At 68.0% G+C, this 56884-nt stretch carries 51 protein-coding genes and 1 tRNA gene (2 of these 52 cut by a window edge); 24 read left to right on the top strand and 28 right to left on the bottom strand.

What is annotated here, in order from left to right:
* On the top strand, positions 1-982 hold the 3' portion of the coding sequence (bamC, locus tag RCO38_RS06485; RefSeq protein WP_308327500.1) for an outer membrane protein assembly factor BamC. Its footprint begins 149 nt before the window's first position; 982 of the gene's 1131 nt are visible here — the last part of the coding sequence; its start codon lies off the left edge, out of view; its stop codon occupies positions 980-982.
* An 89-nt stretch (positions 983-1071) separates the two neighbouring features.
* Here bamC and RCO38_RS06480 read toward each other — a convergent pair whose 3' ends face one another.
* From RCO38_RS06480 to RCO38_RS06470, 3 genes are all read right to left on the bottom strand, one after another.
* Positions 1072-1398, bottom strand: a complete 327-nt coding sequence (locus RCO38_RS06480) for a hypothetical protein (RefSeq protein WP_308327499.1) — start codon at positions 1396-1398, stop codon at positions 1072-1074.
* A 218-nt stretch (positions 1399-1616) separates the two neighbouring features.
* Positions 1617-2129: a hypothetical protein gene (locus RCO38_RS06475; protein WP_308327498.1), complete on the bottom strand. Its 513-nt coding sequence runs from the start codon at positions 2127-2129 to the stop codon at positions 1617-1619.
* A gap of 3 nt (positions 2130-2132) precedes the next feature.
* Positions 2133-3305, bottom strand: a complete 1173-nt coding sequence (locus RCO38_RS06470; protein WP_308327497.1) for a JmjC domain-containing protein — start codon at positions 3303-3305, stop codon at positions 2133-2135.
* A gap of 14 nt (positions 3306-3319) precedes the next feature.
* Here RCO38_RS06470 and RCO38_RS06465 point away from each other — a divergent pair, with 14 nt between their 5' ends.
* Entirely contained in the window at positions 3320-3859 is a 540-nt protein-coding gene (locus tag RCO38_RS06465) for an FKBP-type peptidyl-prolyl cis-trans isomerase (protein ID WP_308327496.1), read from the top strand.
* Between the two features lie 22 nt (positions 3860-3881).
* On the opposite strand, the gene dut is transcribed toward RCO38_RS06465, so the two are convergent.
* The 7 genes from dut to RCO38_RS06430 all read right to left on the bottom strand — a co-directional run bounded on the left by dut (position 3882) and on the right by RCO38_RS06430 (position 11317).
* Positions 3882-4331: a dUTP diphosphatase gene (gene dut / locus RCO38_RS06460; RefSeq protein ID WP_308327495.1), complete on the bottom strand. Its 450-nt coding sequence runs from the start codon at positions 4329-4331 to the stop codon at positions 3882-3884.
* A gap of 22 nt (positions 4332-4353) precedes the next feature.
* Complete coding sequence (locus tag RCO38_RS06455) at positions 4354-6180, bottom strand: TRAP transporter large permease (protein WP_308327494.1); 1827 nt, start codon at positions 6178-6180, stop codon at positions 4354-4356.
* 13 nt (positions 6181-6193) lie between these two features.
* Complete coding sequence (locus RCO38_RS06450; protein WP_308327493.1) at positions 6194-6793, bottom strand: TRAP transporter small permease subunit; 600 nt, start codon at positions 6791-6793, stop codon at positions 6194-6196.
* A 116-nt stretch (positions 6794-6909) separates the two neighbouring features.
* The gene (locus RCO38_RS06445; protein ID WP_308327492.1) at positions 6910-7989 is read right to left on the bottom strand and encodes a TRAP transporter substrate-binding protein; all 1080 of its coding nucleotides are present in this window, start codon (positions 7987-7989) and stop codon (positions 6910-6912) included.
* Between the two features lie 226 nt (positions 7990-8215).
* A complete protein-coding gene (gene dxs / locus RCO38_RS06440) occupies positions 8216-10111 on the bottom strand; it encodes a 1-deoxy-D-xylulose-5-phosphate synthase (RefSeq protein WP_308327491.1) in 1896 nt (631 codons plus the stop codon).
* A 37-nt stretch (positions 10112-10148) separates the two neighbouring features.
* Positions 10149-11054 (bottom strand): polyprenyl synthetase family protein, encoded by a 906-nt coding sequence (locus RCO38_RS06435; RefSeq protein WP_308327490.1) that lies wholly within the window; start codon positions 11052-11054, stop codon positions 10149-10151.
* The gene (locus tag RCO38_RS06430; RefSeq protein WP_308327489.1) at positions 11051-11317 is read right to left on the bottom strand and encodes an exodeoxyribonuclease VII small subunit; all 267 of its coding nucleotides are present in this window, start codon (positions 11315-11317) and stop codon (positions 11051-11053) included. Before RCO38_RS06430 ends, RCO38_RS06435 begins: the two co-directional genes overlap by 4 nt.
* Before the next feature lie 270 nt (positions 11318-11587).
* Between RCO38_RS06430 and RCO38_RS06425 the strand changes: the two genes are divergently transcribed.
* From RCO38_RS06425 to RCO38_RS06405, 5 genes are all read left to right on the top strand, one after another.
* Positions 11588-12739, top strand: coding sequence for an aromatic ring-hydroxylating oxygenase subunit alpha (locus RCO38_RS06425; RefSeq protein WP_308327488.1), 1152 nt, complete (start codon positions 11588-11590; stop codon positions 12737-12739).
* A gap of 6 nt (positions 12740-12745) precedes the next feature.
* Positions 12746-13636 carry a DMT family transporter gene (locus tag RCO38_RS06420; RefSeq protein WP_308327487.1) on the top strand — a complete coding sequence of 297 codons (891 nt, stop codon included), beginning with the start codon at positions 12746-12748 and terminating at the stop codon, positions 13634-13636.
* 86 nt (positions 13637-13722) lie between these two features.
* Complete coding sequence (locus RCO38_RS06415; protein WP_308327486.1) at positions 13723-14592, top strand: sulfurtransferase; 870 nt, start codon at positions 13723-13725, stop codon at positions 14590-14592.
* A gap of 59 nt (positions 14593-14651) precedes the next feature.
* Positions 14652-17180 carry a PAS domain-containing sensor histidine kinase gene (locus tag RCO38_RS06410; protein ID WP_308327485.1) on the top strand — a complete coding sequence of 843 codons (2529 nt, stop codon included), beginning with the start codon at positions 14652-14654 and terminating at the stop codon, positions 17178-17180.
* Entirely contained in the window at positions 17177-19750 is a 2574-nt protein-coding gene (locus RCO38_RS06405) for a PAS domain S-box protein (RefSeq protein WP_308327484.1), read from the top strand. The genes RCO38_RS06410 and RCO38_RS06405 overlap by 4 nt, the downstream gene beginning before the upstream one ends.
* A gap of 15 nt (positions 19751-19765) precedes the next feature.
* Here the strand turns inward: RCO38_RS06405 and RCO38_RS06400 are convergent, their stop codons facing one another.
* From RCO38_RS06400 to polA, 3 genes are all read right to left on the bottom strand, one after another.
* A complete protein-coding gene (locus RCO38_RS06400; RefSeq protein WP_308327483.1) occupies positions 19766-20581 on the bottom strand; it encodes a ZIP family metal transporter in 816 nt (271 codons plus the stop codon).
* Positions 20582-20645: 64 nt separating this feature from the next.
* On the bottom strand, positions 20646-21545 hold the full coding sequence (locus tag RCO38_RS06395) for a dienelactone hydrolase family protein (RefSeq protein ID WP_308327482.1): 900 nt from the start codon (positions 21543-21545) through the stop codon (positions 20646-20648).
* Between the two features lie 54 nt (positions 21546-21599).
* Entirely contained in the window at positions 21600-24383 is a 2784-nt protein-coding gene (gene polA, locus RCO38_RS06390; protein WP_308327481.1) for a DNA polymerase I, read from the bottom strand.
* Between the two features lie 58 nt (positions 24384-24441).
* Between polA and RCO38_RS06385 the strand changes: the two genes are divergently transcribed.
* The 4 genes from RCO38_RS06385 to RCO38_RS06370 all read left to right on the top strand — a co-directional run bounded on the left by RCO38_RS06385 (position 24442) and on the right by RCO38_RS06370 (position 28551).
* A complete protein-coding gene (locus RCO38_RS06385) occupies positions 24442-24774 on the top strand; it encodes a hypothetical protein (protein ID WP_308327480.1) in 333 nt (110 codons plus the stop codon).
* A gap of 16 nt (positions 24775-24790) precedes the next feature.
* Positions 24791-25801 carry a homoserine kinase gene (locus tag RCO38_RS06380; protein WP_308327479.1) on the top strand — a complete coding sequence of 337 codons (1011 nt, stop codon included), beginning with the start codon at positions 24791-24793 and terminating at the stop codon, positions 25799-25801.
* 14 nt (positions 25802-25815) lie between these two features.
* Positions 25816-26586: a BPSS1780 family membrane protein gene (locus RCO38_RS06375; RefSeq protein ID WP_308327478.1), complete on the top strand. Its 771-nt coding sequence runs from the start codon at positions 25816-25818 to the stop codon at positions 26584-26586.
* 84 nt (positions 26587-26670) lie between these two features.
* Positions 26671-28551 (top strand): 5'-nucleotidase C-terminal domain-containing protein, encoded by a 1881-nt coding sequence (locus tag RCO38_RS06370; RefSeq protein ID WP_308327477.1) that lies wholly within the window; start codon positions 26671-26673, stop codon positions 28549-28551.
* An 18-nt stretch (positions 28552-28569) separates the two neighbouring features.
* Here RCO38_RS06370 and RCO38_RS06365 read toward each other — a convergent pair whose 3' ends face one another.
* Positions 28570-29811 carry a glycosyltransferase family 4 protein gene (locus RCO38_RS06365; protein WP_308327476.1) on the bottom strand — a complete coding sequence of 414 codons (1242 nt, stop codon included), beginning with the start codon at positions 29809-29811 and terminating at the stop codon, positions 28570-28572.
* Between the two features lie 154 nt (positions 29812-29965).
* On the opposite strand from RCO38_RS06365, the gene RCO38_RS06360 reads away from it, so the two are divergent.
* Positions 29966-30568 carry a hypothetical protein gene (locus RCO38_RS06360; protein ID WP_308327475.1) on the top strand — a complete coding sequence of 201 codons (603 nt, stop codon included), beginning with the start codon at positions 29966-29968 and terminating at the stop codon, positions 30566-30568.
* 29 nt (positions 30569-30597) lie between these two features.
* Here the strand turns inward: RCO38_RS06360 and RCO38_RS06355 are convergent, their stop codons facing one another.
* A complete protein-coding gene (locus RCO38_RS06355) occupies positions 30598-32259 on the bottom strand; it encodes an aminotransferase class III-fold pyridoxal phosphate-dependent enzyme (protein WP_308327474.1) in 1662 nt (553 codons plus the stop codon).
* Positions 32260-32318: 59 nt separating this feature from the next.
* Between RCO38_RS06355 and asd the strand changes: the two genes are divergently transcribed.
* From asd to RCO38_RS06325, 6 genes are all read left to right on the top strand, one after another.
* Complete coding sequence (gene asd, locus RCO38_RS06350) at positions 32319-33278, top strand: archaetidylserine decarboxylase (RefSeq protein WP_308327473.1); 960 nt, start codon at positions 32319-32321, stop codon at positions 33276-33278.
* A 67-nt stretch (positions 33279-33345) separates the two neighbouring features.
* Positions 33346-33624 carry a hypothetical protein gene (locus tag RCO38_RS06345; RefSeq protein ID WP_308327472.1) on the top strand — a complete coding sequence of 93 codons (279 nt, stop codon included), beginning with the start codon at positions 33346-33348 and terminating at the stop codon, positions 33622-33624.
* Between the two features lie 260 nt (positions 33625-33884).
* Complete coding sequence (locus tag RCO38_RS06340) at positions 33885-34901, top strand: M14 family zinc carboxypeptidase (protein WP_308327471.1); 1017 nt, start codon at positions 33885-33887, stop codon at positions 34899-34901.
* A 13-nt stretch (positions 34902-34914) separates the two neighbouring features.
* Entirely contained in the window at positions 34915-35676 is a 762-nt protein-coding gene (locus tag RCO38_RS06335) for an alpha/beta fold hydrolase (RefSeq protein ID WP_308327470.1), read from the top strand.
* Positions 35677-35747: 71 nt separating this feature from the next.
* Positions 35748-37967: an esterase-like activity of phytase family protein gene (locus RCO38_RS06330; RefSeq protein ID WP_308327469.1), complete on the top strand. Its 2220-nt coding sequence runs from the start codon at positions 35748-35750 to the stop codon at positions 37965-37967.
* A 163-nt stretch (positions 37968-38130) separates the two neighbouring features.
* Complete coding sequence (locus RCO38_RS06325; RefSeq protein ID WP_308327468.1) at positions 38131-39111, top strand: porin; 981 nt, start codon at positions 38131-38133, stop codon at positions 39109-39111.
* 102 nt (positions 39112-39213) lie between these two features.
* Here the strand turns inward: RCO38_RS06325 and RCO38_RS06320 are convergent, their stop codons facing one another.
* Positions 39214-41625, bottom strand: coding sequence for a UvrD-helicase domain-containing protein (locus RCO38_RS06320; protein ID WP_308327467.1), 2412 nt, complete (start codon positions 41623-41625; stop codon positions 39214-39216).
* 215 nt (positions 41626-41840) lie between these two features.
* Here RCO38_RS06320 and RCO38_RS06315 point away from each other — a divergent pair, with 215 nt between their 5' ends.
* A complete protein-coding gene (locus RCO38_RS06315) occupies positions 41841-42818 on the top strand; it encodes a GMP reductase (RefSeq protein WP_133156425.1) in 978 nt (325 codons plus the stop codon).
* Here the strand turns inward: RCO38_RS06315 and RCO38_RS06310 are convergent.
* A complete protein-coding gene (locus tag RCO38_RS06310; protein WP_308327466.1) occupies positions 42811-43704 on the bottom strand; it encodes an alpha/beta hydrolase in 894 nt (297 codons plus the stop codon). The genes RCO38_RS06315 and RCO38_RS06310 overlap by 8 nt on opposite strands.
* Before the next feature lie 97 nt (positions 43705-43801).
* Here RCO38_RS06310 and RCO38_RS06305 point away from each other — a divergent pair, with 97 nt between their 5' ends.
* The 5 genes from RCO38_RS06305 to RCO38_RS06285 all read left to right on the top strand — a co-directional run bounded on the left by RCO38_RS06305 (position 43802) and on the right by RCO38_RS06285 (position 47285).
* Positions 43802-44515: a GntR family transcriptional regulator gene (locus tag RCO38_RS06305; RefSeq protein WP_308327465.1), complete on the top strand. Its 714-nt coding sequence runs from the start codon at positions 43802-43804 to the stop codon at positions 44513-44515.
* Positions 44516-44573: 58 nt separating this feature from the next.
* Positions 44574-45470 (top strand): NAD(P)-dependent oxidoreductase, encoded by an 897-nt coding sequence (locus RCO38_RS06300; RefSeq protein ID WP_308327464.1) that lies wholly within the window; start codon positions 44574-44576, stop codon positions 45468-45470.
* A gap of 97 nt (positions 45471-45567) precedes the next feature.
* Positions 45568-46368, top strand: a complete 801-nt coding sequence (locus RCO38_RS06295; protein WP_308327463.1) for a motility protein A — start codon at positions 45568-45570, stop codon at positions 46366-46368.
* A gap of 51 nt (positions 46369-46419) precedes the next feature.
* Complete coding sequence (locus tag RCO38_RS06290; RefSeq protein WP_308327462.1) at positions 46420-47175, top strand: OmpA/MotB family protein; 756 nt, start codon at positions 46420-46422, stop codon at positions 47173-47175.
* 34 nt (positions 47176-47209) lie between these two features.
* Positions 47210-47285: transfer RNA gene (locus tag RCO38_RS06285), tRNA-Ala, on the top strand.
* A 39-nt stretch (positions 47286-47324) separates the two neighbouring features.
* Here the strand turns inward: RCO38_RS06285 and RCO38_RS06280 are convergent.
* From RCO38_RS06280 to nifE, 11 genes are all read right to left on the bottom strand, one after another.
* Entirely contained in the window at positions 47325-48602 is a 1278-nt protein-coding gene (locus tag RCO38_RS06280) for a PepSY-associated TM helix domain-containing protein (RefSeq protein ID WP_308327461.1), read from the bottom strand.
* Positions 48603-48612: 10 nt separating this feature from the next.
* Positions 48613-51123: a TonB-dependent siderophore receptor gene (locus RCO38_RS06275; protein ID WP_308327460.1), complete on the bottom strand. Its 2511-nt coding sequence runs from the start codon at positions 51121-51123 to the stop codon at positions 48613-48615.
* A 244-nt stretch (positions 51124-51367) separates the two neighbouring features.
* Complete coding sequence (locus RCO38_RS06270) at positions 51368-52366, bottom strand: FecR family protein (RefSeq protein WP_308327459.1); 999 nt, start codon at positions 52364-52366, stop codon at positions 51368-51370.
* A gap of 19 nt (positions 52367-52385) precedes the next feature.
* A complete protein-coding gene (locus RCO38_RS06265) occupies positions 52386-52898 on the bottom strand; it encodes a sigma-70 family RNA polymerase sigma factor (RefSeq protein ID WP_308327458.1) in 513 nt (170 codons plus the stop codon).
* Between the two features lie 119 nt (positions 52899-53017).
* Entirely contained in the window at positions 53018-53440 is a 423-nt protein-coding gene (locus RCO38_RS06260) for a nitrogen fixation protein NifQ (protein WP_308327457.1), read from the bottom strand.
* An 11-nt stretch (positions 53441-53451) separates the two neighbouring features.
* Positions 53452-53757, bottom strand: coding sequence for a ferredoxin III, nif-specific (gene fdxB / locus RCO38_RS06255; RefSeq protein WP_308327456.1), 306 nt, complete (start codon positions 53755-53757; stop codon positions 53452-53454).
* A 13-nt stretch (positions 53758-53770) separates the two neighbouring features.
* Positions 53771-53968 (bottom strand): CCE_0567 family metalloprotein, encoded by a 198-nt coding sequence (locus RCO38_RS06250; RefSeq protein ID WP_308327455.1) that lies wholly within the window; start codon positions 53966-53968, stop codon positions 53771-53773.
* Positions 53969-53984: 16 nt separating this feature from the next.
* Positions 53985-54473: a NifX-associated nitrogen fixation protein gene (locus tag RCO38_RS06245; RefSeq protein WP_308327454.1), complete on the bottom strand. Its 489-nt coding sequence runs from the start codon at positions 54471-54473 to the stop codon at positions 53985-53987.
* On the bottom strand, positions 54466-54879 hold the full coding sequence (nifX, locus tag RCO38_RS06240) for a nitrogen fixation protein NifX (RefSeq protein ID WP_308327453.1): 414 nt from the start codon (positions 54877-54879) through the stop codon (positions 54466-54468). The genes RCO38_RS06245 and nifX overlap by 8 nt, the downstream gene beginning before the upstream one ends.
* 19 nt (positions 54880-54898) lie before the next feature.
* The gene (nifN, locus tag RCO38_RS06235) at positions 54899-56299 is read right to left on the bottom strand and encodes a nitrogenase iron-molybdenum cofactor biosynthesis protein NifN (RefSeq protein WP_308327452.1); all 1401 of its coding nucleotides are present in this window, start codon (positions 56297-56299) and stop codon (positions 54899-54901) included.
* A gap of 14 nt (positions 56300-56313) precedes the next feature.
* A protein-coding gene (gene nifE, locus RCO38_RS06230; RefSeq protein ID WP_308327451.1) for a nitrogenase iron-molybdenum cofactor biosynthesis protein NifE crosses the window boundary here: on the bottom strand, positions 56314-56884 show its end. Its footprint extends 923 nt past the window's final position; 571 of the gene's 1494 nt are visible here — the last part of the coding sequence; its start codon lies beyond the right edge, outside the window; its stop codon occupies positions 56314-56316.

The raw sequence follows: 56884 nt of genomic DNA, 5'->3' as shown, positions 1-56884 counted from the left end.
CTCCCTGGAAGTGCCGCCCGACCTGACCCAACTCAGCCGCGAGTCGCGCTACCAGGTGCCTGGCGCCACCGTGACGGCCAGCGGCTACCAGACTGCCCAGCCGGTCTTGGGTTCGTCCGACACCGCCGCCAGCAAGATCGGTGACGTGCGCATCGAACGCGCGGGCAGCCAGCGCTGGCTGGTGGTGGACCGCCCCGCCGACAAGGTCTGGGGCCCTGTGAAGGATTTCTGGCAGGAGAACGGCTTCGTGCTCACACTGGACCAGGAAACCCTGGGGGTGATGGAAACCGACTGGGCCGAGAACCGCGCCAAGCTTCCGCAGGACATCATCCGCTCCACGCTGGGCCGGGTGCTCGATAGCCTGTATTCGACGGGTGAAAAGGACAAGTTCCGCACCCGGCTGGAGCGCACCTCCTCGGGCGCCACGGAGATCTATATCAGCCACCGCGGCATGATCGAGGTCTACACCGACGCCCGCAAGGACCAGACCATCTGGCAACCGCGCGCGGCCGACCCCGAGCTTGAGACGGAGTTCATGCGCCGCCTCATGGTCAAGCTCGGCGTGTCCGAGGCCCAGGCCAAGGCCGTCACCGCCTCCGCCGCCACCCCGTCTGCCGCCCGTGTGGTCACGGCCAACAATCTGCCGACCGTGCAATTGGAGGATGACTTTGACCGCGCCTGGCGCCGTGTCGGCCTGTCGCTGGACCGCACCGGCTTCACAGTCGAAGACCGCGACCGCAGCCAGGGGGTCTATTTCGTTCGTTACGTACCGCTGGATGCCACCGGCGAAGCGGCCAAGCCCGGCTTCTTCAGCCGCCTGTTCGGCAGCACTCCCACCCAGGCCAAGCCTGTGCAGTACCGGATCGCTGTGCGCAGCAGCGGAACGAACACCACGGTGTCGGTTCTCAATGCCCAGGGCCAGCCAGACACCACGGCCGATGGCCAGCGCATCGTGCAATTGCTGGCCGCCGATCTCAAGTAACGCTGCAAGCCGCCAAAAGAAATGCCGCCCGAGGGCGGCATTTCTTTTTCCAGATGGTTCGGGCCGAGGCCCGAACCGGCCGGGACGGATTACTGAGCGGGCTTGGCAGCGGCCTTGGCAGCTTCGGCGGCCTTGTCGGCGGCTTCCTTGGCGGCGTCGGTAGCAGCAGCTGCGCCAGCCTTTGCGGCGTCGGCAGCGGCACCAGCGGCGTCCTTGGCAGCGTCAGCGGCGGCACCGGCTGCAGCACCGGCGGCTGCAGCAGCGTCCTTGGCAGCTTCGGCCGGGGCAGCGGGGGCTGCAGCCGGGGCTTCGGTGGCGGGAGCGGCAGGAGCAGCAACAGGCGCTTCTTCCTTCTTGCCGCAGGCGGTCAGGGCGATGGCGGCAAGCAGGCTGGCCAGCAGAACGGTCTTTTTCATGGTGATTCCTCAGGATGTGGATAAAACAAAAATTGAATCAACCATAAAAAAACCCGAATCGATGATCCGGGCTTGGTTGACCCAGTCGCTCACCGCTATTAACGATTGCGATCTGGTGCGGAATCATACGCCTGAATTGCAAACCCGTATTTACCCTTGTCAACTTTTTCTTTTTTTGACAGATCGCGTTGCAGAAACACACGCCATTGAGGTGCTTGTCACAAGCCAAGGACCGTCGCAGGAAACGCGGGGCTGCCCTGCTGCCAGCAGGCCCGCAAACGCTCCTGCAGCTGCGTGCGGCGTTCGGGTCTGCGGCTGGCCACCATGAGGCAGTGGCCGATGTCCAGGCGCTCCATGGTCCAGCCCCCGGACCAGATGGCGCTCGGCAGTTCTCCGTCCGAAACCGAGCGACAGGCATGGGCTTCGACGATGTGCGCCCAGGTCGTGCGCCATTGCACCAGCCGGGGGTGTTGTTCGCGCAGACGATCAAAGTCCATGGCCAGGAACTGGAGTTTGCGGCCCCGCGCGGCCCAGGCATTGAGGGCATCAATGACCACCCGCTCCCCGAGCGGCCAGTCGCCGAAATCGGGATCGCTCAGGACGATGTGGGGCCAGCCCTCCCGGGCGGCGGTCTGCAAGGCCAGCCGCACCAGATCCGCAAAATCATGACGACCCTGAATGCGCCCTTCGGGCAGGGCCGGGAGATCGCCAGGTGTCGGCTGCTGCGTCATGTCTCAGTCCTTTTCACCGGGTGGTGGGGCTACCAAGTGGAGCCAGCCGGCCTCGAACCAGTCTTTCAGCAAGGCCTGGGCGTCGACGCTGGCGCGGCGCACCTGCGCCGCGCTCAGGCGGCGCTCATCGGCCAGAACGCGCATGAGGCGCGCATCGGCCCCAGCGGCGCGAAAACTCTCGCCGTTGATGAACAGGTGCCGTGCGTCGTACATCATGCGGGTGCGCCGGTCCAGGTGCAGGGCCGCCCCGGGTTGCCACGGGCCGGAGGGCTCCTCGAACCATACGCGGGGCTTGGGCTCGGTCATCACCTCGCCGAGCGCGCACGCCAGTGAGCCGCGGTCGGCCAGCATGCGCTGCAAGGCATCGGCGGCGAAAGTCTCCAGAGATGGTGGCATCGCGGCCGGGTGGCCGGTGGCTTCCTGTCCGGGGTCGCGGTACAGCGTGTTGTCCTCGAACTCGTCGGCCATGCGCTGCAGCAGCTCCGCAGCAAGCCCGGCGCGCTGGGGCACCCTGAATCCCGCCGAATAGGTCATGCAGTCATCACCGACGGCGATGCCGTCGTGCGCCCAGCGCGGTGGCAGGTACAGCATGTCACCGGGGTTGAGCAGGTGTTCCTGCTCGGGCTCGAAGTTGCTCAGTATCTTCAGCGGAACACCGGGCTCCAGCGACAGGTCCTTCTGCCGTCCGATGCGCCACAGGCGCTGGCCACTGGCCTGCAGGAGGAACACGTCGTAGCTGTCGAAATGGGGCCCAACGCCGCCCCCGTCGGTGGCCCAGGAAATCATCAGGTCGTCCAGGCGCGCATCGGGCACAAAACGGAACCTGCCCAGCAACTCGTGCGCGGCGTCCAGATGAAGATCCACCCCCTGCACCAGCAGGGTCCAGCGCTTCTGTTTCAGGGGTGGAAAGGCCGTGCGCGCAAAAGGTCCGTGCCGCAGCTGCCATCCCGCTGGTTTGTGCACGATCAGGCGGGACTCGACCGACTCCTGCGCCGCCAGCGCGAACAGCTCGGGACGGGTGAGCAGGGGTTGAAAACCAGGGAAGGCGTTGCGGATAAGCAGGGGCTTTTTCTGCCAGTAGCGCTGCATGAATCGGGACGGCGTCATACCCCCCAGCATCTGCGCCGGCAGTTCCACGGAAGGAGCGCCTGCGCTGGAATCGGTGTGTGGTGTCATGGGACAATTGTCGGATGAAAATCACCGAACAATGCGTGGTCGCGCTGACATGGACGCTCAAGGACACACTCGGCGAGGAACTTGATGCGCTCGACGAGCCTGTCGAGTTCCTGGTTGGCGGCAATGATCTGCTGGCCAGCCTGGAAAAGGCCCTTCAGGGCCACGAGCCGGGAGACTCGCTGGACTTGCAGCTGGAGCCGCAGGACGCGTTCGGCGACTACGACGACCACCTGCTCTTTCTGGAGCCGCGCCACCTGTTTCCGGAACACATTGAAGAAGGCATGGGCTTCGAGGGACTGCCGGAAGGCTGCAGCCCTTCTGCACCCAAGGACCGCCTGTTCTTCGTCAGCGACATCTACCCGGACCATGTGGTGATGGACGGCAACCATCCTCTGGCGGGCATCGCACTGCGCATCCGGCTGAAGGTGCACGATGTCCGCGAGGCCGAGGTCGATGAAATCGGCCGGGGCACGCTGGGCACCGGTTTCTTCCGCACGCAGCTGGAGACGCCCGGCACGGGCGACGATCCGCCCCGGACGCCCACGCTGCACTGACGCAGCGTACAGGCCGCTCCGGTCAGCCCCGACCGGTGGAACCGTAACCGCCCGCGCCGCGTTCGCTGGCCTGGGCGAAATCGTTCACCACATTGAAGCGGGCCTGCACCACCGGCACGATGACCATCTGCGCGATGCGCTCCATTGGCTCGATGGTGAAGGCCACGTCGCTGCGGTTCCAGGCGCTCACCATGAGCTGCCCCTGGTAGTCGCTGTCGATCAGGCCGACCAGGTTGCCCAGCACGATGCCGTGCTTGTGACCCAGCCCCGAACGGGGCAGGATCACGGCCGCATAGCCCGGATCGGCCAGGTGGATGGCCAGGCCGGTCGGTACCAGTTGCCAGGCGTTGGGCGCCAGGGTCAGTGGCGCATCCAGGCAGGCCCGCAGATCCAGGCCGGCGCTGCCGGCCGTCGCGTAGGAAGGAAGCTGGTCCGCCATGCGCGGATCCAGCACCTTGACATCAATCTGCATGTTCAGGGTCCTTGGAAGGGGCTCACTGCCCCTTCTTCTCGCTCTTGAGGTCCTCTTCCAGCGCCTTGGCGGGATCGACCTCCTCTTCGGCGGGCGCGGCCGCATCGCCTTCGGCCGGCTTGTCGGCGCCCTCCATGCCCTGGGTCGGGTCCTGCTCCTCTTCCTGTTCGAGGCCCGGCATGTTGTTGAGCATGTCGGTCACGGTCGCGTCGTCCACCTTGGCCGCGGCCTCGATGTTGCCCACCACCAGCGACGGATAGGCCACCACCACCACCACCATGATCAGCTGCAGGATGATGAAGGCGATCGAACCCTTGTAGATCTGCGCCGTGGTCACGGCCGGGATGCGCTGCTTGGTGACCTGGTCGGTGTAATCGTTGCGGGCGGCGACCGAGCGCAGGTAGAACAGCGCGAAGCCGAAGGGCGGCGTCAGGAACGAGGTCTGCAGGTTCATCGCGAGGATGATGCCGAACCAGATCAGCGCCATCTCCGGCGGCGCACCTTCGGGCAGCAGCTCCGGCAGCACCTTGGCCGCCACCGGCGCCAGCATCGGCACCACGATGAAGGCGATCTCGAAGAAGTCGATGAACATGCCCAGCACGAAGACCAGCAGGTTCACGATGATGAGGAAGCCCAGCGCACCACCCGGCAGCTTGTCGAACAGGTGCTCGACCCAGATGTGGCCATCGGCGGCGTTGAAGGTGAAGCTGAACACCGTGGAGCCGATCAGGATGGACAGCACGAAGATCGAGAGCTTGGTGGTGTTTTCGCCAGCCTGCCTCATCAGGTCCAGGCTCAGGCGCTTGCGCGAGGCCGCCATGATCAGCGCCCCAAGAGCGCCCATGGCGCCGCCTTCGGTGGGTGTTGCAATGCCCAGGAAGATGGTGCCCAGCACCAGGAAGATCAGGACCAGCGGCGGGATCAGCACGAAGGTGACCTGCTCGGCCAGTCGGGACAACAGGCCCATGCGGGTGACGCGGTTGACGATGGCCAGGGCCAGGGCCAGCAGCGAAGCGACGGTGATCGACATGATGACCACCTCGTCACCGGCGGCGTCCATCTCGCGCCCGATCATCGGGTTGATGATGGCGTTGTGGTTCTGGGCCCAGAAGTAGCCGGCCACGCCGCAGATGGCCAGCAGCACCAGCAGCGAGCGGTGGCCACTGGCACCGTTGTCCTCGCGGTAGATGCGCGCTTCCTGGGGCAGCGCAGGCACCCAGGCCGGCTTGACGATGGCCACAGCCCCGATGAACAGCAGGTACAGGCCCACCAGCATCAGGCCGGGCAGCAGACCGCCGGCGTACATGTCACCCACCGAGCGGCCGAGCTGGTCGGCCAGCACGATCAGCACCAGCGAGGGCGGGATGGCCTGGGCCAGCGTGCCGGACGCGGTGATGGTGCCGGTGGCGATCGTCCGGTTGTAGCCGTAGCGCAGCATGATGGGCAGCGAGATCAGGCCCATCGAGATGACTGCCGCAGCGACCACACCGGTGGTGGCGGCCAGCAGCGCGCCCACCAGGATCACGGCGACGGCGAGGCCGCCGCGCACCGGGCCGAACACCTGGGCCACGGTCTCCAGCAGGTCCTCGGCCATCCGGCTTCGCTCCAGGATGATGCCCATGAAGGTGAAGAAGGGAATGGCCAGCAGGGTGTCGTTCTGCATGATGCCGAACACCCGCAGCGGCAGGGCCTGGAACAGGTTGGAAGGGAACAGCCCGACCTCCATGCCGATGAAGCCGAAGAACAGGCCTGTGGCGGCCAGCGCGAAGGCCACCGGGAAGCCCGACAACAGGAAGACCAGAAGGCCGCCAAACATCAGCGGCACGAAATTGGTTGCAATGAATTCCATGAGAGTCGCTCCTTTATTGCGCGGCCTTGAGGCGTTGCTGTTCTTCTTCCAGCAGCTGCTGGGCCAGGAGCTCTTCGTCGCTGGGTCCCTCGTGGGCCAACACGTCAGGTCCGCTGCCGGTGAGGAAGGCGATGCGCTTGATGAGTTCGCTCACGCTCTGCAGGGCCAGCAGGGCAAAACCAGCGGGGATCAGGGCGTACACCGGCCAGCGGATCAGGCCGCCGGCATTGGACGACATTTCCTTGGATTCGTAGGCATTCATGAACAGTGGCCAGCCCAGTGTGGCCATCATGTAGCACAGCGGGAAAACGAAGATCAGGATGCCCAGCACATCGACCCAGTTGCGGCCGCGTGCGCTGAACTTGGAGGAGATGAAGTCGATGCGCACATGGGCGTTGCGCAGGAAGGCGTAGCCGCTGCCCAGCATGAACACCGCTGCAAACAGGTACCACTGGATTTCCAGGAAGGCGTTGGAGCTGGTGTCGAAGATCTTGCGCACGATGGCGTTGCCGGCGCTGATCATGGTGGTCGCCAGGATGAACCACATGGCGAGCTTGCCGATGCGCTCGGTCAGCGCGTCGATCAGGCGGGATAGTGAGAGGAGGAATGACATGAGGATCCCCTTGTGTTGAAGGGTGCAGGCGCGAGGGATTCAGAAAAATGTCAGGGTACCCTCCACGCAAAAAAACCCCGTGGAGACGGGGTTCTTTCGCGGAAGGTCCGTGAGGCTTACAGCTTCTGGCGCTGCATGAAGCTGTCGAAGTTGGCTTCGGTGAAGCGGAACCACACGTTGGCATCCTTGCGGAAGGCCGAGTAGTCGGCGTAGATCTTCTTCCAGGCCGGGTTGGTGTCGTTCAGCTCGGTGTAGAGCTCCATGGACTGCTTGAAGGCTTCGTCCATCACGGCCTTGGGGAACGGCAGCACCTTGGCGCCGTTGGCCACCAGGCGCTTGATGGCCTGAGGGTTGCGGGCGTCGTAGCGGGCCTGCATCTCGGTGTGGGCGTAGGCCGTGGCGGCCTCGACGATGGCCTGGTTCTCTTTCGACAGGGCGTTGAAGGCCGCCTTGTTGATGTAGAAGTCGAGCTGGGCGCCGCCTTCCCACCAGCCGGGGTAGTAGTAGTTCTTGGCGACCTTGTAGAAGCCCAGCTTCTCGTCGTCGTACGGTCCGACCCATTCGGTCGCGTCGATGGTGCCCTTTTCCAGCGCCTGGTAGATCTCGCCCCCGGGGATGTTCTGCGGCACGCCGCCCATGCGGGTCAGCACCTTGCCGGCAAAACCGCCGATGCGCATCTTCAGGCCCTTGATGTCGGCCACGGTCTTGACTTCCTTGCGGTACCAGCCGCCCATCTGGGCGCCGGTGTTGCCACCGGGGAAGTTGATGATGTTGTACTTGTCGTAAAACTCGCGGAACAGCTTCATGCCGTTGCCATCGAAGTACCAGGCGGTGAGCTGGCGGCTATTGAGACCAAACGGAATGGCCGTGCCCATGGCAAAGGTGTCGTCCTTGCCGAAGTAGTAGTACGGCGCGGTGTGGCCGGCCTCGACCGTGCCCTGCTGCACGCCGTCCACGATGCCGAACGCGGGCATCAGTTCACCGGCAGGATGCACGGAGACGACGAACTTGCCGCCGGACATCGCGCTGACTTTTTCCGCGAACACTTCGGCTGCACCGTAGATGGTGTCCAGTGCCTTGGGGAAGCTGGAGGCCAGGCGCCAGCGGATGGCGGCCTGCGCATGCACAGCGGGGGCTGCTCCTGCGGCCAGCACACCGGCGATACCGGCGTGCTTGAGGATGGAACGACGATCCATGTTGTATGACTCCGTGGTTGGTACTTCATGCCCGCCCGGAAGGGGTCGGGGACTTCTGCAGTCCGGGCCATTGTAGGAAGGCGCCCCCCCCCATCCTTGGGGGTTTTCCCTCGAAATCAGAGCAGGAACGTGAACGCCTTCAGGCTTTTGCAAGCTTGCTGCATCCAAACCGGGCAGCCGTTCAAAACACCTCAAAAGGGCCGTGAAATTCCTTCACGCAAGCCCCTCAGGCGACAGCCTTGAGGCCTCCAGAGCCGCCCAGCACATCGGCAAAACGCCGCCGGATGGACGACTCGATGCCGGCGGCATCCAGCCCCACGCCAGCCAGCAGCTTGGCCGGGTCGCCATGCTCGATGAACTCGTCGGGCAACCCCAACTGCAGCACGGGCATTGACAGGCGCTCGGCCTGCAGGGCTTCCAGCACGGCACTGCCGGCCCCGCCCATCACACAGCCCTCTTCCACTGTGACGAGGGCCTGGTGGCTCTGCGCCATCTCGCGCAGCAGGTCCATGTCCAGCGGTTTGGCCCAGCGCATGTTGGCCACGCTGGCACCCAGGGACTCGGCGGCCGCAAGCGAAGGATGCAGCAGGGTGCCGAAGGCCAGGATGGCGACGCCGTGACCACGCCGCCGCACCTCGCCCCTGCCGAAGGGCAGACCGTCCAGACTGGCCGGCACCGCCGCTCCCACCCCGGCCCCGCGCGGATAACGCACCGCCACCGGATGGTTCTGGTGGTGGGCCGTGGACAGCAGCTGGCGCGTCTCGGCCTCGTCGGACGGGCAGGCGATCGACATGTTGGGAATGCAGCGCAGGTAGGCGATGTCGTAGGCACCCGCGTGGGTGGCTCCGTCGGCGCCGACCAGGCCCGCCCGATCGAGCGCGAACACCATGGGCAGGTTCTGCAGCGCCACGTCGTGGATGAGCTGGTCGTAGCCGCGCTGGAGGAAGGTGGAGTAGATCGCGACCACCGGCTTCATGCCCTCACAGGCCAGCCCGGCGGCGAAGGTCACCGCGTGCTGCTCTGCAATGCCGACATCGAAGTAGCGGCCCGGGAACTTCTGGTGAAACTCCACCATGCCCGAGCCTTCGCGCATGGCCGGCGTGATGCCGACCAGCTTGGGATCGGCGGCGGCCATGTCGCACAGCCACTGGCCGAAGACCTGGGTGAACGTGGGCTTGGGCGGCGTGGCCGGCTTGACAAGGCCCACGGCGGGATCGAACTTGCCCGGACCGTGGTAGGCCACCGGATCGGCCTCGGCCAGCTTGTAGCCCTGCCCCTTCTTCGTGACCACGTGCAGGAACTGCGGGCCGGAGCCGTTGTCCAGCAGATGGCGAACGTTCTCCAGCGTGGGAATGAGCGAGTCGAGGTCGTGCCCGTCGATGGGGCCGACGTAGTTGAAGCCGAACTTCTCGAACAGGGTGGCCGGCACCACCATGCCCTTGGCGTGCTCCTCGAGCCGCTTGGCCAGTTCGAACAGCGGCGGCGCACCCTTGAGCACGGTCTTGCCCACGTTCTTGGCGGCGGCGTAGAACTGGCCGCTCATGAGCTGGGCCAGGTAGCGGTTGAGCGCGCCCACGGGCGGCGAGATCGACATGTCGTTGTCGTTGAGCACCACCAGCAGGCGGCCATGCTCGACGCCGGCGTTGTTCAGCGCCTCGAAGGCCATGCCGGCGGTCATGGCACCGTCGCCGATGATGGCCACCGCGTGGCGGCTCTGGCCCTTCATCTTGGCGGCCAGCGCCATGCCCAGCGCGGCCGAGATGCTGGTGGACGAGTGGGCAGTGCCGAAGGTGTCGTACTCGCTCTCGTCGCGGCGCGGAAACCCGCTGATGCCGCCGAGCTGGCGCAGCGTGTGCATGCGGTCGCGACGACCGGTCAGGATCTTGTGCGGGTAGGTCTGGTGGCCCACGTCCCAGACGAGGCGGTCTTCGGGCGTGTTGAAGACGTAGTGCAGCGCCACCGTGAGTTCCACCGTGCCCAGGTTGGAGCTGAGGTGCCCACCGGTTTTCGAGACGCTCTGCAGCACATGGTCGCGCAGTTCGTCGGCCAGGGGGCGCAGCTGCGCACGCGGGAGGCGCCGCAGGTCGGCCGGAGATTCGATGGTGGACAGCAGGTTGCTCATGGGGCAGGTGTTTCGCAGAAGGGCGACTGTTCCGGGTTCAGGAGGCGCGGCGACCGACCCAGTCGGCCAGGGCATGCAGGGTGTCGGTGTGGGCCAGGCCGCTGGCGGACAGCGCGCGGTGCGCCTGGTCCAGCACCTCGTCGGCGTAGGCCTGGGCAGCCTCCAGCCCCATGAGCGACACAAAGGTGGGCTTGTCGGCGGCGGCGTCCTTGCCCGCGGTCTTGCCCAGTGTGGCGGAGTCGGTGGTGACGTCCAGGATGTCGTCGACCACCTGGAAGGCCAGGCCGATGCACGAACCGTAGATGGACAACTGCCGCAGCACAGCGGGGTCCAGGGCAGCGGTGGACGCGCCCATCATCACGCTGGCCTGCAGCAGCGCCCCGGTCTTGAGGCGGTGCATGCCCTCCAGGGCTGTCTGGTCCAGCGCCACGCCGACGCTCGCCAGATCGACGGCCTGCCCGCCCGCCATGCCGCAAGCGCCGGCCGCGACGGCCAGCTGGCGGCACAAGCGGGCCGACAGCGCGGCGGGCATCGACCCGTCGTCGGGCACCAGCAGTTCGAACGCCAGGGCCTGCAGCGCGTCACCGGCCAACAGAGCCTGGGCCTCGCCGAACTTCACGTGAACCGTGGGTTTGCCCCGTCGCAGCACGTCGTTGTCCATGCAGGGCATGTCGTCGTGCACCAGCGAATAGGCATGAATGAGTTCCAACGCACAGGCCGCCCGCATGGCCACCGCAGGCTCGCCTTGCGCGGCCTCGCAAGCCGCCAGCACCAGCAGCGGGCGCAGGCGCTTGCCACCGTCCAGCACCGCATAGCGCATGGCCAGCCCCAGTCCCGCCGGCGCACCGGCCGGCACCCAGTCCGACAGGGCTTGCTCCACAAGCTCCTGCTGGCGCACCCGCCAGGCCACGAACGCGGCGCTGTCCGACAGGCTGGCGCTCATTGGCCGTCCCAGGGTTTGGGCTCGCCGTTTTCGAGCACCTGAATCTGCTGCTCCACCGCCTCCAGCCGGGCACGGCAGTACGCGAGCAACTCCGCTCCCCGCTGGTAGCGTCCCAGCAACTGGTCCAGCGGCAGCTGACCAGCGTCCAGCTGGGCGACCAGCTGCTCCAGCTCCTCCAGCGCGGCCTCGTAACTGGCCGGGGTGGCAGACGCCTCGGCCGAGCGGCTGGATCGGGAGGGCTTTGAGGGGGTCGGAGAGGTCATTCGCTGAGGTCGGTAACGGGCGGCTGACACCCGACGCACACCCTGCAGGAGGCAGGGCCAGCGCGCGATTTTATCCTTCGGCCGGGGCATTCTGCAGCCCTCGCATGGCACCGGAGGCCCCGGGGTACAATCCCGCCTCTTTTTTGTTCAACTGACGGGCCTTGCACGCCCGGAGGGACGCAGCACTTCACCCATCCCGCGCAGATCGTTCACTCGTTCAGGCGCTTCACCCTGCCCCTTCATAGGGGGAGTCTTTAGGTCAGGACCACCATGTCTGATTTGAGTCTTCAATTGCAGCAGGCCGCAAGCCAATTGCCGGTTTCCAGCTACTTCGACGAGGCATTGTTCCGCAGGGAACTTGAAACGATCTTTCAGCGCGGGCCCCGCTATGTGGGGCATGCCAACGCGGTTCCGGAGCCGGGCGATTACTTCGCCCTCCCGCAGGAAGGGGAAGGCCGGGCGCTGGTGCGCACTGCCCACGGCGTCGAACTCGTATCCAACATCTGCCGCCACCGCCAGGCGGTGATGCTCAAGGGTCGAGGCAACCTGGGTCAGAACGCCAAGGGTCACAGCGGCGGCCACATTGTTTGCCCGCTGCACCGCTGGACCTACAGCGGCGGCCAGTCCGCCAACAGCGCGCTCGGGACGCTGCTGGGCGCACCGCACTTCTCGCACGACCCCTGCGCCGACCTCAAGCGCTACCCGCTGCGCGAATGGAACGGCCTGCTGTTCGAGGACAACGGCCGCGACATTGCCGCCGACCTCGACGGAATGGGACCCGCGTCCACGCTCAGCTTCGAGGGCATGGTGCTGGGCCACGTGGAGCTGCACACCTGCCACTACAACTGGAAGACCTTCATCGAGGTTTACCTGGAGGATTACCACGTCGTGCCCTTCCACCCCGGCCTGGGCAACTTCGTGACCTGCGACGACCTGCAGTGGGAATTCAAGCCCGAGTACTCGGTGCAGACCGTGGGCATCCAGAACCTGCTCAAGTCCGGCAGCGCCACCTACCAGAAGTGGCACGAGGTGCTGATGAAGTACCGCAACGGCGAACTGCCCGCCCAGGGCGCGGTCTGGCTGACCTACTACCCGCACATCATGGTCGAGTGGTACCCGCACGTACTTACCGTCTCGACCCTGCACCCCATCAGCGCGGACAGGACGCTGAACATGGTGGAGTTTTACTACCCCGAAGAAATCGCCGCCTTCGAACCGGAGTTCATGGAGGCGCAGCGCGCGGCCTACATGGAGACCTGCATCGAGGACGACGAGATTGCCGAGCGCATGGACGCGGGCCGCAAGGCGCTGTTCGAGCGCGGTGACAACGAGGTCGGCCCCTACCAGAGCCCGATGGAAGACGGCATGCAGCACTTCCACGAGTGGTACCGCGGCCGCCTGGGCGATGCACTGAAGGGCTGAGACTGCATGCAGGCCCTCTGGATGCTGCTGGCATCCCTGTTTTTCGCCAGCATGGGGGTCTGCATCAAGTTCGCATCCGCACACTTCAACAGCTTCGAAATCGTCACCTACCGCGGCCTGGTGGGGGTCGTGTTCCTGTACGGGTTCACGCGGTTCAGCGGCGTCTCGCTGCGCACCGCGGTGCCCATGATGCACGCCTGGCGCAGCGTGGTGGGCACCATCTCGCTGACCGCCTGGTTCTACGCCATCGCCGTGCTGCCGCTGGCCACCGCGATGACGCTCAACTACATGAGCAGCGTCTGGATCGCGACCTTCCTGCTGGGAGGCGCCCTGCTCACCCAGGGCCGCAATGCCCCGGTCCGGCAGCAGGCGCCGCTGTTCCTGACCGTGCTGGCGGGCTTCGGTGGCGTGGGGATGATGCTGCGCCCCACCCTGGCTCCCGACCAGATGCTGGGCGCGCTGGTCGGCCTGATGTCCGGCATCTTCGCCGCCTTTGCCTACCTGCAGGTCTCGGCGCTGAGCCGCGCGGGCGAGCCCGAGAGCCGCACGGTGTTTTATTTCTCCATCGGCGCCGTGATCGCCGGGCTGATCGGCATGCTGTTCGTCGGTGCCACGCCCTGGACCTGGCCCGCCGCCCTGTGGCTGCTGCCCATCGGGCTGCTGGCGCTGGGCGGCCAGCTGTGCATGACCCGCGCCTACGCCAGCGGTGCCACCATGGTGGTGGCGAACCTGCAGTACTCGGGCATCGTCTTCGCAGGCATCTTCGGCCTGACGGTGTTTGGCGACAGGCTCCCCCTGATCGGCTGGGCCGGGATGGCCCTGATCATCGCCAGCGGCATCGCGGCCACGGTGCTGCGCGCGCGCGCCGTGCCCCACGCACCGGCTGAAGAGCACTGATTCCGTGCACGCCTGCACACCGCGTGCGGGCCTATAGGACTTTGGTGTGATCGTCAGCGGCACCGCTCTGCCGGAGAATCGACCGCATGTACACCACGCTCATTTCCGCCGCGCAGCTGCGGCAACTCCTGGACGACCACCAGCCGGTGCTGGTGATGGACTGCAGTTTCGACCTGACGAACCCCGCCGCCGGGCGCCAGCAGTTCGAAGCGGCCCACATCCCGGGCGCGGTGCATGTGGACCTGGACGAGCACCTGAGCGAGAAGACCGCACCCGACCGCGCCAGCGGAGGGAGGCACCCCCTGCCCTCCCGCGAGGCCTTTGCCAGGCGCCTGCGGGCCCTGGGTCTGAACCCAGGGCAACAGGTGGTGGCGATGGACCGGCAGGGCGCGAACTACTGCGGCCGGCTCTGGTGGATGCTCAAGTGGTGCGGCCACGAGGCCGTGGCGGTGCTCGACGGCGGTCTGGCCGCCTGGCAGGCGACCGGCGCAGCCGTGGCCCAGGGCACGTCGCCCGTGCCCGCGGCCGGCCGTTTCGAACTGCAACCCTCCCTGGCCCGGACGCGGGATGCGCAGGTCATTGCCCGGAGCCTGGGCCAGCCCGACCAGGTGCTGGTCGATGCGCGCGCGGCGGCCCGATTCCGGGGCGAGATCGAACCGCTGGACCCGGTGGCGGGCCACATCCCCGGGGCACTCAACCGCCCGTTCACCGACAACATCGGGCCGGACGGCCGCTTCAAGCCGGCCGCCGAGCTGCGGGCCGATTTCGAGCGCCTGCTGGCCGGGCGCGATCCGGCCGCGGTGGTGCACCACTGCGGCAGTGGGGTGAGTGCCATCCCCAACCTGCTGGCCATGGAGATCGCCGGTCTCGGACGCACGGCCTTGTTCCCGGGCAGCTGGAGCGAGTGGTGCAACACGCCGGGCCTGCCCTGCGCCCGCAGTCAAGTTCCCGGCTGATGGGCCGATAGGTCTGACACGTGCCATTGCGCCCATCGACGACTGCCGCCCCTCCCGACGTGTCCAGCCAGCCCCCCGAACCTTCTTCCAGTCCCCTGCGGACCGTAGGCCTGCTGGTGACCGGCTCCGCCACGGTCCTCACCCCCCTGGTGTACTGGAGCAGCAGCAACCTGCTGGACGCCGCGGTGGCGGCCGTCGTGGCGGTCCTGGGCGCGCTGTTCCTCTTCATGCTGCGCCGGGGCCGCACGCGCTACGCCGTGCACTTCCTGGTGTACGGCGTGATGACCGCCTCCAGCATGGAGTTGCTGGCCTTCGGATCGGTCCGGGCGGCCGGCGGGTTCATGATGGTGGCGGCGGTGGCAGGCGCCGGCATCTTCCTCGGCCGCAAGCCGCTCATCGGGGCGGTGATCTATGGGGTGGTGTCACTGGGTGTGCTTACAGCGGCCGAGCAGCGCGGCTGGCTGATCGAGCCCAACCACGAGGTGGGCCTCAAGGTGTGGCTGACCCATTCCGCCGTGTTGGTGGTCGTGGCCATCATGGTGTTCTACAGCCGCACCAAGGCCCAGGTGGCGCTGGAGCTGCAGCAGGCCGAACTGGAACGCCGCATCCGCAGCGAACAGGAGCGGGACCAGAGCCTGGAGCGCTTCACGCGCATCTTTCGCAACAGCCCCAGTCCGATGATTGCCCAGTCGGCCCGCAACGGCCTCATCCTGGACGTCAACCCGGCCTTCGAACGCTGCTACGGGCGCACCCGCGAGGACGTGCTCGGGTGCACCGACGAGATGCTCTGGGCCGAACCGGAGCAGCGCACCCGCTACCTGGAACAGCTGTTCACCCACCGCCGGGCCGACCGCACCCACGTCAAAGGACTGCGGGCCGACGGCAGCCACTTCGATGCCCTGATCTCCAGCGAAATGGGCGACGACCCGCAGGACCGTCTGGTGATCACCATCGTCACCGACATCACCGAGCAGAACACCACCATCGAGCGCCTGCGTCGCTCGGAGGAACGCTTTGCCAAGGCCTTCAACTTCAGCCCGATGAACCTCTCGATCACGCGCCTGTCGGACGGGCTGATCCTGGAGGTCAACCGGGCGGGCGTCATTTCAGACGGCATGGGTGTCGACGTCCTGCGCGGCCGGACCACGCTGGAAACTGGCGCCTGGCTCACACCGGCCCACCGGCAGGCCTACATCGACCGGCTCAAGCGCGACGGACGGGTGCTGGCCTACGAGAGCCAGATGCGCAGCCGGGATGGCAAGCCGGTGGACGTGCGGCTGTGGGCGGTGCTGATCGACATCGAAGGCGAGGAATGCATCCTCTCGTCCACGGTGAACGTTTCCGAGGAAAAACGGCGCGAGGCCCTGCTGCTGAGTGTGGCGCAGGGCATGACGGGGGAAACGGGCGAGGCCTTTTTCACCGCGCTTGCGCGCCACGCCGCCCCCGCCCTGAAAGCCGACCTGGTGATGGTCAGCGAGCGCTTGTCCGAGCAGCAGGTGCAGACGCTGGCGGCCTCCAAGGACGGCGCCCTGATGCCCAACTTCGTGTTCGACCCCCAGGGCACACCTTGCGGCGAGGCGCTCGTCAACAGCGGGCTCTGCGTCTACGAGCAGGGTATGGCCCACGCCTATCCCGCCATGTCGTCGGTGACCGGTGTGCCGGCCAGCGCCTACATCGGCCAGAGCCTGCGCGACCAGGACGGCACCGCGATCGGCCTGCTCTCGGCCATGTGGCGCCAGCCCATCACGCTCACCGCCGAGATGCGCGCGCTGATGTCGATCTTCGCGAGCCGGGCCACGGCCGAACTGATGCGACTGCGGCGCGAGCGCGAGATCCAGCAACTCAACGCCACGCTGGAGCAGCGGGTGCAGTCGCGCACCGCCGAGCTGCAGAAGCTCAACGCGGAACTCGATTCTTTCGCCTACTCGGTCTCGCACGACCTGAAGTCGCCGCTGCGCGCCATCGACGGCTTCACCAGCCTGCTGAGCGAACAGCTTCACGGGCGGCTGAGCGTCGACGAGGAACAGCTGCTGGACCGCGTGCTGGTGTCGACCCACCGCATGAGCACCCTGATCGCCGACCTGCTGGCGCTGGCCCGCGTGAGCCAGGGAGAGATGACGCCGGGCATGGCCAACCTGAGCGAGATCGCCGAACAGGTGATGAAGGCGGAACAGGCCAAGCACCCGGACAGGCCGCTGGCGTGGCGCATCGAGCCGGGCCTGGTCAGTGTCTGTGACGCCCGGCTGGCACGCATCGCGCTGGAGAACTTGCTGGGCAACGCGGTCAAATACACCCGCAACCAGTCACAGCCGCTGATCGAGATGGGCCGGTACCGGGACGGCGACCCGGCCCGCACCACCTTCTTCGTGCGGGACAACGGCGTCGGCTTCAACATGGCCTACGCCGAGAAGCTGTTCAAGCCGTTCCAGCGCCTGCACGGCCCCAGCGAGTTCGAAGGCACCGGAATCGGCCTGGCCACGGTGCGCCGCATCGTGGACCGGCATGGCGGCCACATCCAGGGCGTCGGGCGGCCTGGCGAGGGCGCCGAGTTCCGGTTTTCCCTGACACCCGCCACCGTCTCACGATGAGCACACCTCCCTTCCCGCCCGCCGCCGTGGCAAGCGACCAGCCGATCAATCTGCAGCGGTACCAGGAGCGCTCCCTGCTGGCGCTGCTGCTGTGCATCGGGGTCGCCGGTCCGCTGGTGGTGTTCGGCGTCTATCTGCGGGACGGCCTGGTGGCACTCACCTGGGTGGCCGTGGGCCTTTCGCTCACCGACTACCTGCTGCTGGCCCTGTACGCCACGCGCCTGCGCCCGACGGTGGCGCCGCTGCTGGTGTACGCGCTGATCTTCACCTCGGGCGCTGCCATCGTGGCCCACGGCACGGTGCGCAGCATGGCCACGCTGGTCATGATCGCCGCCGTGGTCGGAGCGGGTGTCTTTCTCTCCCGCCGGAACATGGTGATCGCCGGCGCGCTGGGCATCACCATCCTGGGGGTGCTGAACATCGCCGAGAACCGGCACCTGATGCCGACGCCCGAGACACGCACCGGCTGGGCGGTGTGGATCGCGCAGACCGCCATCCTGATCAGCCTGATGATCACGGTCAATCTCGGTCGGCGGCGCATGCTGGACGCCTACCGCAGCCAGAACCTGGCGCTGGAGCACAGCCGCGAAGTCGAGCGCCTGCTGCGCCTGAGCCAGGGCCGGTTCCAGGCGCTCTTCCGCGGCACGCCGGCCGCCTGCCTGGTGCAGTCGCTGGACACGCTGGACGTGATCGACATCAACCAGGCCTTCCAGTCGCTGTTCGGGTACACGCATGAAGAGCTGGCGGGGCGCGCTCCGCCGCGGCTGTGGGCCCACGACGCGGAGCAGAACGAGTTCCGCCGGCTGATCGACACCCAGGGCCGGGTGACGGGCCTGCGCGGACTGGCTCAGTGCAAGGACGGGAGCGCCTTCCCGGCCATGGTCCATGCGGAGGTCACCCAGAGCGCCACCGAACGGCTGTTGATCGCGGTGGTGTCCGACCTGTCGGCCGACGTGGCCTCGCGCCGCGAACTGGAGATATCGCGCGAGCGTTTCTCCAAGGCGTTCAACTTCAGCCCCCTGGGCATGACCATCACCCGCCTGAGCGACGGCCACTTCGTCGAGGTGAACCCCGCCAACGAGCGGGTGCTGGGTTGGACGAAGGACGACTTCACGGGCAAGACCTCCATGGAGGTGGGCGTCTGGGTCTCCGAGGCCGATCGCAACCACTATGTGGGCACCCTCCGGCGCGACGGCCGGCTGCAGGGCTACGAGACCCGGATGAGGGCCAAGACGGGCGCCATCGTCCCGGTGCGGGTGTGGGCGGAGATCATCGAGATCGACAACGAGGCCTGTGCCCTCTCCTTCACCCTGAACGTGGACGAGGAAAAGCGGCGCGAGGCCATGCTGCTGAACGTGGCCGAGGGCGTCTCGGGCGACACGGGCGAGGCCTTCTTCCGCTCGCTGGTGGAGCACCTGGCCGACGCCATCGGTGCCGACGGCGTGATGGTGGGCGAGGTGGACTCCCACCGGCAGATACACACCCTCGCCCTGGTCTGGGACGGCCAGTTGCAACCCAACGGCACCCATGCCCTGCAACACACCCTTTGCGAGCAGGCCTTGCTGCAGCCCGGGCCGTTCCGCTTCGAAAGCCCCAGCGCCGCCAGCCTGCCCCTGATTGCGCCCTATTCGGAGTTCGAACTGCACGCCTTCCTGGGCCTGCCTCTGCGCGACGAAGACGGCACCGCCGTGGGCCTGCTGACCGCCGTCTGGCGCCAGCCGCCACCCCAGAACGCCCACCTGGACGCCCTGCTGACCATCTTTGCCAGCCGATGCAATGCCGAGCTGCAGCGGCTGCGCCGCGACCGCGAGATCCAGAAGTTGCACGACACGCTGGAGCAGCGCGTGGCGGCGCGCACGGCCCAGCTGCAGTACCTCAACCGCGAGCTCGACTCGTTCGCCTACTCCGTCTCGCACGACCTGAAGTCGCCACTGCGCTCCATCGACGGCTTCAGCCACCTGCTGCGCGAGCAGATGCTCGGGCGCATGACGGCGGACGACCTGGACCTGTTCGAGCGCATCGAGGCCTCGGTGCAGCGAATGAACAGCCTGATCACCGATCTGCTGGCACTCGCGCGCGTGAGCCAGGGCACCCTGCAGCGCATGAACACCAACCTCAGCGAGCTGGCGCAGGACGTGATCCGCCAGGAGCGCCACCGCGACCCGACGCGCCAGGTCGAGGTGGAAATCGAGGACGGGCTGTACGCCGACTGCGACCCGCGCATGGCGCAGATCGTGCTGGAGAACCTGCTGGGCAACGCCTGGAAATACACCCACCAGACCGCACAGGCCCGCATCAGCCTCACGCGCGCCGAGCACGCCGGGCCCGGACCGGGGCCGGCGGCGTTCTGCATCCGCGACAACGGCGCGGGCTTTGACATGGCGCGCGCGGAGCGCCTGTTCAAGGCCTTCAACCGGCTGCACAGCAGCAGCGAGTTCGAAGGCTCCGGCATCGGGCTGGCCACGGTGCGGCGCATCCTGGAGCGCCACGGCGGTCACATCTGGGGCGAAGGTGCCGTGGGCCAGGGCGCCCGCTTCGAATTCTCTTTCGGCAGCGACACGATCATCTGAAACCGCCGCCTCGGCTCAGTGGCCGTGCGCCATGCCGCTGACCAGCGTCACCAGGGCAATGCCCGCCAGCAGCCAGCCGATCTGCGCCACGGTCTCGCGCAGGCCCAGCCGCTTCTGCAGCTGGGGAATCAGGTCGGCCAGCGCCACATAGACAAAACTGCTGGAGGCCGCCACCAGGAAATACGGCAGCCAGTCTTCGAGCTGGCCCAGCAGCACGAAGCCCACCAGCCCGCCCAGCGCCGTCACTGTGCCCGCCAGCGACACCTTGACCAGGGCGGCGCGGCGCGTGCCCGAGGTCTGCTGCAGCACCACCAGATCGCCCATGTGGTGCGGCACCTCGTGGGCCAGCACGGCCAGCGCGGTCACCACGCCCAGCCGAAGGTCGGCCACGAACGCGGATGCGATCAGGATGCCGTCGCCGAAGGCGTGCACGCTGTCGCCGGCCAGCACCGTCCAGCCACCCGAGTGGGCACCTGGCGCGTGATGGTGGGCATGGTCGTGGCCATGGGCGGGTGCATGCCCGTGGCCGTGTCCGTGGTGCTCTTCGCCGTGGTGGTGTTCATGGCCGTGGTGCCACAGCTCGGCCTTGTCCAGCAGGAAGAAGAACACCAGACCACCCAGCAGCAGGGCAAACAGCTCGTGCGCGCCCGCCTGGCTCTCGAAGGCCTCGGGCAACAGGTGCATGAAGGCCGTGGCCAGCAGCGCGCCAGCGGCCAGGCTCAGCATGTGCTGGGTGAACCGCGCCAGCACCCCCATGCCCAGGGCCGCGGCCAGCCACACGCTGCCCACACCCGCCGCCACGGTGCCCAACAGGATCGCAATCAGGGTCATGAAACGTCTTCAACCAAAAGAAAGGGCCGCACAGGCGGCCCGGGGGATGGGTCTGCAGCGGGCGTCAGGCCACGCCGTGCTGCTGGAACCAGGCCAGCGCCCGCTTCCAGCCGTCCTCGGCCGGCTCCTTGCGGAAGCTGGGCCGGTAATCGGCGTGGAAGGCGTGCGGCGCGTCCGGGTACACCACAAAGCTCGATGCCCTGGCCGCCGCGTTGCCGGCCGCCAGAGCGGCTTTCATCTTATCAACCGTGTCAAGCGGAATGCCGGTGTCGGCCGCGCCGTAGAGCCCCAGCACCGGGCCGTGCAGGCCGGCGGCCACATCCACCGGATGCTTGGGGTTGAGCTCGCTGGCCTGGCCCACCAGGCGGCCGTACCAGGCCACGCCGGCCTTCACCGCCGGGTTGTGCGCCGCATACAGCCAGACCTGGCGTCCGCCCCAGCAGAAGCCGGTCACACCGAGCTTCTTCGCGTCGCCGCCGTTGGCCGCGGCCCACTTCACCGTCGCGTCCAGATCGGCCATCACCTGGGCGTCGGGCACCTTGGAGATCACCTCGGCGATCAGCTTGGCCATCTCGCCATAGCTCTGCGCATCGCCCTGGCGCACGAACAGTTCGGGCGCGATGGCCAGGCAGCCCGCCTTGGCGAAGCGGCGTGCGGTGTCGGCGATGTACTCGTGCACACCAAAGATCTCGGACAGCACCAGCACCACCGGCAGACCGGTCTTGCCCGCGGGCGCGGCGCGGTAGGCCGGCATCTTGAAGCCGTTCACGTCGATCATCACCTCGCCCGCGGTCAGCCCGTCGGCCGGCGTCTTGATGGCCGTCTGCGCCATCACCGGCAGCACAGAGGCGGCGTAGCCCACACCCAGGGCGGCCTTGAGCGCGGTTCGGCGCGTGGCGCCGGCTTCGGTGGACTGGCCGGGCAGCAAGGCCGACAGATCCTGGGTCTGGCTCTCATTGAGCATGGTTCATCTCCTGTGATGGGGAAAACACGCCTGACCGGAAAACCGCTCCAAAGTTCAGTGCGCCTGTTCCCAGTTCGGTCCCACACCCACCTCCGCCAGCAGCGGCACCTTGAGCTCGGCCACACCCGCCATCAGGCGCGGAATCTCGCTGCGCAGCCAGTCCAGTTCGGCCTCGGGCACCTCGAACACCAGTTCGTCGTGCACCTGCATGATCATCTTCGTGCCCTTGCCCTGCTCGTCCAGCGCCTTCTGCACCGCCACCATGGCCAGCTTGATCAGGTCGGCCGCCGTGCCCTGCATGGGGGCGTTGATGGCCTGGCGCTCCAGCGCCGCCAGCTTGGCGCCCTTGGCGTTCCTGATGTCCGGCAGCACCAGCTTGCGGCCGAACACGGTCTCCACATAGCCCTGTTCCTTGGCCCTGGTGCGGGTGTCGTCCATATACTGCTTGACGCCGGCAAAGCGCGCGAAATAGCGGTCGATGTAGGTCTTGGCGGCCGTGTTGTCGATGCCCAGCGACTTGGCCAGGCCGAAGGTGCCCATGCCGTAGATGAGGCCGAAGTTGATGGTCTTGGCGTAGCGGCGCTGCTCGCTGCTGACCTCGGCCGGCGTGATGCCGAACACCTCGGCCGCGGTGGCACGGTGCACGTCGTGACCCTCGTGGAAGGCGCGCAGCAGGGCCGCGTCGTCGCTCAGGTGGGCCATGATGCGCAGCTCGATCTGCGAGTAGTCGGCGCTGGCGATCACATGGCCCGGCGCAGCCACGAAGGCCTCGCGCACCTTGCGGCCCTCGGCCGTGCGGATGGGGATGTTCTGCAGGTTGGGGTCGTTGCTCGACAACCGCCCCGTCACCGCCACCGCCTGTGCGTAGTGGGTGTGCACACGGCCGGTGCGCGGCAGCGCCAGCTGCGCCAGCTTGTCGGTGTAGGTGCCCTTGAGCTTGATGAGGCTGCGGTGCTCCAGGATCTTGGCCGGCAGCGGGTAGTCCTCGGCCAGCTTCTCCAGCACCTCTTCGTCGGTGCTTCGGGCACCGGTGGCGGTCTTCTTGATGACCGGCAGGCCCAGCTTGTCGAAGAAGATTTCGCCCAGCTGCTTGGGGCTGCTGAGGTTGAACGGCTGTCCGGCGATGGCGTAGGCCTCCTGCTCCAGCGCGAAGATGCGCTGGCCCAGTTCGTGGCTCTGTTTTGCGAGCATGGGCGCGTCGATCAGCACGCCGTTGCGTTCGATGCGGTAGAGCGTCTCGCTGCTGGCGATCTCGAGTTCGTAGATGAACTTCAGCTTCGCGTCGGCCTCGATCTGCGGCCACAGCGCGCGGTGCACGTCCAGCGTCTGGTCGCTGTCTTCGCACGAGTATTCGGCTGCTTTGGGCACGTCCACCTGCGCAAACGGGATCTGGTGCGCGCCCTTGCCGCACAGGTCTTCGTAGCTGATGCCGCTGCGGCCCAGGTGGCGCTCGGCCAGACTGGCCAAGCCGTGTGGCTTGTGCACCTCAAGCACGTAGCTCTGCAGCATGGTGTCGTGCGCGTAGCCCTGCACCTCGATGCCGTGGTTGGCGAACACGTGGCGGTCGTACTTGATGTGCTGCCCGAGCTTGTGCTTCGCCGGGTTCTCCAGCCAGGGCCTGAGTTTGGCCAGCACCTCGTCCAGCGGCAGTTGCTCGGGCGCGTCCGGGCCCTGGTGTTTGAGCGGGATGTAGGCGGCTTCGCCCGGCGTCACGCTGAAGCTGATGCCCACGATCTGCGCCACCATCTCATCGAGCGAGTTGGTTTCGGTGTCGATGGCCACCAGTTCGGCCGCCCCGATCTTCGCCATCCAGCGGTCGAAGGCGTCCCAGGTGAGAACGGTGTCGTAGGCCAGGTTCGAGGCCCGCGCAGTGTCGGCCGCCGGCTCGGAGAACAGGTCGTTGGTGGCGCCGGGCACCGGCGCAGCCACAGGGGCCGCCACCTCGCCGCCGCCCAGCGCCTTGGCCAGGCCTTTGAAGCCATAGGTTTCGTAGAACGCGCGCAACGGCTCCCTCTGCGGTTCGCCCAGGCGCACCGCGTCCAGCGCCGGCAGGCCGGGCACCCAGCCGTCCAGGTCGCAGTCGGTCTTGATGGTCAGCAGCTGGCGGCCTGTGGGCAGCCAGTCCAGCGCCTGGCGCAGGTTCTCGCCCACAGCCCCCTTCACCTGGTCGGCCTGCGCGATCAGGTTGTCGATGGAACCGTACTCCTGCAGCAGCTTGACCGCCGTCTTGGGACCGACCTTGTTCACCCCGGGCACGTTGTCGATCGCATCGCCCACCAGCATCTGGTAGTCCAGCATCAGGCGCGCGGGCACGCCGAACTCGGCCTCCACCCCAGCCAGGTCGCGCACCTTGCCGCTCATGGTGTCGACGATGGTGATGTGCTCGTTCACGAGCTGGGCCAGGTCTTTGTCGCCGCTGCTGATCAGCACCTCGATGCCTTGGTGGGCCGCCGCCACGGCGAGTGTGCCGATCACGTCGTCGGCCTCCACGCCCGGCACGTCCAGCACCGGCCAGCCGCTGAGGCGCACCACCTCGTGGATCGGTGCGATCTGGCTGCGCAGGTCGTCCGGCATGGGGCTGCGCTGGGCCTTGTACTCGGGGTAGAGGGCGTCGCGGAAGGTCGGGCCCTTGGCATCGAATACGCAGGCCGCGTAGGTCGACGGGTAGTCGTTCAGCAGCTTCTGCATCATGTTGATGATGATGCGGATGGCGCCGGTCTTCTGCACCGTGCCGTCGGGCAGGGTGGTGCTCATGGCATCGCCTCCGGCGAAAAAGGCGCGGTAGAGGTAGCTGGAGCCGTCGACCAGCAGCAGGCGCGGGGTGGTTTGTTCGGACATGGGGCGATTGTCGGGGATGCCCGGGGACGGCGCGGGCGCTCCGTGCCTACAATGCGGCATGCGCGCCCCATCCCTGCTCCGTCCCCTCCCGCTGGCCCTGGCCCTGGCCGCGTCCCTGCCTGCCTGGGCCCAGACGGGCACGCCCGCGCCCACCCCGGTCGAACAGCCCCGGCTGCCCGCGGGTGAAGCCCAGGTGATCGAGCGCATCACCCACGAAGACGCCGGTTCCCGCATCGACGAGGTGCGCATCGGCGGCCAGACCCGCAGCATCGACGTGCAGCCCAAGAACGGCTCCCCGGCCTACGAGATCGCCCCCCAGCGCGGTGCAGAGCTGCCCACCGAAGGCCAGGGAAGCAGCGGCCGCAGCCGCTGGCGCCTTCTGAGCTTCTGATCCTTTCCCCGTTTCCATGGCCGTTTACACCGAAGTCCCACCGGACGAAGCCGCTGCGCTGCTGCGCGAACTCCAACTGGGTGAGCTCACCGCCTTGCGCGGCATCCAGGGAGGCATCGAAAACACCAATTATTTCGCCACCACGGTGGTGGACGGCGTCGAGACCGAGCACGTGCTCACGGTGTTCGAGCGCCTGGGCTTCGAGCAACTGCCCTACTACCTGCGCCTGATGAAACACCTGGCGCTCAAGGGCATTCCGGTGCCCGAACCCGCAGCCAATGCCCAGGGCGAGATCCTCCACCGGTTGCAGGGCAAGCCCGCGGCCGTGGTCAACAAGCTGGCCGGGCACAGCGAGCTGCGCCCTTCGGTGGTGCACTGCGAAGCCGTGGGCGCCATGCTCGCACGCATGCACCTGGCGGGTCAGGACTTCGGCATGCAGCAGCCCAACCTGCGCGGTCTGTCCTGGTGGAACGAGACGGTGCCCGTGGTGCTGCCGCACCTGAGCGACGAGCAGGCCGCGCTGATCCGCAGCGAACTGGCCTACCAGAACCACATCGCCGGCCAGCCCGCCTTCAAGGCACTTCCGCAGGGCCCGGTGCACGCCGACCTGTTCCGCGACAACGTGATGTTCGACGGCGACCGTCTCTGCGGCTTCTTCGATTTCTATTTCGCCGGCAACGACTCCTGGCTGTTCGACCTGGCGGTCACGCTCAACGACTGGTGCATCTTCCACGGTGACGAGGCGGCCGACGGCCTGCACGACGAGCGCCGCGCGCACGCCATGCTGGCGGCCTACCAGTCGGTGCGCCCGCTGACGGCCGCCGAGCGCCAGCTGCTGCCTGCCATGCTGCGCGCCGGCGCACTGCGCTTCTGGCTCTCGCGGCTGTGGGACTGGCACCTGCCGCGCGAGGCCGCGATGCTCAAGCCGCACGACCCGGGCCACTTCGAGCGCGTGCTGCGCGAGCGCGTGCGCCAGACCCGCGAACTGGCGGAATCGCTGCGCGGCGCCGCCGGCGTGCCCGCGTGAGCGGCCCCTCGCCCATGAAACTCCGCACCGTGCCCGCGTCCACCGGCCTGCAATGGGTGCGGCTCGGAGTGAAGACCTTTCTGCGGCAACCGCTGGCCATGTCGGGCCTGTTCTTCATGTTCATGGCGTTGGTGTCGGTGCTGGCCCTGGTGCCCTTCCTCGGCACCGCCCTCGCCACCCTGCTGACCCCGGCGGTCAACCTGGGTCTGATGTCGGCCGCCCGCGAGGCCCACGCCGGCCGGTTCCCGATGCCGGTCCACCTGGTCACCGCTTTCCGTGGCGGCCCTGACAAGACCCGCGGCATGCTCACCCTGGGCGGCCTGTATGGCCTAGGCCTGCTGGTGATCCTGCTGCTGGTGGGACTGATGGAAGGCAACCCCGAGGGCGCCGCCAGCATGACCGCCGAGGACGCCATGCGCAGCCTGGTCACCAGCCCCGCGCTGTGGTTCGGACTGCTCGCCATGATGCCGCTGCAGATGCTGTTCTGGCACGCCCCTGCCCTGCTCTTCTGGCACGGTGTGCCACCGGTCAAGAGCCTGTTCTTCAGCCTGATGGCCTGCTGGGCGAACAAGGGTGCGCTGCTGGTGTTCCTGCTGGGCTGGACCGGCCTGTTCGTGGCCTTCAGCGTGGCGCTCAGCCTGGTCAGCGCCCTGCTCGGCGGCGCACAGGCCGCCGGCCTGATCGTCTACCCGGCGGTGCTGTTCATGGCCTCGATGTTCTTCACGTCGATCTGGTTCACCTTCCGCGACAGCTTCGACGCCGAAGACGCCCCGGGCGGGGACTGAACACGCCTGCGCGATCCGCCTTCACGGCACCGTCACCAAGGACCCGCACGATCCGGCTTTCATCCCTTCCTTGAGGAGAAAGCCTTGAATGCACACCCCTTTCGGCGCAGCCTGATCGCCCTGTGCGCAGGCCTGTCGCTGAACCTCTCGGCCTGCGGGGGCGGCGAAGCCGACACCACGCCCCGGGCCGCCCAGCCCCGCTTCCCCGCCATCGACCTGACGCTGGCGCACATCAACGACCACCACTCGCAGCTCGACCCCTTCGTGGACACCGAGCTGCTGATCGACGGCGTGGCCACGCGCGTCGAGCTCGGCGGCTTCCCGCGGGTCACGGCGGCCTTCAGGGCGCATGAAAAGCGCAAGGACGTGATTCGCCTGCACGCGGGTGATGCCATCACCGGTTCGCTCTACCACACGCTGTTCAAGGGCGAGGCCGACGCCGCGCTGATGAACACGGTCTGCTTCGATGCCTTCGCGCTGGGCAACCACGAGTTCGACGACAGCGACGCCGGCCTCAAGGTGTTCCTTGACCACCTGCGCAGCGGTGAGTGCCAGACCCCGGTGCTGGCGGCCAACGTGCAGCCGGCCGTCGGGACGCCGCTGGCGCCGAAGACGGTGAACGACTACATCCAGCCCTTCACCATCAAGACCATCCAGGGTGTGAAGGTGGCCATCATCGGCATCGACATCAAGGGCAAGACCACCAACTCCTCGCGGCCGCTGGCCACCACGGTGTTCGAGGACGAGGTGACGGCCGCCCAGCGCAGCATCGACGCCCTCAAGAAGCGCGGCCTGCGCCACTTCGTGCTGCTGACCCACCAGGGCTACGAGGCCGACCGGGCCATGGCGGCGCAGCTGACCGATGTGGATGCCATCGTCGGCGGGGATTCGCACACCCTCCTGGGCGACTTCCAGCCCTTCGGTCTGGCCAGCTCTGGCGCCTACCCGACCATCGCCACCAACAAGGAAGGGAAAAAGGTCTGCATCGGACAGGCCTGGGAATACAGCAAGGCCATCGGCGAACTGAAGCTCTCGTTCAACCGCAGCGGTGAGGTGAGCGCCTGCGGCGGCCAGGCCTCGCTGCTGATCGGCTCGGGGTTCAAGCGCCGGGACGCCGCCGGCGCGTGGGTGGCGGTGGACGAGACCACCCGCACCCGGTTGCTGGAACGCCTGAAGGGCTCGGTGCTGAAGGTGACCGAGCCCGACGCCGTGGCCGCGACCGTGCTGGCGGGCTATTCGTCGCAGGTGCAGGCCCGCAAGGCCGAGATCATCGGCAGCGCCTCCGAAGCGCTGTGCCTGGTGCGCGTGCCCGGCGAGTCGACCAACCGCTCGGGCGGTGTGGCCGGCTGCGAGAGCGCCAACACCCTGGCCCGTGGCAGCGACGCCGCCCAGGTGGTGGCCGACGCCTTCCTCGCCGGCAGCCTGGCGGCCGACGTGGCGGTGCAGAACGCCGGCGGGGTGCGCATCGCCATCCCGGCCGGTCCGCTGAGCATGAACACCGCCTTCACCCTGCTGCCCTTCACCAACGTGCTGGTGGAGCTGCGGCTGACCGGCCAGCAGCTGGTGGCCGCGCTGGAGGACGCCGTGTCCAACCACCTGGACGCCGCCCAGTCCAGCGGCTCGCACCCGTACGCGGCCGGTCTGCGCTGGGATCTGGACATGAGCCTGCCGCGCGGCAGCCGCTTCGGCAATGTGCAGGTGCGCCACCGCACCACCGGCGCCTGGGGGCCGATCGAGCCGATGCGGCTGTACACCGTGGTGACCAACGACTTCATCGCCAGCGGCCGCGACGGCTACGCCACCTTCGGGGCAGTCTTCGCGACCGGCGCCTACGTCAACAACTACCTGCTCTACACCCAGACCTTCGTCGACCACGTGCGCATGCTGGGCACCGTGACCCGACCGGCGGCGGCGGACTACTCGCACCAGTCGGTGACGACGGCCGCGGGACTGCGCCTGCCCTGACCCGGGCCGGCGGAATCGTCAGAACACCGGCAGCGGCGCCGCCGCCACTTTCTGCTGGTGCCCGCCGCGGTGCAGTTCCATGGCCCGCAGGAACAGCGCCTCCACCTGCAGCGTGATCTGCTGCCAGTCCAGCGGCGCCACCGAAGCGCGGGCCTGCCCGGCGGCCTGGGCCAAGCGGCGGGGCTCCCGCGCGAGCGCCACCGCCGTCTGCACGAAGGCCTGCCGGTCGCCGGCCGGCACCGTCCAGCCGTTGTGGTCCGACCGCACCCACTCGGCCGCGGCCGCACAGGCGCAGGCCAGCACCGGCAGGCCGCTGGCCAGGGCCTCCAGGGTCACGTTGCCGAAGGTCTCGGTGAGGCTGGGAAACAGCAGCAGGTCGGCCGAAGCGTAGCTGCGCGCCAGTTCGGCATGGGTCTGCGAGCCCATGAAGCGCGCCTGCGGACAGCGCCGCTCCAGCGCATCGCGCATCGGCCCGTCGCCCACGAACACCAGGTGCACGCCCGCGTGGACGGCCTGCATGGCTTCGAACGACTCCAGCACCAGGTCGAGGTTTTTCTCGGGCGCGAGCCGCCCGACCACCAGCAGCACCAGGTCGCCGGGGCCGGCGCCCCAGTCGGCCCGCAGCGTGTTGTCGTGCAGGCCGGGGTCGAACAGCCGGGTGTCGACGCCGCGCGCCACCACCTGCAGGCGCTCGAACCCCTGCGACAGCAACTCGGCGCACAGCGCCCGCGTGGGCACCATGGTGCACAGGGTCTGGTTGTGGAACTTGCGCAGGTAGGCCGCGATCGGCCGGCGCAGCCACCCGAGCCCGTAGTGCCGGCTGTAGCTGTGGAAGTTGGTGCGGAAATCGGAGGTGACGGGGATGCGCAGCTGGCGCGCCGCCTTCAGCGCCGACCAGCCCAGCGGCCCTTCGGTGGCGATGTGGACCAGGTCGGGGCGCCGCTGCGACCACGATGCCATCAACGCCTTGCGGCCGGGCAGCCCGAGCTTGAGCTGCGGGTAGCGCGGGATCGGCATGCCGCGCATCAGCTTCTCCTCGAAGCCGGTGTCCTGCGCACCGAGGTCTCCCGTGGCCTGCCGGGGCCGCACCAGCTGCACGGAATGGTTGCGCTCGCACAGGCCCTGCACCAGCCGCGACAGGGTCAGGGCCACGCCGTTGACCTCGGGCGGCCAGGTCTCGGTGACCACCGCCAGGCGCAGCGAGGGGCGAGCGGCGGGAAAGTCCTGCAGCAGGATGTCGAGGGCGTCGGGTGTCGTCATGCGCCGATGGTGAGCGCGCGGCGCAACAGATTCGTGACAGCACGCCCGACTGTGTGACCGGCTGAAGACCACGCCGTGAAGCCCCGATGTTGTCACCGCAATTTCATGCAAGCGCGACACGATGCGCGCACCCCAAAACCCTGCAGGAGCCCGCATGACCGCGTTTTTCGACGCCCTGAAGACCCAGCGCTGGGACGACCACCGCTACTACCACCACAACCGCATCAACCAGACGCTGCACTTCGTCAGCGCACTCAGCTTCGTGGTGGCCTATGGGTGGCTCTTCATCGACCCGGTGGTTTCGGCGCTGATCGGCTGGCTGGTGTCGATGACGACCCGGCAGTCGGGTCACTTCTTCTTCGAACCGCTGGGCTACGACCATGTGAACCAGGTCACCAACGAGTACAAGGAGGAGGTCAAGGTGGGCTACAACCTGCGCCGCAAGCTGGTGCTGATCGCCATCTGGGCCGCGGTGCCGCTGGCGCTGCTGGCCAGCCCCGACTTGCTGGGCCTGATCGAGCCGCACACGGACTGGACGGGCTATGTGCGCGACGTCGGTGCCGCCTGGCTGGCGCTCGGCGTGGCCGGTCTGCTGTTCCGCACGGTGCACCTGTTCTTCCTCCGCGATGTGCAGACCGGCCTGGTGTGGATGACCAAGATCCTCACCGACCCGTTCCACGACATCAGGCTCTACCACCGGGCCCCGCTGCAGCTGCTGCGCGGCGAGCTGTACGACCCCGCACACGGCCGCGCCTGACACGGACCGCGCGGGTGCCGCCCTGTTTGTCAGCCGCCCCGGCGGCGCCCCAGGGCGGTGGCGACCACCTCGCGCAGGATGCTGCGGCGGATGCCCTGGTTGCTCTGCCCCGCCACCGGCGCCCACCAGCCCTGTTCGCGCATGTCGCGCCCGGCGCGCACGAACTTCTCCAGCACGGCGTCGAAGTCGGCGTCGCTGAAGTTCAGGCTGAAGATCAGCCGGCCCGTGCCCACCCAGCTCAGCGCCACACCGTGCCAGCGCAGCAGGTACTGCAGCATCCAGTTGTAGCGCGAAGGCTCGGTGTAGTTCAGGGTCCAGATGCTGTGCAGGTTGGCGGCGCGCATCGGGAGGCCTTCGGATTCCATGGTCTCGTTGAAGCGCCGGGCGCGCGCGTTCCAGCGCTCGTCCTGCCCTTCGTAGAGCGCCATCACCTCGGGCGTCTGCAGCCGTTCCAGGAACACCGACATGCCGCCCATCACGTGAGGGTGCGCGTTGAAGGTGCCGCGCGCCAGGCACAGGTCGGCGGGCCGGTCGGCGCGGAAGCGCTGCATCAGCGCGTGGCGCCCGCAGACCACGCCGACCGGGTAGCCACCGGCCAGCGTCTTGCCGTAGGTGACCATGTCGGCCTTCACGCCGAAGTACGCCTGCGCACCGCCCGGTGCGAGCCGGAAGCCCAGGAACACCTCGTCGAAGATCAGCACGATGCCGCGCTCGGTGCAGACCTCGCGCAGGCGCTGCAGCCAGGCGGTGTAGGCGGCGCGGTCAAAGTGGGCCTGCCGGCCGCTGTCGACCAGGCCCGAGTCGGCCGGCGGCACCCGGTTGGGGTGCAGCGCCTGCAACGGGTTGACGAGCACGCAGGCAATGTCGCGGCGCGTGCGCAGCACCTGCAGGCTGCGTTCGCTCATGTCGGCCAGGGTGTAGGTCTCGCGCGGCGGCAGCGGGTTGCCGGGGCCGGGCTGCACGTCTTCCCACCAGCCGTGGTAGGCGCCCGGGAAGCGCACCAGGTGGCGCTTGCAGGTGTGGAAACGCGCCAGCCGCACCGCCTGCATCACGGCCTCGGTGCCGGACATGTGGAACGACACCTCGTCCATGCCCGAGATCTCACGCAGGCGCTGCACGTTGCCGGCCACGCAGGGGTGGTAGGCGCCGAGCACCAGGCCCAGGTCCTGCACGCGCGCCGCACCTTCGGCCATGCAGGCCTTGTAGAAGTCCACGCCGAACACGTTGACGCCGTAGGAGCCGGTGAGATCGTGAAAACGGTACCCGTCCAGGTCGGTCAGCGTCACGCCGTCGGCCGACTGCACGAAGGCGCCGACCTTGAGCCGCTCGCTCGCGATGGGGCTGAACTGGAAGGGCACGCGGTAGCGGCCGGTGAACTGCAGGTCGGCCAGGCCTTCGCGCGCCTGCGCCGTCATCGCCAGCGTTTTCGGGTGGCGGCGGGCCAGGCCCTCGGCCAGCGCATCGAACGCCGCGCGGCGCCGTGCAACCACCTCGGGCGGTGCGCCGTCGCAGGCAAAGAACCCGGTCTCGTCGTAGGCGTAGCCCGGCAGCCAGCGCGCCAGCCGCTTGGCCATGCGCGAGTGCCCGGCCAGGGAGCGGTGCTTGGCGCGCGAGAGGTCGATCCGGCGCTTGATGAAGGGCGCCGCGAGGGCGAGCGCACCTGCGGGCAGCGCAATTTCCAACAGGGACATGGGTTCGGGCTCCAGTGGGGACGTCGGCCCTGTTTCTATTTCAGCCGCGTGTCATCTCCATGAAGTCCGTCTCCACCCTGCGCCGCATCGCACAACACGAAGACCTCAACTTTTTGCTCACCAACCGCGTGCCCCGCATCGCCCTCACCCACGCCATCGGCTGGTGGAGCCGCATCCGCCACCCCTGGGTGCGCGACCTCTCGCTGGCGGCCTGGAAGGCCTTCAGCGACCTGGACCTGAGCGAAGCAAAAGAGCAGCGCTTCGCCAGCCTGCACGACTGCTTCATCCGCGAACTGCGGCCGGGCGCCCGGCCGGTGGACCCGCGCCCGGAGATCGTGACCAGCCCGAGCGACGGCATCGTCGGCGCCTGCGGCCGCATCGAGACGGTGGACGGCGAGCCCCAGGTGTTCCAGGCCAAGGGCTTCCCCTACCGGCTGGCCGAGCTGCTGGGCGACTCGGTGCACACACGCGGCCTTTGCCGCGAACTGGAAGGCGGCTGCTACGCGACGCTGCGGCTCACGTCGAGCATGTACCACCGCTTTCACGCGCCCTGCGACGCGCGGCTCGAGCACGTCACTTACATCAGCGGCGACACCTGGAACGTCAACCCGATCGCGCTGCAGCGCGTGGAGCGCCTGTTCTGCCGCAACGAACGCGCGGTGCTGCACCTGCGCCAGCCCGATGGCGCACGCCTGCTGCTGGTGCCGGTGGCGGCGATCCTGGTGGCGAGCATGCGCCTGCACGCACTCGATGTGCCGCTGAACCTGCGCTACCGCGGCCCCAACGAACTGTCCTGCGGCATGGACTGCAGCAAGGGCCAGGAGCTGGGCTGGTTCGAGCACGGCTCGACCATCCTGGTGTTTGCGCCGCCGGGCCACACGCTCGCGCCGGGTCTGGCCACCGGCCAGACGGTGCGCATGGGCCAGCCTCTGCTGGTGCGCGAGGGTGGGCGGCGCATTCAAGCGGGCGTCAGGTTTCTTTCACAAAACCGTCATCAAAAGCCGCGGCCCGACCGGTAAGCTCGGTTGAACGGTTGTCTGACACAACGTCCCGACCGAATCCCCAACGTTGGAAGAAAGGCCTCATGTGAAAGCCCTGAAGAAAGCCCGCAAGCTGATCGAAAACGCGCCCGAGTCCACTGAAGCGCGCATCCTGTCGGCCCTGGTCGTCGCACTGGAGTCGGACGCGGCCTACCCGGTCAACGACCTCTACAAGCTGAACTTCGACAACTTCGAACTCGCGCTGGACCTGCTGAAGGAATGGCGCCTGGACCGCTACTACATGAGCAAGGTGCGCCTGCTGGATCTGTCGGTTCAGCTGGGAGAAATGGACAAGGCCGACACAGCCGTTGCCCCGGCGGCCTGAGGTCGCTCGTCTAGCGCCACCAGGGGGACGGCACCCCGCGTTGCCGCACCCGGGCCCGCCACCGCTGCAAGGCCACCCATTCCACCAGACCGCCCGCCAGACCACACACCACCACACCCGCCTGCACGCACCGGCACAGCAGGGTCGGTCGACCGGACCGTCGGGAAGAGGAACTGGAGCGGGCGGTCATGTCTTCTGGCTTTCAGAGGTGGGAGCCCCACGGTAGGGCCGGTCTGTGACAGCCCCGTGTCAAACCTTCCATGAGCACCGCCCCATCACTGCCTGAGTTGCAGACGCTCGAACGGCTGATCGAGCTGGGCGGCCGGCACCTGCAGGCGCGGCCCGTGAGGCAGGTCGGCCTCCCCGGTGGCCCCGGCTTTCCGGTCTGGGCCATCACCATGGGCAACCCCGATCCGCAATGCCCCGGCGTCGGCTACTTCGGCGGCGTGCACGGGCTGGAACGCATCGGCGCCGAGGTGGTGATCGCCTTCCTGCAGAACATCGTCACCCGGCTGTCCTGGGACCGCTCGCTGCACCGCCTGCTGGAAGAGGTGCGGCTGGTGTTCATGCCCATCGTGAACCCCGGCGGCATGTGGGCATCGACCCGCGCCAACCCGCGCGGCGTCGACCTCATGCGCAACGCGCCGGTGCAGGCGCGCGAAAAGGTGCCCTGGCTGATGGGCGGCCAGCGCCTGAGCGCGGGCCTGCCCTGGTACCGCGGCCGCCTGGGCGACCCGCTGGAGACCGAGAGCGCCGCGCTGTGCGAGGTGGTGCAGGCCGAGCTGCTGGCGCGCCCGTTTGCGCTGGCGCTGGACTGCCACTCGGGCTTCGGCATCAGCGACCGCCTCTGGTTTCCCTTTGCCCACACCCGCGAGCCGATGCCCCACCTGGCCGAGGTGCGGGCGCTCAAGACCATCTTCGAGCAGGCCCACCACCACCATCCCTACATCATCGAACCACAGAGCGCCCAGTACCTCACCCACGGAGACCTCTGGGACCACCTCTACCTGCAGGCCTGCACCGACCCCGCGCGCACCTTCCTGCCATTGACGCTGGAGATGGGCTCGTGGCTCTGGGTCAAGAAAAACCCGCGACAGCTGTTCTCGCGCAAGGGCATCTTCAACCCGCTCATCGGCCACCGGCAGCAGCGCGTGCTGCGGCGCCATCTGGCGCTGCTGGACTTTCTGGCGCGCGCCGCCGGCAGCCACGCGCAATGGACCCCCGCGCCTCATGAGCGCGACGGCGCCCACGCGCAGGCGCTGGCCGAATGGTTCTGAAAGGACGGGCACGATGAGCGACTGGGTGTTCCTGCGCGGCCTGACCCGCGAATCGGCGCATTGGGGCGACTTCCCGGCGCGCTTCGAGGCGGCGCTGCCCGGCGCCCGTGTGCACCTGATCGATCTGCCAGGCAACGGCGCGCGCCGGGGTGAGCGCAGTCCGGCCACCGTGGCCGACATCGTCGCCGACGTCCGGGCACAGCGGCACCGGCTGGGCATCGCCGGCCCGGTGCACCTGCTGGCCCTGTCGCTGGGCGCGATGGTGGCCACGCAGTGGCTGCACAGCGCGCCGCAGGACATCGCCTCGTCGGTGCTGGTCAACACCAGCATGCGGCCCTTCAGCCCGCTCCACCACCGGCTGCAGCCGCACAATTTGCCGACCCTGCTGCGGCTGCTGGTCGGTCGCGCGTCGCCGGAGGCGGCAGAGCGGCTGATCTGGCGCATGACCAGCGCCCGCTCCCCGGTGGACGAGGCGGTGCTGGCGGCCTGGGTCGCCGCACGGGTTCTGCGTCCGGTGCAGGCGGCCAACGCGCTGCGCCAGTTGCTGGCCGCAGCGCGCTTCCGGGCGCCTCACGGCGCGCCACCCCGCCCGGTGCTGCTGCTGACCAGCCGCGGGGACCGGCTGGTCCACAGCCGTTGCTCGCAAGCGCTGGCGCGGGCCTGGGGCTGTCCGCTGGCGCAGCACCCGGACGCGGGCCACGACCTGCCGCTGGACGACCCGGACTGGGTGATCGCCCGCGTGCGCGAATGGGTGGCGCACATGAACCCGGCGTGAGGGGCCGTCACGCGGATGACACAAGGCGGGCATAGTCTGCGGCGCTTTGTGTCCATCCCCTCCCCGCCACCATGCCCCTGTTTCGCCTGACGGCCCCGGCCTTCGCCTCCGCACTCACCCTCGCCGCCGCATTCGCCGCCCCTACTCCCGCCCTCGCCGCCCCGCCGACGGGTTCCTTCGCCATGGTCCACCACCTGCCGGTGGACGGTGTGGCCGAGATCATCGCCGCCACCCCCGACGGCCGGACCCTGCTCTACACCAGCGCCGACGCCGGCGCGCTCGGCGTGGTGGACATCAGCGACCCGGCGCGCCCCCTCATCCTGCCGCGCGTGGACGTGCGCCTGGGTGGTGTGGGCGAGCCCACCTCGGTCGCGGTCACCCCCGACGGCCGCCACGCCGTGGTCGCCCTGCGCATGGACGACGACGTGGCCAACGCGCGCCGCGGCTTCCTGCGCATCTACGACGTGCGCAACCCCCAGGCGGTCCGGCACGTGAAAGACGTGAGCGTGGGCATCGGCCCCGACTCGCTGGCCCTGGCCGGCCGCGGCAACACCCTGCGCGCCATCGTCGCCATCGAAGACGAAGAGACCGACGCCAAAGGCGACGCCACGCTGGACGGCCGGCGCCCGGGCCGCATCGACGTGGTTGGCCTGCAAGACCTCTACGGCGGCACCTCCAGCGGCCTGCAGAGCATCGAGCTGGTGGATGCGCTCAAGGCCCTGCCCGGGGCGATCTACCCGCAGGACCCGCAGCCGGAGTTCGTGTCCATTTCGCCGGACGGCCGCATAGCCGCCGTGACCCTGCAGGAGAACAACGCCGTGGCGCTGGTCGATCTGCGCCACCCGCGCCAGGCGCGCCTGCTGCGCGTGCTGCCCGCCGGCACGGTGGAGCGCCGGGGCAACGCCGACCTGCAGCGCGACAAGGAGATCAACTTCAAGGACAGCTTCAGCGGCCGGCGCGAACCCGATGCGGTGACCTGGGTGTCCAAAGAGGTGTTCGCCCTGGCCAACGAAGGCGACGGCAAGAAGGGTGCGGACAACAGCCTGCCCGGCGGCCGCGGCTTCACACTCATGAACACACGCGGCGCCGTGGTGTACGAAACCGGCGAGCGCACCGAGCAGCACGCGGCGCTGTTCGGCCACTACCCGGACCACCGCTCGGCCGCCAAGGGCGTGGAGATCGAAGGCGTCACCAGCGCCCGCTTCGGCGGCCGGCCCCACCTGCTGGTGGGCTCGGAGCGCGGCTCCTTCCTGGAGGTGTACGAGGTCAGCGACCCGAAGCAGCCGCGCTTCGTGCAGTTGCTGCCCACCGGCCTGTCACCCGAAGGCCTCACCACCGTCACGCGCCGCGCCGACGGCCAGCAGCTCGCGGTGACCGCCAACGAGGTCGATGGCTCGATCAACCTCTACCGCTTCCATGCGAACGGCGCACCGGTGGGCGAACCGCAGATTGCTGCGCGCGACGCGGGCATGCCCTGGGGCGCGCTGTCGGGCCTCGCCACCGACGGCAGCCACCTCTATGCCGTGCCCGACAACGCGTTTGCGCAGTCGCGCATCTGGCGCCTGAACATGGCCGAGGCCGCACAGGGCCGGGTGGTGATCGACCAGGTGACGCCGCTCACCGACAACGGCCAGCCGCTGAAAGTGGACCCCGAAGGCATCGCGCGCGTGGCCGACGGTTTCTGGATCGCCTCCGAAGGCGCCACGGTGGACGGCAACGAGCTGATCAAGGTGGACACTGCGGGCGCGGTGCAGCAGCGCATCAAGCTGCCTGCCAGCGTGCAGGCAAAGTTCGCGAACGCCAAGACCGGCACCGGCTACGAGGGCGTGACCGCCAGCGCCGACGGGCAGACGCTCTACATGGCCATCCAGCGCGGCTACGACCTGTCCAGGCCGCGGGCGGCCATCCTCAAGCTGCACCTGCCGACCATGACCTGGACCAGCGCGCTCTACCCCCTGGAACAGCACAGCAAAGATGCGAAGACCTACTGGATGGGCCTGTCGGAAATCCAGCTGACCGAGGATGGCCGCCTGCTGCTGCTCGAACGCGACAAGGGCGGTGGCGAGGGCCGGGCCATCCACGCCGAGGTCAAGCGGGTCTACAGCGTCAACGCGGCCGATGTGGCCGAAGGCGCGGTGCTGAAGAAAACCCTGGTGAAGGACCTGCGCAAGGACTTCCAGTGGTTGCACGAGAAGGCCGAAGGCATGGTGGTCTTCAAGGGCGATCTCTGGGTCGTGAACGACAACGACGGCGCCGGCTGGACCCGGCTGCTCAACGCTGGCAAGCCTTGATGAAAGCCCTGTGACAGCGTTGTTTGCTGCGTGTTTTGTAGCAACCGCGACACACTGTCACGAAGTTTTTATACCCGGCGGTTGCAATGGCGCCACCTGAATGTCTTTTGCATCAGGTGGGCATCCGCCCCACACGTTCCAACGAATCCATCAAGGAAACATCATGAAGAAGAGCCTGATCGCTCTGGCCGTGCTGGCCGCCTCCGGCGCCGCCATGGCCCAATCCTCCGTCACCGTGTACGGCCGTGTCGACCTGTCGGTCGGCAGCCTGAAGGAACTCGACAAGGGCAGCCAGACCAAGCTGTTCAACGGCGGCGACGGTGGCCTGACGACCTCGCGTCTGGGCTTCCGCGGGTCCGAAGACCTCGGCGGCGGCCTCAAGGCCAACTTCAAGATCGAACACCGTTTCAACGCCGACGAAGGCACCTCGCAGGACCCGTTCTGGAAGGGTGAGTCGACCGTGAGCCTGGCCGGTGGCTTCGGTGAAGTCAAGCTGGGCCGCAGCTCCACCATCTACGACGAAGTGCGCGGCGTGGCCATGAGCTCCAACGTGTTCGACTCCGCGTTCACCCCCGCCTCCAACGGCGTCTGGGGCTCGGGCGGCGACTACAGCAGCCGCTTCAACAACAAGATCACCTACGCCCTGCCCAAGCTGGGTGGCGTGTACGGCGGCATCGAGTACGCGCTCGACGAAGACGCCACGGTGGACGCCAACATGCTCGGCGCCAAGATCGGCTACAAGGCCGGCCCGCTGGATGTGGCCCTGGGCCTGCAACAGGAAAAAGGCAAAGACAACGACTACATGCTGATCGCCGCCGCCTACGACCTGGGCGCCGTGAGCCTCTCGGGTGGCTACAACACCCGCCGCGGCGACGACGCCAAGGGCGACGACAACGAGCTGACCGTGGGCCTGAACGTGCCGATGGGCAACGTCAACCTGTCGTTCGGCTTCGCCACCAGCAAGACCGAAATCGGTGGCTCCACCGCCGCCAAGTCCTCGGGCTTCGGCGTCGGCGCCACCTACGCCCTGTCCAAGCGCACCAAGGTGTACGGCGGTTTCCGCTCGCACAACGTGAAGGACGGCGCCGGCACCAAGACGGCCGACACCCGCCTGTTCGCCGTGGGCCTGCGCCACGACTTCTGAGCATCCTTTCCGGGGAAGTTGCGCAGGGGGAACTTCCGAATCCGCAATCAGAGTCTGCGCAACGATTTGATGCCACCGGCGTTCACGCGCCGGTGGCTTTTTTCATTCATCGACCGGGGTGAGCTTGGCCACCGACAGCGCCAGCCACTTGACGCCATGGCGGCTGAAGCTGACCTGCGCACGGGCATCGGCGCCGGCGCCTTCGAGCGCCAGCACCTTGCCTTCGCCGAACTTGTTGTGGAACACCTTCTGGCCGGTGCGGATGTCGACACCCCGATCCGGTTCGCTGGCCTTGGGCGGCGGCGTGCCACCACCGGTGGACAGGAAGCCCGGCGACCAGGCCGGGTTCGCCGCCGGCGACCCGCCGACGGCGTACAGGCCGCGCCGCCCGCCCTGCCAGCCGCCCACCGACGCCGCCGCGGCGGCCCAGGCCGGTTGCGGCGGCGTGAGCCACTTCAGGCAGGCCTCGGGCAGCTCGTCGAAGAAGCGGCTCTTCATGTTGTAGCGGGTCTGCCCGTGCAGCATGCGCGTCTGCGAATGGCTGAGGTACAGGCGCTTGCGCGCCCGCGTGATGGCCACGTACATCAGGCGGCGCTCTTCCTCCAGCCCGTCGCGGTCGCTCATGGAGTTCTCGTGCGGGAACAGGCCCTCTTCCAGCCCGGTGATGAACACGCAGTCGAACTCCAGGCCCTTGGCGGCGTGCACCGTCATGAGCTGCACGGCGTCCTGCCCGGCCTGCGCCTGGTTGTCGCCGGACTCGAGGGCTGCGTGGGTGAGGAAGGCGGCCAGCGGGCTCAGCGTTTCGCCGGTCTCGGCGTCGGGCGCCAGCGACTCGTTCAGCACCGGCGCGTCCGGGTCCAGCCCCTGGCTGACCGGGCTCTGGGACAACGAAGGCCCGTGTTCGTCCACCGGCAGCGCCACGGCATCGCGGCCAAAGCCCTCCTGCATCACGAAGCTCTCGGCCGCGTTGACCAGTTCCTCCAGGTTCTCCACCCGGTCTTCGCCCTCGCGCTCGTTGCGAAAGTGTTCGATCAGGCCGCTCTTGTCGAGCACCAGTTCGATGATCTCTTTCAAGGTCATGGCTTCGGTCTTCTCGCGCATCACGTCCAGCAGCGCCACGAAGTTGGCGATGGCCGTGCCGGCACGCCCGGTCACGCCACTGACCGCGTCGTGCAGCGAGCAGCCGCTGGCGCGCGCCACATCCTGCAGCTGCTCGACGCTGCGCGCGCCGATGCCGCGTGGCGGGAAGTTCACCACGCGCAGGAAGCTGGTGTCGTCGTGCGGGTTCTCCAGCAGGCGCAGATAGGCCAGCGCGTGCTTGATTTCGGCGCGTTCGAAGAAGCGCAGGCCGCCATAGACGCGGTAGGGAATCGCGGCGTTGAACAGCGCGGTCTCGACCACGCGGCTCTGCGCGTTGCTGCGGTAGAGCACCGCCATCTCGCTGCGAGCTGTGCCCTCGCGTTCGAGCTGCTTCATCTCGTCCACCATCCACTGCGCTTCGGCGAAGTCGCTCACCGATTCGTAGACCCGCACCGGCTCGCCCGCGCCCGCGTCGGTGCGCAGGTTCTTGCCCAGGCGGCGGCTGTTGTGGCTGATCAGCTCGTTGGCGGTGTTGAGGATGTTGCTGGCGCTGCGGTAGTTCTGCTCCAGCTTGATCTGGTGCTTCACCTGGAACTCCCGCACGAAGTCGGCCATATTGCCCACGCGTGCGCCGCGAAAGGCGTAGATGCTCTGGTCGTCGTCGCCCACGGCGAACACCGCGTTGCCCGAGGGCGGCAGGCCTTCGAGCGGTGACGAGGAGAACATCTTGATCCAGGCGTACTGCAGGCGGTTGGTGTCCTGGAACTCGTCGATCAGGATGTGTTTGAAGCGCCGCTGGTAGTGCACGCGGATCGGGTCGTTGTCGCGCAGCACCTCGTAGCTGCGCAGCATCAGCTCGCCGAAGTCCACCACGCCTTCGCGCTGGCACTGCTCTTCGTAGAGCTGGTAGATCTCGACCTTGCGCCGCGTCTCGTCGTCGCGCACCACCACGTCGCGCGGACGCATGCCGTCCTCCTTGCAGCCGCTGATGAACCACTGCAGCTGCTTGGGCGGAAAACGTTCGTCGTCCACGTTGTGCTGCTTGCACAGGCGCTTGATGGCCGAGAGCTGGTCCTGCGTGTCCAGGATCTGGAAAGTCTGCGGCAGGCCGGCGGCCTGGTGGTGCGCGCGCAGGAAGCGGTTGCACAGGCCGTGGAAGGTGCCGATCCACATGCCGCGCACATTGACCGGCAGCATCGCGGTCAGGCGCGTCATCATTTCCTTGGCCGCCTTGTTGGTGAAGGTCACGGCCATGATGCCGCCCGGCCCCGCCTGCCCGCTCTGCAGCAGCCAGGCGATGCGGGTGGTCAGCACCCGGGTCTTGCCCGAGCCGGCGCCGGCCAGGATGAGCGCGTGTTCGGGTGGCAGGGTGACGGCCGCGGCCTGCTCTGGGTTCAGGCCCGCGACCAGCGGGGTGGGATCTTCAAACAGCATCCGGGGATTGTAGGAAGCGGCCCGCCATACAGCCCTTCGTATAGCCCTCATATGCGCATGCAGCCCCCCACCCCGGGTGGCATCGGCCTAGAATCAATCACCGGGCCCAAGCAATTGCGCCCGGTTTCTTTTTTCCGGCTCCGGAATCAAGCACCGGCCAGTTCCAAGCGCCTTTTCACCAACCCACCCCACCGCGGGGTGACTGAAAGGCCCATATGGAAATCTTCGACTACGACAACATCCTGCTGCTGCCGCGCAAATGCCGCGTGGAAAGCCGCAGCGAGTGCGACCCCTCCATCGAGTTCGGCGGCCGGCGCTTCAAGCTGCCGGTGGTACCGGCCAACATGAAGACGGTGCTGGACGAGTCCATCAGCGAGTGGCTGGCCGCCAACGGCTACTTCTACGTGATGCACCGCTTCGACCTGGACAACGTGGCCTATGCGAAGCGCATGCGCGAGAAGGGCCTGTTCGTCTCGATCAGCTCGGGCGTGAAGGCGCCGGACTACGACGTCATCGACCGGCTGGCAGCCGACGGCGTGGGCGCGGACTACATCACCATCGATATCGCGCACGGCCATGCCGAGAGCGTGCGCAAGATGATCGAACACATCAAGCAGAAGCTGCCCCAGGCCTTCGTGATCGCGGGCAACGTGGCCACACCCGAGGCGGTGATCGACCTGGAGAACTGGGGCGCGGACGCGACCAAGGTGGGTGTGGGCCCGGGCAAGGTCTGCATCACCAAGCTCAAGACTGGCTTCGGCACCGGCGGCTGGCAGCTCTCGGCGCTCAAGTGGTGCGCGCGCGTGGCGACCAAGCCCATCATCGCGGACGGCGGCATCCGCCACCACGGCGACATCGCCAAGAGCGTGCGCTTTGGCGCCACGATGGTGATGATCGGCTCGCTGTTCGCCGGCCACGAGGAATCACCCGGCCAGACAGTCGAGGTCGACGGCAAGCTCTACAAGGAGTACTACGGCTCGGCCAGCGACTTCAACAAGGGCGAGTACAAGCACGTCGAAGGCAAACGCATCCTCGAACCCATCAAGGGAAAGCTCGCCGACACGCTGCGCGAGATGCAGGAAGACGTGCAGAGCTCGATCAGCTACGCCGGCGGCACCCAGCTGACCGACCTCAAGAAGGTGAACTACGTGATCCTCGGCGGCGAGAACGCCGGCGAGCACCTGTTCATGTGAGGTCCAGCAACTGGCGCGCGAGGTGGTGCAGCCGGTGGTGCGGCTGCACCAGCGCGTCCAGCACGCTGAAGTGGTTCAACCCCGGCAGCAGCTCGCAGATCGGCACCACGGCCTCGCCCCAGGTCTCGCGGATCAGCCGGGCCTGGCGCTGGAACTCGGCGCTCTCGTCACCACCCGCCACGCTCAGCAACACGGCCCGCTCCTCTTCGGTGTCGGGCGGTTCCTTGGGCAGCCAGGCCGGGCTGGCCATGCGCACCTGTTCGGGCGTCAGGCGCAGCGAGTCCTTGAGGAAGGGCGTGTGGCGCAGCGGCTCCAGGTCGAACACGCCGGAGATCGACAGCGCGTTGTAGACCAGGTCCTCGGGCAGATCAGGCGCAAAGCGCGCCCATTCGCAGGCCAGCATCATCGCCGCCAGGTGCCCGCCCGCCGAGTGGCCGACGATGGAGATGCGCCGCGGGTCGCCGCCGTGCACCGCGATGTGGCGATACGTCCAGGCCAGGGCCTGCACCATCTGCAGGGTGATGTCGGGAATCGTGACCGCCGGGCAGAGTGCGTAGTTCGGAATCACCACGCAGGCGCCCTGTTTCACGAAGGACGGCGCCAGGAAGCTGTGGTCCGACTTGTCCAGGCTGCGCCAGTAGCCACCGTGGATGAACACCAGCACCGGCGCCAGCGGGTCGCTGTCGCGGAGCTGCGCCGGGAACAGGTCCAGCGTTTCGCCCGGCCCGTGGCCGTAGGCCAGGTCGGGCAGGCAGACCAGCTGCTCGCGCGCCGCCTTGGAATCCCTTGCCCAGCGCTCGAAATACTGCGCGTGGTCCGGCACCAGGGCGCGGTTGTTGTACTGGGCGTCGAGCCAGGCCGGATCGGGTGGGAGGGGCGTGTTCATGGCGGGAAATTGTGTCACGGGGGGCGCGTCAGGCGACTGACAGCCTCCAGTCTTCGGAATTGATGTATTCTGTATACAGAGTACAGAATACATTGACATGACCGCCCAGCTGCTGCAACTCGAAACCGCGCCCGATCTGGTCGACCAGGTCTACCGCGCCCTGCTGGACGCCATCAGCGCGGGCGCGCTGGCACCCGGACAGCGGGTCACGCAGGAAGAGCTGGCCGAACGCCTGTCGGTCTCGCGCCAGCCGGTGATGCAGGCGCTGCGCCTGCTCAAGCGCGACGGCTTCGTGCAGGACGCGCCGCTGGCGGGCAACGCCGGACGCAGCCGCGGCCTGCAGGTGACGCCGCTGGACGCGGACCGGATTGCGCAGGTCTACGAAGTGCGTGGTGCCCTGGACACGCTGGCCGCCCGGCTGGCCGCCGAACGGCGGGCGCGCATCGATCCCGCACTGATCGAGCAAGGCAGAAACGCCGTGAACGCCGGTGACATCAAGGCGATGATCGACGCCGACCTGGCCTTTCACCGCGCGCTCTACCAGGCTTCGGGCAACCCCCTGATCGAACAAAGCGCCCTGCTGCACTGGCACCACATCCGGCGCGCCATGGGCGAGGCCCTGCGCCACGACAGCCTGCGCGACCCGGTCTGGGACGAGCATGCCGCCATCGCGCAGGCCGTGGCCCAGGGCGATGCGACCCGCGCGGAGGCCCTGATGCGCGAACACAGCCACCAGGCCAGTGTGTATCTCGGTCCCCTCGCAGCGGGCAGCGCCGCCACACCCAGCCCGAACAACTCCGTGGTTCGTTGAACCACTTCATGCGGTTTCCGGGACACTCCCGGAAACCGCATTTTTTCTTCCTGAATTCATGACTTCCGCCGCCACTTCCGCCCCCCTGTCCATCGCCGTGCTGGGCATCGGCATGATGGGCTTCCCCATGGCCCGCCGCCTGCGCGAAGCCGGCCACCGCGTCAGCGCCTGGAACCGGTCGCGCGCCAAGGCCGAGCGCCTGCTGCCCTTCGGCGCCCAGGTGTTCGACCGCCCGGCCGACGCCGTGGCCCAGGCCGACATCGTGGTCTGCCTGCTCGAAGACGGCCGGGTGGTCGAAGAGGTGCTGTTCGGCCAGGGCACCACCGACGGCCTGCGCCCGGGCAGCCTGGTGATCGACATGTCGTCCATCCAGCCGCGCCAGGCGCGCGACCACGCCGCGCGCCTGGCCGCACTGGGTGTCCACCACCTGGACGCCCCCGTCTCGGGCGGCACGGTGGGCGCCGAGGCCGGCTCGCTGGCCATCATGGCCGGGGGAAAACCCGCCGACTTCGAGCGTGCGTTGCCGGTGTTTGCCACCCTCGGCCGCGCCACCCACGTCGGTCCGCACGGCTCGGGACAGCTGGCCAAGCTGGCCAACCAGATGATCGTGGGCATCACCATCGGCGCCGTGGCGGAAGCCCTGCTGCTGTGCGAGAAGGGCGGCGCCGACATGGGCAAGGTCAAGCAGGCCATCAGCGGGGGTTTCGCCGACAGCCGCATCCTGCAGGTGCACGGCCAGCGCATGGTCGAGCGCGACTTCGCCAAGCGCGCCGCGGTCACCGTGCAGCTCAAGGACATGCGCAACGCCCTGACCACGGCCAGCGAAATCGGCTTCGACGCCCCCATCACCGGGCTGTTCGAGCAGCTGTTCGGCCAGGCCGCCGAGCACGGCCTGGCCGATCTGGACCACTCGGCGCTGTTCATGGAACTGGCCAGCCGCAATGGGATGAATTGAATCAAGAGGGGAAATCCCCCCCTTTTCCCCATCTCGACAGGCGCTGGCCTGCCGAGAATCCCCAGGGTATGCACCGCAATCCCAAGGAACCCCTGGCGTGAACCCGTCCACCCTGATCGGCATGGTGGCCAGCGTCGCGCTCATGGCCGTCATCCTGCTGTTCGGCTCCGACAAGCCGGGCAACTTCATCGACGCCCCCAGCATCGCCATCGTGCTCGGCGGCACGCTGGCCGCCACTTTCCTGAGCTATCCGCTGCGCGAGGTGCTGCGCGTGTTCCACCTCGTCTCCCAGGTGATGCGTGAGGAGAAGCTCAACACCAAACAGGATATCGAGGAGCTGGTGGGCCTGTCCAAGCTCTGGGTCCAGGGCGACCTGCAGGCGGTGGAGAAGGCGCTGACCCACGTGACCAACCCCTTCCTGCGCACGGGCGTGCAGCTGGTGATCGACCGCACGCCGGAGGAAGAAATCATCGACCTCCTGCAGTGGCGCATCGCCCATTTGCGCCAGCGCGAGGCGGCCGAGGCGCAGCTGTTCCGGGTCATGGCCAGCTACGCACCCGCCTTCGGCATGCTGGGCACGCTGCTGGGCCTGATCAACCTGATGGACCTGGTCGGCGGCGGCGACATGGGGGCCATCGGCTCGCAGCTGGCGATTGCCCTGGTCACCACCTTTTACGGCGTGCTGCTGGCCAACCTGGTGTTCAAGCCCATCGCGGTCAAGCTCGAGCGGCGCACCGAACAGCGGCTGGTGCTGATGAACATGGTGCTTGAAGGCATCTCGATGATGTGCGTGGGCCGCAGTCCCTCGCTGATGCGGGAGACGCTCAAGGCCTTCGTGGCCCAGTACGACGACGAAATCTACGACCGCCGGGGCGCCCCACGCCCGGCCACCCGCTGAACCATGGCCGCCGTATCACAGACCGGACCCTCCCCCGCACGCCAGCCCCGCGTGTCCACCGCCGTCGGCCGCTACCGCCGCTGGCACGTGGATTCCCGCGTGGAAGTGGAGGAAGAAGGCTGGCTCATCACCTACCTGGACGTGATCACGCTGATCCTGGTGCTGATGGTGGTGCTGCTCGCCTTCGCTGGTCCGGGCAAGGGCAAGGACGGCCAGGAGGCGCAAGCGCAGGGACCGTCGGCCCATGCCAGCGGTCCGGTGCCCGGAGCGCCCTACCCCGGTGGCAGCATCGTGCCGCCCGCGGTTCCCCCGACCTCGCCGGAAGCACCCGCGGCTTCTGCGCCCGCGCCCACCCCGAAGACCCTCAACGGCCTGCCGCTGGACCAGCTGGGCGCGGACGTGGAGATCGTCATGACGGACGACGCGGTGCGTTTCCGGATCAGCAGCGAGATCCTGTTCGAGTCCGGCGCGGCCAGCCTGGCCACAGGCGGCCTGCCCGTGCTGGACCGCCTGATCCCCCTGCTCAACAGCGACCCCAGCCTGCGCCTGGTGGTGGAAGGCCACACCGACGGCGTGCCGATCCAGACCGAGCGTTTCCCCTCCAACTGGGAACTGTCCACCGCCCGCGCCGCCGCCGTGGCGCGCTACCTCATCGAACGGGGCGTGGCACCGCAGCGCGTGCAAGCCAGCGGCTTCGCCGACACCCGGCCCCTGGGATCGCGCGACAACCCGGTCGACCGGGTGCACAACCGGCGCGTGGAGCTGACCATGGAGCGGGCACCGTCTTCGACCGCCAAGGCGCGCTGAGTCGGTCCCGGTTTGATAAAATTTGTCGGTTCGTGGGGACGTAGCTCAGCTGGGAGAGCGTCGCGTTCGCAATGCGAAGGTCGGGAGTTCGATCCTCCTCGTCTCCACCACATAGGCCTCTTCGGGAAGTCCACTGCGACCCTCCAGGTTCAGGCGAATGGCCTGTCTGCGCGGCCCGGTTGCAGGGCTGCCCGCCGGCTCGTTTCCAACGCACGGGCCCTGCGTTTCTTCCACCAGATCACGACCCCGGTCACGCTGAGCACCGCCACCACCAGTCCCATGGCGGTCATGGCGATGCGAAACGGCAATCCCCACACCTGCGCCATGTGCAGCGCGAGCAGCCAGCTCGTGACCGTGTCCCCCGCCGCCGCCCGCGTCGGCAGCACCGAGCCGATGAGGGCACCGGTGCGGGGATCAACGAAAACAGCGGTCTGTCCGCGGCGTTCGTTGACGTCGAGGTCCGAACGCACGACATACCGGATGTAACCCTTGCGGGGCTGGTACGACACACGGTCCTCGGTCAGCACCCTGAAGTTCTTCAGCCGCGCCAGCTCCGCCATGTGCGCGCGCGCCAGGTCGATCGCGGCGGGCCAGCCGTGTACGGGTTCTGGCGGGGCTGCGGGCAGATCGGGCAGCGGTCCCGCGGGATCGGCCTGAAACTCGAACACCGTGCCCATCACGGGCCGGTAGACCGCCTCGTGCAGGTTGAAAGCCACGCTGCTCCAGGCCAGCACACACAGCAGCGCCCAGGGCCACAGCCCACCCGCGCGGTGCAGATCGAAGTGGAGCTTGTGGCCACCCGAGCGCCATCGCACCTTCCAGGCCGGTGCCCAGCGCGTCCACCAGCCACGGCCCTCTGCGCCCGGACGCCGCGAACGCGCTGGAAATGTCAGCCAGGCACCGACGAAGCAGTCCAGCGTCCAGAGCAGCGCCACGATGCCGAACGCCCAGGTGCCCACGGTGTCCAGCGCCAGCGAGTAATGCAGCCGGTACAGAAAGGGCATAAGGTTGATCAGCCCCTGCCCGAGGTCTCCCCACTTGCGGGCGCCGAGGATGGCGCCCGTGTACGGGTTGACGAAGACCTCGTCGACCGGCAGTGCGGTGGTGTGGCCCGAGCCATCGGGCGCGGCCTCGACATAGAAGACGCGGGCGTCGCCCGGCGCCGCCTGGACAAAGGACAGGTGGTGGACCCGGGCCGCCGGATAGGCCGCCACAACCCGCTCCCGCAGCACGAGCGCGTCGAGAACGGCAGGCCCGGCCGCCCCGCCCTCGTCCCGCGGAGGGGCCACGCGCATGAGGTGCGGGTTGAGGGCTGCATCCAGTTCGTGGTACCAGACCAGCAGGCAGCCGGTCAGCCCGGCGACCAGCAGGAACCCTGCCATCACCAGGCCCACCCAGCGATGAACGACGACGGCCAGCGCCCTCACGTCGACGGCTTCAGTAGCTGTGGGTCAGGGTGACGAACGCGTTGCGCCGGGCGCCAACCATCACCTGGTCCGCCCGCGAACCGCTGTCCTGCATGCCGGTGTAGTAGGTCCGGTCGGTCGCGTTGGCGATGCTCAGTCTCACACTGGTGTCTGGCCCCACGCGGTAGGTCGCGCCCAGGCTCAGCAGCGTGTAGGCCGGCAGCGAGATCGTGTTGCCCGAGTTGCCCCAGCGTTGACCGATGCGCGTCACGCCGGCGTCGGTGGTCAGACGGTCCAGGCCGAAGCCGCCCCAGTGGTAGCTCGCGAGCAGCGACACCTGGTGTTCGGGGGTGTTGGCAAAGCGGTTGCCGATGAAGGCCGGGTTGTCGTGGGCCTCGATGCGGGACTTCTGCAATGCCAGCCCGGCGCGCAGGCGCAGGTGCGGTCCTGCCTGTGCCGTGAGCTCGCTCTCGATGCCGCTGATCTTCGCCTTGCCGCCGTTCACCACGAACGAGTCGCTCGGACCGTTGCCCGGGTCCTGCAGGCTGGCGTTGGCGCGGCGGATGGTGAACAGGCTGTTGGTCCACGACAGCTTGCCCCCCATGAGGCGGCTCTTGATGCCGAGCTCCGCCGCCTGATCGTGGATCGGGTCCAGCGGCGAGCCGTCCCGCCTGATGCCGGTCTGCGGCACGTAGCCATCGCTGACGCCCGCGAAGGCGGAGTGTTCGGCGTTCAGGTCGTAGCTTGCGGCCGCCCGCAGGGAGGCCTTTCGGCTGTCGTAGGCGTCCGCATAGGGGTAGTTGTTGCCACTGTCGCGGTGGTCGACGTAGGCGGCGTCGTAGTCGTAGGAGTAATCGAAGTGGCGCAGCCCGACGATGGTGCGAAAGCGCTGCGACCAGTTGGCCAGCCACCGGGCGCTGACACCCTCCTCCTTCACCTTGATGGTGCTGGTCCAGACCGCGTTGTTCTTGTCGATGAACGCGGGCGACTGGTTGTTGACCGGCGCCAGGATGTCCAAGGTGTTGCCGACGGTGCTGTAGAGCGAGTCGGCGAGATTGGTGCTGCTGAAACGATCGACGCCGCCGGTCAGCACATGCTCGGCACCCGCCGCGCGGAACCTGTATTCCAGCGATGAACGGATGGCATTGGCGGTGGTGTCGCCACGCCATTGGTCCCAGTAGAGGTTCACCAGGCGCGAACCGCTCCAGCTGCGCCCGTCGTCGTTGTAGAGCGTGCCCCATCCGGGCTCCGACTCTGCGTTGCGGAACTCCGCCAGACGGTAGCGGTACTGGCCGTGCTCGATGGCGGTGCTCCACTTGAGCGCGTCGGTGAAGCGGTGCTCGTGGTGCAGCCGGATGCGGTCGGTTTGATTGACCTGGCTGGAGGTGGTCTGGTGAAAGCTCCAGTCGCGGGGTGCGAAACCGCCTGGCCACGCCCCTTCGAGGTAGATGATCCCGCGGTCCTGCGGGGATTTCTGGTGACTGCGTTCGTAGCCCAGGGTGATCTGTCCCTGGCTGCTGTAGTCCCAGTTGAGGGTGGGGGCAAACAGGTAGCGGTGCGTGTTCTCCGGCCGGCCGGCGCGCCATTCTTCAGGCTCGACGTAGGCCATGACGAGCCGCCCCTGAAGGTCGCCTCGTTCATTGAGTGCGCCCGTGAGGTCGGCGCCCAGCTTGCGGTAGCCATCCTGACCGATGCCCACGGTGAAGGTGCGCAGCGTCTCGCGCAGCGGCTGCTTGGAGACGAAGTTGACGGCGCCGCCCGGCTCGGCCACCCCGAACTCCGCCCCGGCCGGCCCCTTGACCACTTCGATGCGCTCGATGTTGTCCGGCATGGCGCGAAGGCTCTGCCCATAACCCGAGTCCACCTGCCGGATGCCGTCGCGGTAGGGGGCCGTCGACGTGAAACCCCGGATGCTGATGGTGTCGCCGGTCCAGCCGCCGTTGTCGGTCAGGCTGACCCCGGGAACGTAAGACAGCACCTCGTCCAGCGTCTTCGAGCCGGTGGCCTCCCAGAACTCTTCGGTGACGGTGTTGATCACCGCAGGCGTTTTCTGCTCCGGCAGCGCGAAGCCCAGCGACTGGGTCTTGCGCGACACGAACGGCACCGGGCCGCGGTCGGAGGTGGCGGTCACCACCACCGTCGGCAGGGCCCGTGCAGGCGCGGCCGGGGTGGCGGGCGCCGATACAGCGGCAGGCGCCACCGGGGCATTCGCCGCCTTGCGCACCGAATAACCGCCGCCAGGCTGCGACAGGGCTTCCAGGCCGGTGCCCGCCAGCAGCCGCGACAGCCCTGCTGCGATGGGATGGTTGCCCATCAGGCCCGGGGTGTTCAGACCCTCGATGGCGGCTGCGTCGTAGGCCAGGTTCACGCCCGCGGTGCGGGCGAAGCGGTCCAGTGCCGCCGCCAGCGACCCCGGGGGCACACTGAAGGTCCTGACCTCCGTCCCGGCCGGCAGGGTCGCCGTTGACGCGGCCTGTGCCACGGCCAGGGTCGGCACCGACAGCCCGGCGCCCATGGCCATGGTGATCAGGGCACCGTGCAAGGCCCGATGGAGACGGCCCGGACGACCGGGCGGAGCGGACGGTCGAAGGACGGCGGTTGACGACGATGGACGGCGAACGGCCTTGCGCGGGCGCAGGCCCGGAAACTGATGCGGCGAAGAGGTCATGGTCGGTTCGGTGAGGCAGGGGCTTGAAGCCGGGTGGGACAAAGGTCTCACCAGTCAGGCCGAACGACGCCCGCCGATCCCCTCACTTTTTTTGCCGCCCCCCAAAAAAAATGTCCCGCTACGGCTCAGGTCCCACCCGCACCCACCACCGGGTCGTGAGGGTGACGCTGATGGGCTGGGTCTGCAGCAGGAACTGCAGGGCCTGGTCGGTATCGCGCACATGGAACAGGCCGGAGACGCGGAGATCGGCCACCCGTGGGTCGCAGACGATCCGCCCCACCCGGTAGCGCTCGATCTCGGCCAGCAGATCGGCCAGCCGCATGTCGCGCCCAGCGATGACCCCGTCGGTCCAGGCATCGGGCTCGAAGCCCTGCAGATCGGCGGCCGCCGCAGTGTCGCGGTGCATCCGCAGGCTCTGACCCGGCCACACGGTGGGCGCTGGGCCCCCCTGGGCAGGGTGCAGTTGCACCGCTCCCTCGTGCACGCTGACAAGGGCGTGGTCGGCGTGCAGGCGCACGGTGAAGCGGGTGCCCAGCGCCTGCATCTGACCAAAGGGCGTGCGCACCCAGAACGGTCGCCGCCCTCCCCAGGCGGAGGCGCCCGAGGCGTCGGCACCGGTGCTGATCTGGATTTCCCCGCGGTGCAGGTCCACCCAGCGCTGTGGACCACCGAGGTCGGCGCTCAGCGCCGTGTCGGTGTTGAGCTGGAGGCGGCTGCCGTCGCTCAGTGTGAGCGTCTTGCGCTCGCCCACAGCGGTGCTCGCATCGGCCAGCAGCCGCTGCCAGGGGGTGCGCTCGCGCGCCACCCAGCCGGCTCCCGCCACGACCGCGGCGAGCGAAAGCAGCCTGAACGCGCCGCGCCGCGAATGCCGGCGCTGCTGGTGCAGTTGCTGGGCGGTGTCCAGGGTCTGGCGGGCGATCTGAGGCGACAGTCCCGGCAGCTGGAAGTCCCCCCGAAGGCCGCTCACACGTTGCCAGGCCATGGCGTGCCGCGGGTCCTGCCGCAGCCATTGCTCGAATTCGGCCCGGCTCTGCGGACTGGGGTCGCTGTAGTCGAGGCGGACGGACCAGGCGATGGCCGCGTCGATCAAGGCGCCAGGCAAGGCCACGTCCGACATGAGAACGGCTCCGGAGTGCTCAGTGTTCGAACCGCAGTGCGTAGCAGGCCCGCAGCGCCTTGGCCACGTAGCGCTCGGCCGTGGCCAGCGACACGCCCAGCCGGACCGCAATCTGGGGGCAGCTCAGCCCGTCCAGCTGGGCCAGAAGGAAGGCCTGCCGCCAGGACGGCTTGAGCGCGTCGAGCACCCGATCGATCTCGATCAGCGCCTGCAGGAAGATGAGCCGGCTCTCTGGACTGGGCGCCTCGGCTTCGGGCAGCGCGGCCAGGGTCTCCAGCCAGGCCTGCTCCAGTTCACGCCGGCGCCAGCGCTCGATCACCAGCCCGCGCGCAATGGTCGAGAGAAAAGCGCGCGGCTGCCGCGCCAGCACCGCCTCCTGGCGGCTGAGCAGGCGCATGAACACATCCTGCGCCACGTCGGCGGCGTCGTGGCTGCACGCCATCCTGCGGCGCACCCAGCCCTGCAGCCAGCCGTGGTGCTCGACGTACAGGCTTTCGATCTGGTGCCGGTGGGCGGATTCGGCGGTGGCCATGGGTGTTGGCTGGCGGCGTCATATTAAGAATGGTTCGCATTATCACCCAGACACCGGATTCGCGCAGCGCTGCGGCGGTGTCACCCGGCACGCCGCGGCACGGGCAACACGCTCCGGCCTCAGACCGATGCCTGCGCCGCCGTGTCCTGCTCCGGACCGAAGCACAGCGCGTGGTCGCTGCAGTCCGCGCAGCTGGGCGACTTGCAGATCAGGATGTCTTCCTTCAGGCACAGCTGGCGGTAGAAGAACTTCTTCCACTTCATGTTGTCGACATTGCGCGATGCCAGCGCCGGAAACCAGCGCTCGATCAGCGCCGTGAGGGCCTCGCGCGAGGGCAGGCCCATGTCCTGCCAGAGGTGCTGGTCGCCCAGGCTGGCGCAGGCGATCAGCCAGGCGTGGTGGTAGAGATCGGCCTTCGGTCCGGCGCCGCGGTCGGCGTGGGCCAGCAGCAGCGCCATCAGGTCGTCGATCTCGTCGTTGCGCACGCGCATGCGCGGCTCGATCCGCGCCCAGTCCAGTCGGGGCATGACGGGCTGCAGCATGGCGGGCTCCTTCAGGCCTGGGCCGGAGCGTGCGAATAGCACTTCTTGGGGCAGATGCGCGAGCAGGCGGTGCAGCCGATGCACAGCTCCTGGTGCGCGATGGTCATCACCTTCTTTTCGTATTCCTCGTCGTCGTCATCGTCCAGGTCCACGCGGATGCGCTCGCCCTCGTCGTTCAGGCCGACGAGTTCGAGCACCCCGCGCGGGCAGACCTTGAAGCAGCGGCCACAGCCGATGCACTTTTCTTCGTCCAGCGAGGCGACAAAGGTCGGTGTCCAGGTCGCTCCGCTGGGCAGGGTGACGGAAAAGGCGCTCATGGTGTGCTCCCGGTCAGGCGGCGGTTGCTGCCAGCTTCCTGGCTTCCATCAGCGCGGCATGGGCATCGTGGCAGCGCTGGGCGACCGACAGGATGTTTTCCCAGTTGGTCGGCAGCTCTTCGGACAGGTCGTGCAGGTCCATCTTGGCCTGGGTCGCCTGGGCGTTGAGCTTTTTCAGGCGCAGCTTGAGTTCGTCGGCGGTTTCGCTCATGGGGATCTCCGTGGGGTCAGGCCCCGTAGTTCGCGACCTCGGGGTAGGTGCGGATCATGGTGACGGCCTCGTCGACGAACTTGCCGCCGGCCTCGGCCAGCTTGGCCAGCGAGGGAAATCCGAAGCGGTGCACGTCGCGCAGCTGCTTGTTGACGACGACCAGCCGGCCAGCCAGCAGCACCATGCGGCCGAAGCCCTCGTGGCTCATCTTCATCATGGGCGAGACCATCTGGCCGGTCGCGCGCTCGATGGCCACCGCGATGGCGTTGTAGAAGATCTCCAGGTGCCACAGGGTCTCGGGGTCCGGGTCGCCCATGATGGGGATGGCGCGGCGCTCCTCGGGCGTGAGGATGAAGGGCTTGAGGATCTTCAGATCGCTCTTGCCTTCCCACTGGCCGTGGGTGTCCTGCGCGCGCATCTGCTTGACCAGCTGCTGCACGAACGGCGTGGCCAGCATGGCGTCGTCGCTGGGGGCGTCGGTCTCGGGGGTGGCGGTTTCAGCCATGGGTCACCTCGTCGTCTTCAAAGTCAAAGGAAGGGGCGCTGTCTTTCTGCAGAGCCTTGCGCAGCCAGGGCGGCGGCGTGCCCTTGAGCACGACCTGCAGCTTCTCCAGGATCTCGGCGATGGACTCGGGCTGCGGCACCTTGATCGGGTGGATCTTCAGCGCCACCACACGCGCCGCGCCCGAACCCCCTATGGCCGCGACATACAGGATGGCGCAGTCGTGGATGGCGTCGAGCTTGGGCGCGAGCTTGTCTTCGTCACCGTCCTCCTGCAGCTTGTCGCCGAAGTCGAAGCTCTGCACAAACTGGTGGCCGTCGGCATTCAGTTCGTAGACCAGGATGTGTTTGGCCCAGCCGAAGTGCGCGTTGACGCTCTCCTTGTCCTGGGTGGCGAAGGCGATCTTCATGGCGTTGCTCCTTGGGCGTTCAGGCGCTGGCCGCGGCCAGCGGGTTGGGCGGGAGGGACGGAGATGCCGCGTTGCGGCTCATGGCGGCGCGGCGCGCTTCGGGCGTGAGCGGCCAGTCGCCTTCGTGGTGGTGCGGGATCTGCTCGATCATCAGGTTGGCGATCTCGAAGATGAGGTTCATGGTGCCGCGGTACCCCACCTGCACGCGGTGCGCATTGCCGATGCGGTCGAACACCGGGAAGCCCATGCGCAGCAGCGGCTTGCCCAGGCGCTGCGCCGCCTGGCGGCCGTGCGCGTGGGTCACGATCAGGTCGCAGTCCTTCGCGCCCTGCTCCAGGTCTTCCAGGTCACCGAGCAGCACGGTTTCGGCCGGCAGCAGCGCGTGCGACGCCGACTGCGTGGTGCTGATGCAGCAGCGCAGCTCGGCGCCCATCTCGTGCAGGAGGGCACCGATGGCCAGCAGCAGGTCGGGTTCGGCGCCGATGGCCACCGTCATGCCGCCGGTGTAGAAATGCCCGTCGAGCATGGCGTCCAGCAGCTGGCTGCGCTGGCGGCGGTACTTGGCGGGCACGGGCCGGCCGCTGTGCTGCGACAGGCGCATCAGCAGCCGGTCGTTGGCCTCGAGGCCGGTCAATCGCTCGAAGATCTCGAACGGCGCACCGCTGATCGCCTGCAGCGCCTCCGCGCCTTCGCGGGTCTGCTCACCGACACCGATGGTCCACGACGACGCCCCGGCCGCGCGGATCTGTTCCAGCGAGGTGCCGCCCAGCGTGGTGCCGCGCCAGTCGGGCGGGATGTGACCGTCCAGCGAACCCGACAGGTCGGGCAGCACGATGGCCTTCAGGCCGAAGGCTTCGATGATCTCGCGCAGCTCGTCGATGTCGCCGGGGCTGAGGTGGCATCCCGGCAGCAGCGTGACCTGGTCCTGCACCGGCGGCAGCGGCTTCACGAGCGAGTTCACAATGCCGGTGATGGCGTGCTTGAAGCCGTCCTCGAACGCGCCCACGTAGTCGGGCGTCGAGACATAGACGATTTCGGTGTCGGCCAGCTCCGGGTGCTTCTGGCGCGCCAGATTCAGGAACCCCACCACGTCGTCGCCCTTGGTCTCGGTCAGGCCGGTGGAGCAGATCGCGATCAGCTTGGGCGCCGCGCGTTTGCGGATGTTCAGCAGCGCCGCCTCGATGTTCTCGTAGCCGCCAAGGATGGTGGTGACCTCGTTCATCGCCGTGGTCTGCAGCGGGATGGCTTCCTTGAAGTGCCGCACCAGCAGCACCAGGCCGAACGAGGTGCAGCCCTGCGAGCCGTGCATCACCGGCATACAGGCATCAAGCCCCAGGAAGGCCAGGCTCGCGCCCAGCGGCTGGCTCATCTTGAGCGGGTTGACCGTGCAGGCTTTCTTCGATTCGACGACGCGTGCCATGGCGTGTCTCCTGCTCAGACCGGGACTTCTTCGGGCTCAAGCCCCATGGCGTGCGCCGCGACCGCGCTCAGATGCGCCGTCGATGCGGTCGGTGCCACAGCCCCCAGCGTCTCGCCGTCGTCGCCCCAGGGCGCGGCGATGCGCACGCGCTGCCAGACCGGGTTGGAGATCGTGCGGTCGATCTGGTGCACCAGCTCGACCATGCCCTCATAGCCGGCGTAGGCGTAGTAGCGTTCCTGGTTGATGTCCAGCCAGGGCATGCGCGCCTTCAGCGCCACGAACTGCGAGCGGCCGCCGCTGAGCATGATGTCGGCGCGCGCGTCGCGCAACATGGCGTACATCTCGCGCGGCGTCATGTCGTCGATCATGTGGGCGTCGGCGCCCTCGCCCATGATCTCCTTGATCTTGTCCTTGTCTTCCCTGGTGCTCTTCTTGACGCTGGTGCCGACGATCTCCATGCCGCCTTCCTGCAGCGCCGCCACCACCGACCAGGACTTCACGCCACCGGTGATCAGCAGCACGCGCTTGCCGGTCAGGCGCGCCTTGTACTCGGCGATGCGCTTGAAGGCCCGAGCCTCTTCGACC

This window comes from Hydrogenophaga pseudoflava (assembly GCF_031020795.1).
Classification (GTDB): Bacteria; Pseudomonadota; Gammaproteobacteria; order Burkholderiales; family Burkholderiaceae_C; genus Hydrogenophaga; species Hydrogenophaga pseudoflava_A.
Note: the sequence above shows the minus strand (reverse complement) of the source record. Positions and strands in the feature narration are given on the sequence as shown.

Excerpts from the sequence above, each read along its gene's own strand:
- RCO38_RS06480 (WP_308327499.1), bottom strand. The coding sequence starts at position 1,398 with ATGAAAAAGACCGTTCTGCTGGCCAGCCTGCTTGCCGCCATCGCCCTG.
- RCO38_RS06475 (WP_308327498.1), bottom strand. The coding sequence starts at position 2,129 with ATGACGCAGCAGCCGACACCTGGCGATCTCCCGGCCCTGCCCGAAGGG.
- RCO38_RS06470 (WP_308327497.1), bottom strand. The coding sequence starts at position 3,305 with ATGACACCACACACCGATTCCAGCGCAGGCGCTCCTTCCGTGGAACTG.
- RCO38_RS06465 (WP_308327496.1), top strand. The coding sequence starts at position 3,320 with ATGAAAATCACCGAACAATGCGTGGTCGCGCTGACATGGACGCTCAAG.
- dut (WP_308327495.1), bottom strand. The coding sequence starts at position 4,331 with ATGCAGATTGATGTCAAGGTGCTGGATCCGCGCATGGCGGACCAGCTT.
- RCO38_RS06455 (WP_308327494.1), bottom strand. The coding sequence starts at position 6,180 with ATGGAATTCATTGCAACCAATTTCGTGCCGCTGATGTTTGGCGGCCTT.
- RCO38_RS06450 (WP_308327493.1), bottom strand. The coding sequence starts at position 6,793 with ATGTCATTCCTCCTCTCACTATCCCGCCTGATCGACGCGCTGACCGAG.
- RCO38_RS06445 (WP_308327492.1), bottom strand. The coding sequence starts at position 7,989 with ATGGATCGTCGTTCCATCCTCAAGCACGCCGGTATCGCCGGTGTGCTG.
- dxs (WP_308327491.1), bottom strand. The coding sequence starts at position 10,111 with ATGAGCAACCTGCTGTCCACCATCGAATCTCCGGCCGACCTGCGGCGC.
- RCO38_RS06435 (WP_308327490.1), bottom strand. The coding sequence starts at position 11,054 with ATGAGCGCCAGCCTGTCGGACAGCGCCGCGTTCGTGGCCTGGCGGGTG.
- RCO38_RS06430 (WP_308327489.1), bottom strand. The coding sequence starts at position 11,317 with ATGACCTCTCCGACCCCCTCAAAGCCCTCCCGATCCAGCCGCTCGGCC.
- RCO38_RS06425 (WP_308327488.1), top strand. The coding sequence starts at position 11,588 with ATGTCTGATTTGAGTCTTCAATTGCAGCAGGCCGCAAGCCAATTGCCG.
- RCO38_RS06420 (WP_308327487.1), top strand. The coding sequence starts at position 12,746 with ATGCAGGCCCTCTGGATGCTGCTGGCATCCCTGTTTTTCGCCAGCATG.
- RCO38_RS06415 (WP_308327486.1), top strand. The coding sequence starts at position 13,723 with ATGTACACCACGCTCATTTCCGCCGCGCAGCTGCGGCAACTCCTGGAC.
- RCO38_RS06405 (WP_308327484.1), top strand. The coding sequence starts at position 17,177 with ATGAGCACACCTCCCTTCCCGCCCGCCGCCGTGGCAAGCGACCAGCCG.
- RCO38_RS06400 (WP_308327483.1), bottom strand. The coding sequence starts at position 20,581 with ATGACCCTGATTGCGATCCTGTTGGGCACCGTGGCGGCGGGTGTGGGC.
- RCO38_RS06395 (WP_308327482.1), bottom strand. The coding sequence starts at position 21,545 with ATGCTCAATGAGAGCCAGACCCAGGATCTGTCGGCCTTGCTGCCCGGC.
- polA (WP_308327481.1), bottom strand. The coding sequence starts at position 24,383 with ATGTCCGAACAAACCACCCCGCGCCTGCTGCTGGTCGACGGCTCCAGC.
- RCO38_RS06385 (WP_308327480.1), top strand. The coding sequence starts at position 24,442 with ATGCGCGCCCCATCCCTGCTCCGTCCCCTCCCGCTGGCCCTGGCCCTG.
- RCO38_RS06380 (WP_308327479.1), top strand. The coding sequence starts at position 24,791 with ATGGCCGTTTACACCGAAGTCCCACCGGACGAAGCCGCTGCGCTGCTG.
- RCO38_RS06375 (WP_308327478.1), top strand. The coding sequence starts at position 25,816 with ATGAAACTCCGCACCGTGCCCGCGTCCACCGGCCTGCAATGGGTGCGG.
- RCO38_RS06365 (WP_308327476.1), bottom strand. The coding sequence starts at position 29,811 with ATGACGACACCCGACGCCCTCGACATCCTGCTGCAGGACTTTCCCGCC.
- RCO38_RS06360 (WP_308327475.1), top strand. The coding sequence starts at position 29,966 with ATGACCGCGTTTTTCGACGCCCTGAAGACCCAGCGCTGGGACGACCAC.
- RCO38_RS06355 (WP_308327474.1), bottom strand. The coding sequence starts at position 32,259 with ATGTCCCTGTTGGAAATTGCGCTGCCCGCAGGTGCGCTCGCCCTCGCG.
- asd (WP_308327473.1), top strand. The coding sequence starts at position 32,319 with ATGAAGTCCGTCTCCACCCTGCGCCGCATCGCACAACACGAAGACCTC.
- RCO38_RS06340 (WP_308327471.1), top strand. The coding sequence starts at position 33,885 with ATGAGCACCGCCCCATCACTGCCTGAGTTGCAGACGCTCGAACGGCTG.
- RCO38_RS06335 (WP_308327470.1), top strand. The coding sequence starts at position 34,915 with ATGAGCGACTGGGTGTTCCTGCGCGGCCTGACCCGCGAATCGGCGCAT.
- RCO38_RS06330 (WP_308327469.1), top strand. The coding sequence starts at position 35,748 with ATGCCCCTGTTTCGCCTGACGGCCCCGGCCTTCGCCTCCGCACTCACC.
- RCO38_RS06325 (WP_308327468.1), top strand. The coding sequence starts at position 38,131 with ATGAAGAAGAGCCTGATCGCTCTGGCCGTGCTGGCCGCCTCCGGCGCC.
- RCO38_RS06320 (WP_308327467.1), bottom strand. The coding sequence starts at position 41,625 with ATGCTGTTTGAAGATCCCACCCCGCTGGTCGCGGGCCTGAACCCAGAG.
- RCO38_RS06315 (WP_133156425.1), top strand. The coding sequence starts at position 41,841 with ATGGAAATCTTCGACTACGACAACATCCTGCTGCTGCCGCGCAAATGC.
- RCO38_RS06310 (WP_308327466.1), bottom strand. The coding sequence starts at position 43,704 with ATGAACACGCCCCTCCCACCCGATCCGGCCTGGCTCGACGCCCAGTAC.
- RCO38_RS06305 (WP_308327465.1), top strand. The coding sequence starts at position 43,802 with ATGACCGCCCAGCTGCTGCAACTCGAAACCGCGCCCGATCTGGTCGAC.
- RCO38_RS06300 (WP_308327464.1), top strand. The coding sequence starts at position 44,574 with ATGACTTCCGCCGCCACTTCCGCCCCCCTGTCCATCGCCGTGCTGGGC.
- RCO38_RS06270 (WP_308327459.1), bottom strand. The coding sequence starts at position 52,366 with ATGTCGGACGTGGCCTTGCCTGGCGCCTTGATCGACGCGGCCATCGCC.
- RCO38_RS06265 (WP_308327458.1), bottom strand. The coding sequence starts at position 52,898 with ATGGCCACCGCCGAATCCGCCCACCGGCACCAGATCGAAAGCCTGTAC.
- RCO38_RS06260 (WP_308327457.1), bottom strand. The coding sequence starts at position 53,440 with ATGCTGCAGCCCGTCATGCCCCGACTGGACTGGGCGCGGATCGAGCCG.
- fdxB (WP_308327456.1), bottom strand. The coding sequence starts at position 53,757 with ATGAGCGCCTTTTCCGTCACCCTGCCCAGCGGAGCGACCTGGACACCG.
- RCO38_RS06250 (WP_308327455.1), bottom strand. The coding sequence starts at position 53,968 with ATGAGCGAAACCGCCGACGAACTCAAGCTGCGCCTGAAAAAGCTCAAC.
- RCO38_RS06245 (WP_308327454.1), bottom strand. The coding sequence starts at position 54,473 with ATGGCTGAAACCGCCACCCCCGAGACCGACGCCCCCAGCGACGACGCC.
- nifX (WP_308327453.1), bottom strand. The coding sequence starts at position 54,879 with ATGAAGATCGCCTTCGCCACCCAGGACAAGGAGAGCGTCAACGCGCAC.
- nifN (WP_308327452.1), bottom strand. The coding sequence starts at position 56,299 with ATGGCACGCGTCGTCGAATCGAAGAAAGCCTGCACGGTCAACCCGCTC.